Raw genomic sequence first — 56,562 nt, forward strand, 5'->3', positions numbered from 1 at the left:
ACCATCATGCCGTGTGGGATGTACATTGCGTTGAGGTCCATGCCCGCTAAAGGCTGCGCATAAGCGCGGATCAGCAGGCCGATGCCAAACATGCTCAAGGCCCAGATATTGCCGATGAACGCAGTACCAAAGGCGGCCATCGGGATCTTCAGCATCGCGCCGCCAAGGCCAACTATAACCCCAGCCACCAGCAGCCAGGCCTGACGCCCACCTTTGTCACCCGCCTTGATAGCTTCTGCGGCGGCGACGCCCGGCGGCCATGCGTTGCTGGCCGGAAACACCTTGGTGTCGAACAACCGGTAAAGCAGGTAGGCGTCCAGCAACATGGCTACGGACACCCCGATAAACATCGGTAAAATAAGCTGCGGCTGCCCCATAACGTAAGGGATAGCAATGGGCATCAGCAGGCTATTCGCCGCACCAAAGGTGGCGGAAGAGATCACCGTCTGCGCTAAGTTTTGGGTGTGAATAGAACGATAACGTTGAAAGGCCTGCATCGGAATGCGCGCCAACAACATGGCAAATAACGCGCCGATAATCGACGTGTTAGGCGTTACGCCCAATGTCGTTATCAACTGCACGCCGATGATGGCTCCCAATAAAGAGAGCAATACCATCACAATTAATGTGCCAACATCCCTGAGTGGATTCTGCTTATTATTTTGAAGCTCATGTTGTGCCATAACTGCCCCTGAGATTGGTGCAAATAAACGCGTTATTTTCGCCATTAAGATCCACAGTTCTTAAATGACAAAAGTCGCGGTGAGGTATCAGTCTATTGCCAATACTCATCACCCAATTTTTCAGCTAATTGCTGAGTGACGGCCAGCAGCCCCTCTTTGATCCCGGCGGGAATATCCTGACCTTCTTGTGGCGAAGGAAACGATAAACACAGTCCCACCATCTCATTGCGGTGCTTATTGCTAATACTGGTGGCTAATGTACTGATGCCTTGCAGAGTTTCGTTGCAGGCATGAGACACGCCGTTTTCCCGTATCTCCGCAAGGCGAGCTAATAATGCCTCTAAAGTTTGCGGAGAATTGATCGAATTAACACGATAATCCGTGCCAAATCGTTGAATGACATCATCAATACTGTGGCGCGCCAAAATTGCGCGCCCAATGGCAGTTTCATGAGCTGGCAGTAAACTCCCCGCCGGTGTCACCACTTGTAAATAGGTTCTGCCGGGGAACATGCGCATGACCATAATGTCGCGCCCCGACAGCATCGAAATATAGCCCGTACACTGCGTCAACTGGCCAAGCTGCGCCATATAAGGCGAAGCGGCATCGACCAAAGGCGCCGATAAATAGTGGCTGGCCACCGACAGCAGTAAGTTGCCAATGCGATATAAACGGCTATCTGGATCGCGTTCTAACAATCCCTGCCCTTCCATCGTCATTAATAAGCGCGATGCCGTGCTTTTTGGCAATTTCAGGTGCTCGACCACATCACTGAACGACAGGCCGGGATGGCCCTGTCGGCTTCCTTGTTGGGAGAATAATTTTAATACCGCAGAAGCGTTTTCTAATGTGGTCATGCTTATAGTTCCGATATGTGGAACCTAGTTCCTATAAGATTGAGTAAAAATTAAATCCGATAAGGAACAGGGTCAAGATGTTTCTTTTTTGTAAGTTAAATAAGGATGATTAAATATGCTTCACAGGGGGGAGGGAGAAGCCTTTTCAGACGATTCAACGCGGCTTTCCAGAATAATAAGCCGCATTGAATTTCATTGTCAGAATATTGCATCAATTATGACCAGGGCGGTTTTAACTGATGTCTTCATCTTCATAGCGACGTTTGGAGTCCAAAGCTTCGCTTTCGGTTTCATGTTCACTGATCAAGGTATTGGGTTTCGGATGGTCGGCGCGCAGTTCATACCATGTTTCGGTTTTGCCCGATTCGCCTTTTTCAACCGGCACAATATAAGCTTTACGTGGATAGGGAGGCTGACTCGGCATAAAAACTCCTTGGACTTGAGTGAATGCATTAACGTGCAGTCTGTTAAGTATAGACACTCAACTGCGCGAGCTACGAAAGCCGGAGTCAGAAGCCTCTGAAAAGCAAAACGGGCCAGCAGGCCCGTTAACTATTAATGACTGAAAAAGCCAGAGACTAGCGCGCCACCGGCGCGGCCAGCGCATCCAAAATAGCGTCGACAATGCTGGCAGGATCTCGAGTGCCATCAATCACAATATGCGCGGCTTCCTGATACAGATTTTCGCGCTCATTCAACACTTCTAGCATCTCTTCGGTGATAGGTTTGCCGGTCAGCGTAGGGCGCTGGTCTTCCAGAGGTGACTCTTCAAGACGCTGCGCCAACGTCGCTGCCGGAGAGCGCAGATAAATAACGGTGCCGGTACGGCGCATAAAGGCGCGGTTTTCCGCCGCCAACACAATCCCACCGCCCGTCGCGACCACGGTCTGGGGGGCGCTGGTGCTTTCAAGCGCCTGAGTTTCGCGACGGCGAAAACCCTCCCAGCCTTCGCGCTCGACAATCTCAGCCACGCTGAGTTTTGAGGTTTGCAGCAGATAGCTATCGGTATCGACGAATTTAAAGCCCAACGCCTGCGCCAGCGCGCTGCCTACCGTGGTTTTACCTGCGCCGCGTGCGCCTATCATGAAAATGGGTTGAGTCATTACTGCTGTCCTTTAAGCCCCGGAGCTTCTTTCATCCAAAAGATGAATATTCTGATGAGTGTCGAAACCGTCAAATTGTACTCGCGAGATAGTACAACAAAAAAGCCTCATCAACAGGTTTTTATCACCCGTTAGTGAAGCTTCTAAGATGTGCGGTCTGTTGAATAGCCCGACTGCTGGCGTTCATCGCCTGTGCAGTGGGCATGATACTCATAAATACTGATGGCGCAATATTTGCGAAGAGCAACCCTATTGCCTAGGGCTGATCCCCCCGTTTTATCGTGGCTTACACACGTAAACCAGCGCGGGCGGGAAATTTTTCACTACGCGGATCTTCTGCCAGGTGAAGTAGCGAGAGAGCATTTTTTCGGATAAATGACTGTATTGAAACTGCACCATCACACCGTCATTGGCTTTCAGACGCTGCTGGGCCTGCTGCAAAATCTTCATGCTGATGCGCGTGGGCATTGATAAGAGCGGAAGGCAGGAGAAGATGGCGTCGAAATCCCCCTCCAGAAACTCCGCCGAATGCGCCATCACCTGCAAGCGCGGATCGTCAATCAGGTTAAGCTTATGCACAAAGCTTGGTTGGATCTCAAATGCCTGCAGATGGGCATCAGCCCGCATGTTGCTCAGAATACGCTTGGTCAACACGCCGTCCGCCGAGCCAAGCTCAGCAATCTTAAGGGACTTGGCCCAGTCAATTTGGCTGAGCATTGAGCGACACAACCACGGTGACGACGGCATGAGTGTCCCCATCGTTCGTGGCGAAGAGATAAAATTCTGTAGATAGAAAAATTGATTCTGCAGCGATACCCGGGTGTTTCTGATCGTCAGTTTTGTCGCATTTAGCATGTTTTATAACCCCTGGGAAAGTAGACCGCTATCAGATAGAAAAATTCTTAAGAATTAATTAATTCCTGCATTTATTTTTCAAATTTGACGGGGTTTATAAAGCGGAATAAGAATATTCTCTTTTAAGCCGAGCTTTGGCTTATTCCTTTTTATTACTTTGTAAGAAAGATTAATAAAACAAACAGAAGGACATATAAAATAAAAAAGCCGACTACTTACACAGTCGGCTTTTTGAAGCTGTTTATCGGTTTGATATCACCAGATGGTCTGGCACTTTCTTCTTGCTAAAGCTTAGCGATAAAGCTCTACGCTTGCGCGTTCAAGGCTGGAGTCGCCTGGGGTGCTGACCCCGATAACGCGGTAGTGGCTCGCGCCTTTGTCGGCAGCTTCGGCTTTCAATTGATCTTTAATACTGCCAGGTGCCCCGCTCATTTGGCTAACAGAAACTACGCCTAATGATTGGTAATTACCGCTATCAGCCTGCGCTGAAGTTATTTGCGTCGCTGCCAGAGCAGAGAAAGAAGCGGTAGTGATAATGGCTGCTGCAATAATAGGTAAGATTTTCATGATGCACACCTTTGCTGTTTGCTGTTCTAAATTCGGTTAATTAATTTTTGCGGATGTTTTCCGTTGAATTAATTATCCGCCAGCCAATGCAAGATGACGTAATGCGCCGTAAAGATGCTTAATCTTTGTGACGAAAATGAGGAGAGAATGAAAGTGAAAATTTCAGTGTCAGGATGCTGCAGGCAATTAAGGATTTTTGATGGAGTTTGATGACGGATATTTACAGCTTGAGAAGCAGATTCGCACAAATCGACGCCCGATGGCAATCGCTGTTATGATTCTTTTTACTTATTTGAGAAGGGAGTTCGTATATGGCTGGAACCAGCCTTCTGGCATTAATCGATGACATTGCTTCAATCCTCGACGACGTTGCCGCAATGAGCAAAGTGGCCGCCAAGAAAACCGCCAGCGTGCTGGGCGATGACTTGGCGCTAAATGCTCAGCAAGTTAGCGGCGTTAAAGCTGACAGAGAGTTACCTATTGTCTGGTCAGTGGCAAAAGGTTCATTGATTAATAAGGCAATCTTGGTGCCGCTGGCACTATTAATCAGCGCGTTTGCCTCTTGGGCAATCACGCCATTGTTGATGATTGGTGGTGCATACCTTTGTTATGAAGGTTTCGAAAAGGTGGCGCACAAGCTATTGCACGGCAAAAAAGATAAGCAGCAAAAAGCGGACGCCTCGCGCGAGGTTAAATCCGACGCTGATATTGCCAAGGTAGAAAAAGAGAAGATCAAAGGCGCCGTGCGCACCGACTTTATTCTCTCGGCGGAAATCATTGTGATTTCTCTGGGAACCGTCGCCGCCGCGCCGTTTATGAGCCAAGTGACCGTGATGGTGTTGATTGCCATCGCCATGACGCTGGGCGTGTATGGTTTGGTCGGGCTGATTGTGAAAATCGATGACGCGGGTTTGTATCTGAGCAAGCTGCGGGGTGAAAGCAGCCTAATGAACGGCGTACGCGCGTTTGGCGGCATGGTGGTTAACGCCGCGCCGTTGCTGATGAAAACCCTCTCCGTGGTCGGTACCATCGCCATGTTCCTGGTGGGTGGTAGCATCATCAGCCACGGTTTGCCCTTCATGCACAGTCTGGTTGAAGTGCTTAATCACGGGCATCAGGGCTTTGTCAGCACGCTTATCACTGGTGCAACCGATCTGGCTGTCGGCCTGATTGTCGGTGCCGCCGTGCTGGGCGTCGTGATGCTTGGCCAGAAAATCTTTAAGAAAGGCTAATTTAAAAACGCCAATAAAAAGGGCTGCGGTTTATCTCGCAGCCCTTCTTCTTTTATAAAGACAGTTTTATAGAAACAGTCCTACCGGCTAACTTTTCTTGGCAATGATAAAGGCCAAATCCACGGTAAAAGTACCGTCCTCTTGGATCTCAAAGTGCTGAATCACTTCGTCTGACATCGCTTTTTGCAACTCACGGATCGCCACCACAAAGTGCTCTGGAGTGCGCATTCTCTCAACCCAGCTTTTAAACTCTAACTGCGTGCGCCCGGAGGTTAACTCTTGGACTAACAACCCAGCTTCGCTAAACAGCGTCAGCCACTCGCCCGGCGCATAGTTGTGGACGTGCGAGGTATCGCGCAGTTTTTCGATGGTCTGCAAAAAGATGTCTTTCACTGGCTGGCCGGTAGAAGCCAGATCCATCATGATCATAATGCCGCCGGGCTTCAGCACGCGGCGCACCTCGCGCAGCGCCTGACCGACGTCGTGCCAGTGGTGTGCAGAGTAACGGCTAATAATGATGTCGGCACTGCTGTCGGCGAAAGGCAGTGACTCCGCCACGCCCTGCTCGACGCTGATATTGGCTAAGCCTTTGTCCTTCGCCGCCTGACTGACCACTTCCAGCATTTGCGCTGACAAATCATAGGCCACCACCTCTTTTACCGCCTTCGCCGCGACGAAGCTGGCGTGCCCAGCTCCACAGCCTAAGTCGATAACTCGGGCGTCCGGGTGTGACTGCAACATTGTGGCTAATCTTTGTAAATCAGGCCCTTGTGAGTGAACCGCGCTGGTTAAGTAATCCTGCGCCTGTGCACCGAACTGTTTATCGACCGTCTGGCTGTGACTGTTTTTGCTTTCCATTGAGTGCTCCCGTCTGTTTGTTATTGTTGTTTTGCCGATGTTGTTGCCTTAGCCAAAATGGCCGTAGGAACACTATAGGTACTGTTTTATACGGGTACAATATGAGCATTTATACTAGTATTAATAACACCCTGTCTGAGTCTTTAATATGAGTAGCGACGGCGATGAATAACAACGATCCTCTGAATGGCCCGAAGGCATTAGGCGCATTTTTGCGCGCACAGCGCGAGCGTACTTCGCCGCAAGATGTCGGGTTGCCAAGCTCCACGCGCCGCCGGACCAGCGGGCTGCGCCGCGAGGAGTTGGCGCAAATCAGCGGCATCAGCACCACTTGGTATACCTGGATCGAGCAAGGGCGAGACGTGTCGATTTCCGCCGCGACGCTTGATCGATTGGCGCAGGCGCTAAGGTTGGAGAGTGCCGCGCGCGAATACCTCTTTAGCCTTGCTGAGATCAAAGATCCGCAGGCTAAAATTGCCGATAACGCGCCGGACGCGCACATTCGTGAATCTGTGCATCAGCTCAACTGTCCGGGGTATTTGCTGGACAGCGCCTGGAACGTGCTGAGCTGGAACCCGCAGGCCGAGCAGCTTTTCGCGGGCTGGCTGGGGGTGGATTCCCAACCGAACCTGCTGCGCTTTATGTTTCTTAATCCGCTGGCTCGCACGCTGGTAGTCAACTGGTCGCAGCGCGCCAAGCGCGTGGTAGCTGAGTTTCGTGCCGAAAGTGCCCATTACGCCCATTCAGATGAGATTCGCCAAAGCGTGATGGCGCTGCGCGAAGAGAGTGAAGTGTTCGACCAGTGGTGGACGCAGCAGGACGTGCTGGGCCGCGAAGGGGGAGAACGCCGCTTCCAGCATCCGATTCAGGGCGAAGTGGTGTATCGCCAGCAGACCTTCTTCCCGGCGGGCCATGCAGAATTCAAACTGGTGATGCTTATCGAACAGCACTAAGCCCAATTGACGGTTTATCAGAGATATGTGAGGCTGAATTAGCCTATTTCCACATACCTATTAAAGCCCTGACAGGAGTCATTCATGCAAATTCGCCAGATCTATCAGGATGACAATATTGAGATCCGTGTCGCCACGGAACTGGAAGCTCAGCTTCATTTCGATGCGATCAGTGACTCTGTAAAAGAAATCGGCGCGTGGGAAGGTTGGTGCACTGAGCATTACGCACTGAAAGATAGCCGCAAATATTTGCTGGAATGCGCAGAAAAGCAGCTTCGCGGCGTGGAATATAACTTCTGCATTTTTGATCGCCACAGCGGGCAAATAGTGGGCGCGGTGAGCGTGAACCGTATCAATACTGATTACAAATTTGGCAATGTTGGCTACTGGATCCGCAGCGGCTTTACGGGTAAATCATTGGCCACTATCGCGGCGAAAGCGGCGGCCTATTTTGCATTTAATAAGCTGGGCCTCACCCGCGTGGAAATCGTCGCCATGGAGGAAAATCTGCGTAGCCGCCGCGTTGCCGAAAAGCTTGGCGCCGTCTCTGAAGGCCTGCACCGCAATCGTCTCTACTATCACGGCCAGCCGCGGAACGCCTGGATGTATTCATTAATACCCAGTGACTTAACCGACTGAATAAATTAAAAATTACCCCCTGCGAATAACTAGGATAAGGCATCAAAATGAGCTCTTCTGCACATACTGTTTCAACCGAATGGCTGGCAAAAAACCTCAATGCGCCGGACGTGGTGATCATCGACTGTAGCAAATCCAAACCGGGTATCACGCCGCCGATTGATTTCCACGGTAGGTATCTTGAATCACATATTCCGGGCGCAATTTATGTCGAAGTCGACAGCATTTCTGACTGCACCACCGGCCTGCCGCATATGATGCCAACCGCCGAGGAATTTGCCGCGTCGATGAGCCGTTTAGGCATCGCTGACACCCAAACCATCATCCTTTATGACGAAGGCGATCTGTTCTCCGCACCCCGCGTTTGGTGGATGTTGACCAGCTTCGGCGCGAAAACCGTGCGCGTGCTGGATGGCGGATTTAATGCCTGGAAAGCCGAGGGCCGCCCAACCCAGAGTGGTGAAATTGTTCGCGTCCCGAGCACCTTTAACGCCAAGCTGATTCGCCCGGTGGTGGTTAACTCCCAGCAAGTTATGGACTCATTGGGCAAGGTGCAAATCATCGACGCGCGCTCGCTAGGCCGTTTCAAAGCAGAGCAGCCGGAGCCTCGTCCGGGCCTGCACGGCGGCCATATCCCCGGCAGCCTGAGCGTGCCTTTTACGGAGCTGACGCAAAATGGCCATTTGAAGTCGCCACAGGAGCTGAAAGCCACCTTTGAGCGTCTGGGCGTTGACCTGAATAAACCGGTTATCACCAGCTGCGGCTCCGGCGTGACTGCCGCCGCACTGGCGTTTGGGCTGGATTCGCTCGGCGTGAAGGATGTCATGCTGTATGACGGCTCATGGGCCGAATGGGGCAGCATCGACGAAGACTACCCTATCGAAACCCACTAAAACGTGGCTGTTCGTGACAATAAAAAAACCGGACTCTGAGGTCCGGTTTTTTATTGCATGAAGAGATTTAGAGCTGGCTCACGCCAAGCTGCAAGGCGGCATCTCGCATCTGGTGAATCACCTGATACTCCTCGCGCGGCAGTACCGTAAAACCTTTGATAAGCAGCTTTTCGCACAGCACCTGATTCTCAGGAGCGGCGATAGTTTGAGTCACGGCGTGCCGCAAAATGCTGAGCATCTCCGGCGAAGTTGACGCCGAAGTGATCAGCGGCAAACCCGGCGCCGCGGCCGTCTGGCCGATAATGCTCAACCCCTCGACTTCCTGTGGAACATAGCGGCGCAGCAGTTCCAGTGTCACGCAATCTATGGCAGCAATATCGGCACGCCCCTGCTGAACGGCAGCCAGTGAGTGGCGGTGGCCGCCGGTTTCCAGCCTGTCGCCAAAGAACTTTCCATTCTCAGCCAGTGGCGCAATCAAAGCTCGCAGGCTGTTAAAACCTGACTGCGAGTCAGTGCTGTTGAACGCCACGGTCCGGCCGCGAAAATCGGCCAGAGTAGCTTGGCTATCTTCAGCGCGAGCCAGAAGAAAACTGCGATAATAAGGCCCATTACAGCCCGGCGCGCTGTAATTGAAGGTCCCAATCAGTTGGACCTGAGGCAAAAACTCGACCAGCGGAAAACCACAGGTCTGGCTAAGCAGCAAATCCTTCTCCTGCCAGTGCCCGAGAAGGCGATCGGGCCACTCAAGTTTAGCGGGAAGAAAGTCCAAACCGGAGGCCACTAACTTGTCGCGAAGCGCCTGCCAAAATTGTTCGACGTCATTGAGCTCTACGCCATACATCGGCAATGAAACCAGCATGCGATACTCCTAAATTCAATATTCCTGACGGACCTGTTGCTGATAATCATAGCCGCTGAACACCTCAGGCGCATCCGGCTGCCCGGGTGCCAGAGGGTGGATTTCAACATGAATCGGTTTCAGCGCGTGCTCATTTAGCCACTGAGAATAGCCTTCCACCAAAAAGCCTTCGCTGCGCTGAATGTAGGCTTCTCTTTCAGCCAGATACACCTTACGCAAGGCATACCATGGCAGACCGGGTAAGTCATGATGCACCAGATGGTAATTGAGATTGAGGAACAGCAAACGCCAGCCGAAACCCGCCTCATTCAGCGTGGAGCGAGCCTCCGGCGCTTCGTGAGCGCGGTGTTCGAAGAAAGAGCGCAGCTTGGTTAAACTCAGCGCAGGGTAACTAACCGCAATGACGAAATAAACTGGCGACAAGCCGCGAAGGCTCATCCAGTACAGCAGCGCTGCAAGCATCGCGATATGAATCACCCACATCGCGATGGTTTTTATCTCGCCTTTAAACAGAGCCATCAACGCGCCGGAAAGCGTGGCGTAGATATCCAGCAGCGGGCCGACAATCATCCGCCCCGGCAGAGTATTGCGCAGCTTAATCACGGCAACAAACCACGCGGGGAATCGCTCCCAGCGCGCGCGGGTAAAGTAGTAACCTTCAGGATCGTCTTCCGGCAAAGTGAGGTGGTCATTGCGATGATGATGCAAATGCGAGTCACGGTATAAACCGTACGGATACCAAACCGCCAAGGGCAAGGTGCCAAACAGCTGGTTCAGCCAGGCTTTGCGGGTCGGATGGCCGTGGATCAACTCATGCTGTAACGACATATACCAAGTAGTAAACAGCACCAATAGAGGTGTCGCCACCCACGCGCCCAGCGTTTGCCAGAAATAAACCACGGCGAACCAACCGCTGTAAACTGTCACCATCAATATCCATGTCGGCATTTCCAGCCGCCACCACCACGCCTGCGAAAGCTGGTGAATATCGGCTCGTTGTCGAGCATGAAGATAATGAGAAGTCGAAGACATAACGGCGCGCCAGAAGAAAAGATGCGGCAATTATCAGGTAGCGGAAAAGGTTAGTTAAGCGACTAATAACGCTTTGATTAGCAATTAAATTGCTAAAGCTGGAGAGTAAATAAACAGTTGTGGGATAGGTTGAGATTGATACACTTCACGCGGGTGCTCAGGATCTTTCTGTTCTGAGCAGCAGTCAAATTGATGTTGTAAGGCGCAGAAAGAGAAAAGCCCCGAATTGAGTAAATCAACCCGAGGCCACTCTTATGCCACACAACATAAAGGTAGCCTCTTACCCGCCGAAAGGCAAGGCAGCGGAGGCCGAGATGCCGCAAAAACTGGTGTTAATCAGTCTGATTGTTATCTGCATAACGCTTATTGCGTTTACGTGGATAACGCGTAGTTCGCTGTGCGAATTACGAGTCAAACAAGGAGACACGGAGGTTGCGGCCATCCTGGCTTACGAAGCCAAAAGGTAAGGCAACCCAAGGGCGGGGCGCGATGCCCCGCCTCTTGGTTGTTGTTGTGCATCGATCTCTGAGCACCCTTCTACAATCTGCCGGTTAATAGGCTGGCAGACCTTCGAATTAGCTTTGAAGATCTTTCTATGCCGCCTCAATAATGCAGCTCAGCAGGCTTGAGTCCATTAACGAAAAAGCTTACCCGATCAGATAATAACCTTTTGATTATAAAATAAATTATCAAAGCAGAACAGCGAATAACACTTGTAGGATAGCTTGAGATTGATACACTTCGCGCGGGTGCTCAGGATCTTTCTGTTCTGAGCAGCAGTCAAATTGATGTTGTAAGGCGCGGAAAGAGAAAAGCCCCGAATTGAGTAAATCAACCCGAGGCCACTCTTATGTCCCAACAACATAAAGGTAGCCTCTTACCCGCCGAAAGGCAAGGCAGCGGAGGCCAAGATGCCACAAAAACTGGTGTTAATCAGTCTGATTGTTATCTGCATAACGCTTATCGCGTTTACGTGGATAACGCGTAGTTCGCTGTGCGAATTACGAGTCAAACAAGGAGACACGGAGGTTGCGGCCATCCTGGCTTACGAAGCCAAAAGGTAAGGCAACCCAAGGGCGGGGCGCGATGCCCCGCCTCTTGGTGGTTGTTGTGCATCGATCTCTGAGCACCCTTCTACAATCTGCCGGTTAATAGGCTGGCAGACCTTCGAATTAGCCTTGAAGATCTTTCTGTAGCACCTGAGTAAAGGTATCCATCGGGCAGAAACCTTGCTTGTCAGTTTCACATCCTTCAATTTGCAAAGTGACACGCTGCGGAGGGTTTTTCAGGCTCAATGACGTATTGTTGCGGATCTGCTTGGCCGTTGGATAAACGTACTCAATCTTCATCAGATCTTTGTCGGTTTTCTTGTCATGCCAGCGCTGGAACACAACGGCTCCGCTGATCGGCGTGCGTTCATATTGGCCCGGCAAGCTGTAGTCTTTGGTTTTCAGCGCCGCCAGCAATGAAGCGATATTGGAATCATGCCCAACCAGCAGTGCCAACTTGGCTTTTTGCGCCGACTGCTGATCTTCTGACTTCGCATCGTCCTTGTTTAAAGCCCCGGCGATGAAAGTGAGCAGCGGTTTTGCGGCATTGGCAGCAATCGCCGGTGAGCCGAAAAGCGTTTCATGATACATGTTTTTGATGGTTTCCAACTGCGTCCACTGCTCGGAGGTTTTAATTTTCCCCCACGCCACGTCCTTCATTGGGAAACCTTCGTAATACTGCAGCATAAAGGCATCGGCCGCGCCGGTTCCCATACGCAGTGGCCCGGTGATCCCCGGCTCCTTGCCCTGAGTCAGCACAACAGTTGAGGGCTGAGAAGCCAAGTCACACTGTTTATCCTGCTTACACACTTTGGAGTTCTGGTAATCCATGATGTTTTGCAGCAATTGGTAATTCGGCTTGAGGCGCTGATTCAGGCCATCAATCCCGCCTTCACCGGCGTGCTGATTAATCGAATTCAACGCGTCGGTTTTAAATTTGTCATTCACCTCGGCGGTGATAATCGGGTTGAATACCGGATCCATTTTGCCGATTTCAACACGGTTGACCACGCTCAGATCGCAGCCTGGGAAAGCCCCGCTAATGAAGTGTTTAGCCGTATCAATAGTGCGCGGCAGGCTGTTGGCATAGGAGAATACTTGCCCCGCCGTTGGGCATTGCGCTGCCGGGACCAGCTGAGTTTTGGCCAGCCACGCGCGGAAATAATGCCCCATATGCTCTTCGACCTGCCCCCCTTTCGGCGTTAACAGGCCACCTTCAGTTTGCCATTTCGGCCAGGTGTGGGTAGTGGATTCGGCCAGCACATCACCGTAATTGACCAGAGGAGCGCGAATACCGTGACGGCTCATAATCAACACTTGCTGCAACTCCAGTGACGAATTGGCGGCAAAAGATGGGGCAGACATTTGAAGCAAGCAGGCTAATGCTGTCAGTGCTAATACGCGGCGAGATTTTTTCAATGGTTGATCCTCTGTGATTTCCTTGGCAATAGACATCCACCGTGGCCCAATCTATTGTTCAGATTAGTTCCAACGGTGAATTTGCAGCATAGGGGAATACATCACAGCAGAGAGGGATCAAGGTCACATCAATCAGTTAATGTGACACTTTTATTACAGCCTTGTTAGAACTGATAACGCAGCCACGCAAAAAAGACGTTGCCGTTGTTGTAGGTCCCCGGAATATAGGTCGCCTGGAAGGTTAACTTGTTATAACCCACCGAGGCTAAAGGCAACACAATAGGTATGGGAATATAAGAATAATCATCCCGCGCCGTCACCGCCGCCGTATAACCCAACCCCAAGCGGAAGTTTTTATCTTGCGCCGGTTGCCATATTTTCTCATATCCATAACCGCCTATTGGCTCCCATTTATTATGGGAATCTTTAAAGGCCATCAAATAGATACCGTGCCAGTCACCGTTTTCATCATAACGAGAAATACCATAACCACCGCCCCAAGGGCGCTCGTTATATTTATCCGTTTTCTCTTTGTCATACGTAAGACGGTTATGCCAGGTAATAATGGGTAGATAGAGATCTTTGTTTGGAGAATCGTTCCAGGTGGTTGAGACGTCCTGAGTCCATGAGTCCCACCAGCCCATAAAGCCTGGTCTTTCTGGTGATGTAGCCTGTGCAGCCGGCTCAGCGCCAGCAAAAACGGTCACAGGTAGAATGCAGGATAATATCACTATCCATGATGTAATTTTTTTTGAAATAACCATTTAACTTAATACTCCCTTTATCCAAAGAGCATATTAGCAACAGATGGTTAAATAAGGTTTAAACACTGAGTTGTCGTTTTGTAAGGAAATATTCCAGAATCTAACAATCCAAAAACAGTGAGATAATATTGAGATAAATCCTAGGCTTTAATAACTAAAAAAGCAGAGACACCTTATAGAAAACGATAAAAATTAACTTATCCATTAAAGAAAAGATGCTGAATAAACAATAAGTAATAACTTAGGATTAATACTATATCTGGATTCTTATCTGCTAGTGCTGTGTTTTTAAGCAAATACTTTTATCGAGCACAAAAAACCGGAGGCAGAAGCACTCCGGTTTTCATTTTAACTAACCATTAGCCCAGCTGTTTGCGGGCATTACGGAACATGCGCATCCATGGGCTGTCCTCGCCCCACTCTTCCGGGTGCCACGAGTTGCTCACAGTGCGGAATACGCGTTCAGGGTGCGGCATCATGACGGTAACGCGGCCCGACAGGTTAGTCACGGCGGTGATACCGTTTGGTGAACCGTTCGGGTTAGCCGGATAGTTTTCCGTCACTTGACCGTTATTATCCACAAAACGCAGCGCCACCAGGTTGGCATGTTCGAGCTGGGACAGATGCACAGCGTCACGCACTTCCACATGGCCTTCACCGTGGGAAACGGCAATTGGCATACGTGAACCTGCCATGCCCTGCATGAACATGGATGGGCTAGCAGTGACTTCTACCAGACTGAAACGAGCCTCGAAGCGATCGGACAGGTTACGCACGAAGCGCGGCCAGTGTTCAGCCCCCGGGATCAGCTCTTTCAGGTTGGACATCATCTGGCAACCGTTACACACGCCGAGCGCCAAAGTCTGTGGACGATGGAAGAAGTCTTCGAACTCTTCACGAACGCGGTCATTGAACAGCACCGATTTCGCCCAGCCTTCGCCAGCGCCCAGCACGTCCCCGTAGGAGAAGCCGCCGCAGGCCACCAGCGCGTGAAAATCTTGCAGGTCACGGCGTCCGCTAAGCAGATCACTCATATGGACGTCGATGGAATCAAAACCAGCACGGTGGAACGCCGCCGCCATTTCAACCTGTGAGTTGACACCCTGCTCGCGCAGCACCGCCACTTTCGGGCGCGCGCCTTTAGCAATATAAGGCGCAGCCACGTCTTCATCTGGTGCGAAGCTCAGCTTCACGTTCAGGCCCGGATCGCGATCATGCGTTTTGGCTTCATGCTCTTGGTCGGCGCACTCAGGGTTATCGCGCAGACGCTGCATCTGCCAGGTGGTTTCCGCCCACCAGGTACGCAGCGTGGTGCGGCTTTCGCTGTAGACCGGCTTGTCGCCCTGAGTGATAACAAAACGATCGCCCTGCTCGACGCTGCCCAGATAGTGAGAACAGTCGCCAAGGCCGAATTTCGCCAGCGTTTCCTCGACTGCGGCACGGTCCTCAGCACGAACCTGAATCACAGCGCCCAGCTCTTCGTTGAACAGCGCCGCCAGCGCATCTGTACCCAAGGCGGCAATGTCCACATTCAGGCCGCAGTGGCCCGCGAAGGCCATCTCTGCCAGCGTCACCAGCAGGCCGCCGTCAGAACGGTCGTGGTAGGCCAGAAGCTTGCGATCGGCCACCAGCGCCTGCATGGCGTTGAAGAAGCCAGCCAGTTGTTCTGCACTGCGAACATCGGCAGGCGTGTCGCCCAGTTGGCGATAAACCTGAGCCAGCGCGGTAGCGCCCAGCGCGTTATGCCCAAGACCAAGGTCCACCAGCAGCAGGGCGGTGTCGCCTTTATCAGTGCGCAATTGTGGAGTTACCGTACTGCGCACGTCCTCGACGCGAGCAAACGCGGTGATAACCAGAGAGAGCGGAGAAGTCATTTCGCGCTGCTCGTTGCCTTCCTGCCAGCGGGTTTTCATCGACATAGAGTCTTTGCCGACCGGGATAGTGATCCCCAGCGCCGGACACAGCTCTTCGCCGACGGCTTTCACCGCCGCGTACAGGCCAGCGTCTTCGCCCGGATGGCCAGCAGCGGACATCCAGTTAGCAGAGAGCTTCACGCGTTTCAGGTTGCCAATTTCCACTGCGGCAAGGTTAGTCAGCGCTTCGCCGACGGCCATGCGGCCAGAAGCCGCGAAGTCCAGCAGTGCAATTGGAGCACGCTCGCCCAGCGACATGGCTTCGCCGTGGTAGCTGTCGAGGCTGGCGGTAGTGACAGCGCAGTCAGCAACCGGGATCTGCCACGGGCCAACCATCTGGTCACGAGCCACCATGCCGGTCACCGTACGGTCGCCGATGGTGATGAGGAAGGTTTTTTCCGCCACGGCTGGTAAATGCATTACGCGCTTTACGGCTTCCGTCAGCTGAATGTTTGCCGCATTTAGGCTGTCGCCCTTGGCTTTCAAGGTGGTGACGTCGCGGGTCATTTTCGGCGTTTTGCCTAACAGCACGTCAAGCGGCATGTCGATTGGCTGATTGTTGAAATGGCTGTCTTCCAGAGACAGGTGCATCTCTTCAGTGGCTTCCCCAATCACGGCATAAGGCGCGCGCTCGCGCTTACAGATAGCGTCGAACTGCTCAAGCTGGGCCGGAGAGACTGCCAGCACGTAGCGCTCTTGGGATTCGTTACACCAGACTTCCAGCGGGCTCATGCCCGGTTCGTCATTGAGAATATCGCGCAGTTGGAAGCGACCGCCGCGATTGCCGTCGCTCACCAGCTCAGGCATGGCGTTGGATAAACCGCCCGCGCCGACGTCGTGGATGAACAAAATTGGGTTAGCTTCGCCCAGCTGCCAGCAGCGGTCGATCACTTCCTGACAGCGGCGTTCCATCTCTGGGTTATCACGCTGTACGGAAGCAAAATCCAGATCCGCATCAGACTGGCCAGAAGCCATAGAGGACGCAGCGCCGCCGCCCAGACCGATATTCATCGCCGGGCCGCCCAGCACAATCAGCTTAGCGCCGACGGTGATTTCGCCTTTTTGCACGTGGTCAGCGCGGATGTTGCCGATCCCGCCCGCCAGCATGATGGGCTTGTGGTAGCCGCGCAGCTCAGGGCCGTTGTGGCTGTTGACGTTTTCTTCATAAGTACGGAAGTAGCCGACCAGCGCCGGACGACCAAATTCATTGTTGAAGGCCGCGCCGCCCAGTGGGCCGTCGGTCATGATATCCAGCGCGGTAACGATGCGATCTGGCTTGCCGAAGTTCTCTTCCCACGGCTGTTCAAAGCCCGGAATGCGCAGGTTGGAAACCGAAAAGCCCACCAGACCGGCTTTCGGCTTAGCGCCGCGACCAGTGGCGCCCTCATCGCGGATTTCGCCGCCGGAGCCAGTCGCCGCGCCCGGCCAAGGAGAGATGGCCGTTGGGTGGTTGTGGGTTTCCACTTTCATCAGGATATGAGCCTGTTCCTGATGGAAATCGTACAGGCCGTCTTTAGCGTTAGCGTAGAAGCGCCCTACCTGCGAACCTTCCATCACGGCGGCGTTATCTTTATAAGCCGAAAGCACGTGATCTGGCGTGTGTTCGAAGGTGTTTTTAATCATTTTGAACAGTGACTTAGGCTGTTCCTGACCGTCGATAATCCAGTCGGCGTTGAAGATCTTGTGGCGGCAGTGCTCGGAGTTAGCCTGCGCAAACATGTACAGCTCAACATCAGTCGGGTTGCGCCCCAACGACGTGAAAGCGCTCATCAGATAGTCGATTTCGTCCTGTGCCAGCGCCAAACCCAGCTTGGTATTGGCGGCTTCTAAGGCAGAACGGCCTTCGCCGAGAATATCCACGGACTGCACCGGTGCAGGCTGGTGCTGAGCGAACAGCGCTTCGGCATCTTCAAAACGGTCAAAAAGGGTTTCCATCATACGGTCATGCAGCAGGGCACCCAGTTGACGCCACTGCTCGTCGGTCAGGCTTGGTGCCTGCACGTAGAACGCCAGACCGCGCTCAAGGCGCAATACCTGAGACAAACCGCAGTTGTGCGCAATGTCGGTGGCTTTGGAAGACCAGGGAGAGATAGTGCCCGGGCGCGGCGTGACCAGCAGCAGGCGGCCAGCAGGAGCATGTTCAGCGAGAGAAGGACCGTACTTGAGGAGGCGTTGTAACTTGGTTTGTTCGTCCGAATTCAGCGGCGCGCTGACGTCAGCAAAGTGTACATATTCGGCATAGATATCACTGACGGGGAGATGAGCATCCTGACAGCGGGACAATAACTTATTAATACGAAAAGCCGACAAAGCGGGCGAACCACGCAGTATTTCCATAATCACAGATCTCTCGTCTTCGAAGCAACTGACCGTAGTGCTTCATTGGGCGCAACAGGGGGAAAACGCGGGCTATTATAAAGAAAGCCGGAGCCTGACGAAACCGTTTGCGTAGTGAATATTGATATATTCACTAACACCTACCTTATCCATGGATATTATGAATAAAGTTGCAGGCTGTCGTTTTGTTGAGCAAAATGCGTCGGCACTGGGAATATAACCATAGTAAGTAGAGAGCATAAGCTCAAAAAAATAATAGCGCCGCAGAGAGATAACTATTTGACGCGCATAAAATTAAATTACTTTCTAGTGGGTCTCGCAGCGTTGCTGATGGCGTTGGCTTTATGGCCGACCGTGCCGTGGCATCGTGGCGAAGGTGACCAACTAGAACAGATAAAGTCTCGCGGAGAGCTGCGCGTAACGACGCTAAATTCTCCGCTGACTTTTTTCAACAGCCCAGACGGAAACCTCGGATTCGACTACGAACTGGCGAAACGCTTTGCCGACTATCTTGGTGTGACGCTTGTCATGTCACCTCATAATAATGTCAACGCGATGTTCAATGATCTGGACAGCAATCGGGCCGACCTGATTGCCTCCGGTCTGATTTACAATGTCGAGCGTCTGAATGCGTATCGCACCGGGCCTGAATACTATTCGGTATCACAACAATTGTTGTATCGCCAGGGTTCCGCACGTCCGAAAACTTTCGACGATGTGAAAGGGTCCCTGACCGTCTCCGCCGGCACCGCCCATGTCGCCACCTTGCAAACCGCGCAAAAAAAGTTCCCGGACCTGACCTGGACCGAAACCGATAAGCTGTCACCTCGCGATCTGCTACAACAGGTGGCCGACGGTAAACTCGCCTATACCATGGGCGACTCCGTGACCGTGGCGCTGATGCAGCGCGTCTACCCGCGTCTGGCCGTGGCTTTTAACGTCACCGCCGACGAACCGGTCACCTGGTATTTCAGCAAGAAAACCGACGACGACAGCCTGTACGCCGCCATGCTGGACTTCTTCAGCCAAATTTCTGAAGACGGCACGCTGGAGAAGCTAGAGGAGAAGTATCTCGGCCACGTTGGCGAGTTTGACTATGTGGATACCCGCACCTTCCTCAAAGCCATAGACACCACCCTGCCCGCGCTGCAGCCGCTGTTTGAGAAATACGCCGGAGACATTGACTGGCGCCTGCTGGCGGCCATCTCTTATCAGGAGTCGCATTGGGATCCGCAGGCCAAATCGCCGACCGGGGTGCGCGGCATGATGATGCTGACCCGCGCCACAGCATCGGGGCTGGACGTCGATGACCGAACCGACGCCGAACAAAGCATTCAGGGCGGCGCGCTCTATCTCTCACGCCTGATGGACAAGATGCCCACCAGCATTCCGCAGGATGAGCGCATTTGGTTCGCTCTGGCGGCTTACAATATGGGGTATGGGCACATGCTCGATGCCCGTAAGCTGACGGCGGATCAGAAAGGTAATCCGGATAGCTGGCTGGACGTCAAACAGCGCCTGCCGATGCTCAATCAGAAGCGCTACTTCTCCCGCACCACCTATGGGTATGCCAGGGGCACGCAAGCTTATAATTATGTTGAGAATATCCGTCGCTATCAGATCAGTCTGGTGGGGTATTTGATGGAGAAAGAGAAGAAACAAGCGCAGCAGGCGGCGTTGCAGGCTCAACTGGGTGCTGGTTATCCCGCCGTTGAAGCTACACAGGTGCTCGCCGCTGCGCCGTGATTTAGCTTAAATCGGTAGCGTCACTCTGGGCGGCGCGCTGCGCCTGCTTCAACGCCTTTTTCTGGCTGCGCCGCCAACGGAAGAACGCGCTGAGCATGGCCGAACATTCGTCCGCCAACACGCCCGCCTCAATTTGCACCTGATGATTCATACCCGGATGGCCCAGCACGTCTAACAGTGAGCCCGCCGCGCCGGTTTTAAGATCAGTCGCGCCATACACCACGCGGCGAATGCGGCTGTGGATCATCGCCCCGGCGCACATCACGCAGGGTTCAAGCGTCACATACAGCGTGGCGTCCAACAGGCGATAGTTTTGCACCTTCTGCCCACCCTCTCTCAGCGCCATGATCTCGGCGTGAGCCGTAGGATCGTGATGGCCAATCGATCGGTTCCAGCCTTCGCCAATGACCTGATTGTCCAGCACCAGCACGGCGCCCACCGGCACTTCCCCCTCGTCCTGCGCCTTAAGGGCCAGATTCAACGCGTAGCGCATCCAATCTTCATCGCTGAATTGCTCAGTCACTCTTACCTCTATTACTTTTATCCGGCCGCCATTATAGCGTTCTCACTAACTCTACCCAACCATTGCGGGCACTGCGCGGGAATTGATATTTAAGAAGGGAAATTCAGAGAGGGAAAAGCATCGGGCCGGTTTATCCGGCCCGACATGTAACACCGCTATTCGAGCTGCTGAAGCTCGCCCTGTTTGCTGACTCTGAAGCGATGCTCGCAGAAGAACAGCAGCGGGTTGTCCTGCTTGCTGTCACTGTAACCACTGTAGAGTTTCAGCGGAGAGCCGATGCGTTGCTCGAGCTGCACCACCTTCTCTTCCCCCAAACAGCGCAGCGGCAGTAACCAACCGCCTTTGCCGCGCGCCATGCGGCTGCCGACTAAACGGATACGCGGCAAGAAAGGAGAAGCGTTATACACCTGTTGCACCAGATTTTCCGGTGAACCGGTGATTAACCACACTTCGGCGTCGTGCTTTTCAATGTACTCACGCAGTCGTCGCTGCACCACCGGGAACGCTACCACCTTCTGGCGGAACCAGTTCACAAAGCGCAGTTCGAGGTCTTTCAGGTGCGCCTCGCTGTGCCCGAAGGTGATTGACCACAGCAACAGACTCATCGGCCAGCGCGCGGCGCGACCGTGAATCAACATGCCTAAACCGACCACAGGTAACAGCGGCGCCACTAACAACAGGTTTTGCGGCATCCGCCACAGCAGGAAGCGCATAAATGAGCCAAACATGTCCTGCTGGTGCAGCGTGCCATCCAAATCAAAAAATACTACTCGCCGATCCGCCTTCGCGCCCAATGCGTTACTCCTCGGGATCGTTGAACCCCATCATCCAGGTGAAAATAAATCCGGCTAATACGGTAATCAATATCCCAGCGAGGTACAACACCACTTTTCCCGACACAATGGTCAGCGCCAGTGGCAAACCTGAGATACCGAAAGTGATCACCGTCGCCACTTTCCAATAACAGATTAGCGCACCGCCGACCGCTCCGCCCAAACATGCGCCGATAAAAGGTCGGCCCAGAGGCAGAGTCACGCCGAAAATCAGCGGCTCGCCGATGCCCAAAATACCGACAGGCAGAGCACCTTTAATCACTTTTTTCAGCCGTGCGTTGCGCGTTTTCATATAAACGGCGATGGCCGCGCCCACCTGCCCGACGCCCGCCATGGCTAAAATCGGCAGCAGCGGGTTGGAGCCGTGGGCCTGAATCAGCTCCACGTGGATCGGCACCAGACCCTGATGCAGCCCAGAAAGCACCAGTGGCAGGAAGGTTCCGGCGAGAATTGCGCCAACCACCAGGCCGCCCTTATCGATCGCCATATTCACGCCGTGCGCGATGGCGTCGGAGATAACCCCGCCCAGCGGCTGGAGGATCACAATCGCCAGCGTGGCAGTGACCAAGGTGGTGATCAGCGGATTGAGGATCAGCTCGACCGACTCCGGCAGCCATTGGCGCAGCCGCTTTTCCAGCCAGCACATCAGCGCGACCACGAAGAGTACCGCGATCACCCCGCCGCGCCCCGGCTGGAGCGCTTCGCCAAACAGGGTAATTTGCGCCAACGCCGGGCTGGAAAGAATTCCCGCCATCACGCCGCCCATGGCCTGTGAGCCACCAAACACTCGCGCCGCGTTAACCCCCACCAGAATGTTCATGATGGCGAAAATCGCCCCGCCGAAGATCCCCAGCAGCCCCAGAATATTGGGATAATCCAGCGCCAGAGAGCCAGCAATGTCCGGCCGCTTGAGCAAGTTGATAATGCCCATGATCAGGCCGGAAGCTATAAACGCCGGGATAAGAGGAATGAAAACGTTGGCGAGTTGGCGCAAAGCGCCGCTCATCGGCGCCGAGTATTTCGACTTGGCATTGGCTTTGTTTCGCGCAATCAGGTCCTGCGCGGCGGCCGGGGCTGGCGCGCCTGAGAGCAGCTCACGCATGGCATCCACCACCTTCGCGGCCGCGCCGGGGCCGACCACGAACTGATGCTGTTCGCCCTGCTTAATGTAGCCCTTCACGCCTTCGAGGGTCTGAATGCCTTTTAAATCAAGTAGCTGCTCGTCGTGAACTTCAACCCGGACTCGCGTCATGCAGTTTTCGAGTTTACTGATATTGCTCTCGCCACCTACGTGCTGCAGGATTTGCGTTGCCAGCAGCTGCGTTTTGTCCATTGCCGTCGCCATACCCTTCCCCCAATCCGCCTTAAAGCCTTAGCCCGCGAGCGCCGCGCGCAGGAATCCGTGGTGCGCCGTCAGCCGCTGAATGGCTTCTTGGGCACTGATATTTGCCAAAATCATCAGAATCGCCGGTTTCACTTCAAACTCAGTTTGCGTGAGTGCCGCCTCGGCATCGGCCCGCGCGGCGCCCGTGGCTTCCACCACGATGCGGCAGGCTCTGTCCACCAGCTTGACGTTGGTGGCCTTCACGTCGACCATCAGGTTTTGATAAACCTTGCCGTTTTTCACCATAGCGCCGGTGGAAATCATATTCAGCACCAGCTTCTGCGCGGTGCCGGACTTCAAACGCGTCGAGCCAGTTAGCGCCTCAGGGCCAACCACGGGAGAAATCGCTACCTGCGCCTCGTGGGCTATTGGCGAGTCCGGGTTGCAGGAGATAGCCACCGTGGCGCAGCCCAGCTCCCTTGCATAGCGCAGCGCGCCGATGACATAAGGCGTGCGCCCGGAAGCCGCCAGCCCCACCACGGTGTCCGCCGGGGTAATTTGCAGGTTTTTCAGGTCGGTGACGCCCAGCTCTTCGCTATCCTCCGCCCCTTCGACGGCTTTGAGTAACGCCCCCGGCCCGCCGGCAATCAGCCCGACGACTAAGCCATGAGGCACGCCAAAGGTCGGTGGACACTCGGAGGCGTCGAGCACGCCGAGACGCCCGCTGGTGCCCGCGCCGAGATAAATCAGACGACCTCCGGCTTTAAAGGAGGCGGCGGCCATATCCACGGCCTGCGCGACCTCTGGCAGCACGGCGCGAATGGCTTCCGGCACTTTGCTGTCTTCGTGATTGAAGCTGGCGACCATCTCCAGCGTGGTCATTTCATCAAGGTTCATGGTGGCCGGATTGCGGCTTTCTGAGACGAGTGATCCTAGGTTCATTGATTGACTCCTGAATTTTTAATTCAAAATATTAATTCATATTTGAATATTTTATTCTTAAAGGCGAGGGAATTTTGCTACCTTAGATAAGATAATGTTCAATTCGTGATGTGCGTAGGTGCTAAGGGAAGGTCCGACAATGAGCAGTATGATCCGAATTCGTCAGCTCTACCCCACGCTGGCGCAGAATGACCGCAAGCTGGCCGACTTCCTGCTGCAACAGCCGGAGAAGGCGCGGCACCTTAGCTCGCAGAAGCTGGCAGAGATGGCCGGTGTCAGCCAGTCCGGGGTGGTGAAATTCGCCCAGAAGCTAGGCTACAAGGGCTTTCCCGCTTTAAAGCTGGCGCTCAGTGAAGCCCTCTCTTCGCCGCAGAATGAAGTGGCGGTCACCGTGCATAATCAGATTGTCAGCACAGACCGTCTCCAGACCGTCGGCGAAAAGCTGCTAGCTGAAAAGTACGCCGCGCTGCGCGCTACGCTGGATATCAACAATGAACAGCGTCTCCAGCAGGCGTTATCGATGCTGACCCATGCACGCAAAATCGTGCTCACCGGCATTGGCGCGTCGGGGCTGGTAGCCAAAGATCTGGCCTATAAGCTATTGAAAATTGGACTGACGGCGATTGCCGAGTCTGACACCCACGTGCTGCTGGCGACGGTTCAGGCGCTGTCGAAAGACGATTTGTTGCTGGCTATCTCCTTCAGCGGCGAGCGCCGGGAAATCAATCTGGCGGCAGATGTCGCCCGCAAAAGTGGCGCGCAGGTGCTGGCCCTCACCGGCTTTTCTCCCAATACGCTACAGCAGCAGGCTTCCCACTGCCTGTACACCGTGGCGGAGCTTCCGGCCACTCGCGGTGCAGCCATCTCCTCGACCACCGCGCAGTATTCCCTGACGGATATTCTGTTTATGGCCTTGATTCAGCAAGATAGCGAACGAGCGCCGGAGCGGATTAAGCACAGCGAGGAGCTGGTGAAGAAGCTGGTTTGATCGGGATCATTCCACAGCGCGATTGTCATTTCGGCAGGCTCTCGGACAGGTCAAATCTGCTATACTGCGCGACTTCATCATTACTGACGCGAGAGAGATCATGGCCCTGCTTATCACACACAAATGCATTAACTGCGACATGTGCGAGCCGGAATGCCCGAATCAAGCGATCTCGATGGGTGAGGAAATTTACCAAATTGACAGCGATCGCTGCACGGAGTGTGTCGGTCATTATGATAAACCCACCTGTCAAAGCGTGTGCCCTATCGATAACACCATCATTGTGGATGCGCTGCATACTGAAACCAACGAGCAGCTGTGGGACAAGTTTGTTCTGCTGCATCACGCCGCGCAGCTGTAAGGCTGGCGGCGCGAAGCGCACTGTTTTCAGCTTTCGATAATCACCGTGGCACAGGCATAGCGACGCTCATCGGCCAGCGTCACGTGCACGGATTTAACCCCCAGCTCTAACGCCATTTCCGCCGCGCGCTCGTGGAACACCAGCCCCGGCTTGCCCAATGGGTCATTAACCACCTCGAACTGCTCAAACGCCAGCCCATTGCGGATGCCGGTGCCCAGCGCTTTGGCAGCGGCTTCTTTCACCGCAAAGCGTTTGGCGAGAAAGCGCACCGGCTGTTGGTGATTCTGATACAGTGCCCACTCATTGGCGCACAGTATCCGTTTCGCAAGCCGATCTCCGCTTCTCTCCACCACGGCTTCAATACGGGTGATTTCGACAATGTCGGTGCCCAGTCCAAGAATAGCCATTAACGGCGTGCTTCCCGCATCAGGATTTTCATCTCGCGCACCGCGCTCGCTAAACCGTCAATCACTGCCTGCCCGATGATTGCATGGCCGATGTTCAGCTCGTGCATCTCAGGCAGCGCGGCGATAGGCAGCACGTTGTGGTAGGTCAAGCCATGGCCGGCATTCACTTTCAGCCCTTTGCTGGCGGCATAGGTGGCGCCTTTCTTGATGCGCTCAAGCTCGGCAAGGCGCTCGATATCAGTTTTGGCATCAGCATAAGCGCCGGTGTGGATTTCGATATAAGGCGCGCCAACGGCAACCGCGGCGTCGATTTGGCGGAAGTCAGCATCAATAAACAGAGACACCAAAATACCGGCTTCAGACAGGCGGGAGACGGCGACGGTCATTTTGTCGATTTGCCCCGCAACGTCCAGACCGCCCTCGGTGGTGACTTCTTCGCGCTTTTCCGGCACCAGGCAGCAGAAGTGCGGCTGAGTTTCGCAGGCGATGCCGATCATTTCGTCGGTCACCGCCATCTCGAGATTCATGCGAGTCTGGATGGTCTGGCGCAGCAAACGCACATCGCGGTCGGTAATGTGGCGACGGTCTTCACGCAGATGCACAGTAATACCGTCAGCGCCCGCCTGCTCGGCAATAAACGCGGCCTGAACCGGATCAGGATAGGCCGTGCCACGCGCGTTACGCAGCGTGGCGATGTGATCGATATTAATGCCTAACAGCAGTTCAGCCATGACAACTCCAGTAAATAGGTTAAAGAGTTCGCAAAAGGATCGGATTGATACTGACGGTTTTCCCGCTAATTGGCGCAGTTTACACCCGTATAAGGCGTGACGGGTACCCCAGCGGGCAATTTATTCGGCGGGTGATTCAGGAGTGGCAGTGGGCTTTTTAACTAAAAACTGGCGGAATAGCTCGCGGCTTTTCAACGGCTTACCGCCAAGATAGGGTTTCAGCGCCATGCGCGTAAAACGTTTGGCGGCGCGCAGTGTGGCGACGTCCGGGAATTCACGATTCGCCAAGGCTTTGAGGTCGCGGCCGGTGAAGCTCAGGTTGTCGACCACCAGACTGGCGATAAAGCCTTTTTCTTCACGATAGCGATAGGTCATGGTGTCACTCACTTCCTCGCCGCTACCGGCGCAGTGAAGAAAATCAACGCCATAGCCGAGGTTGTGCAGCAAAGCTAGCTCGAACTGGCGCAGCGACTGTTCCGGAGAGCCGGTGGCTCCCGCCAGATTTTGCAGGCAGTTGAGATAGTCGAAAAATAGCGAGGAGTAGTTAGTTTCTTGCTCGAGAACGCGTGCCACCAGTTCATTGACGTACAGGCCGCTATACAGCATCAAACCAGAGAGAGGGAGTGCGAGGGAAACTGGCTCAGCGTTGCGCAGTGTTTTGACTTCTCCCCGGCCGCTCCAGCGAACCAATAAAGGTGTAAAAGGCTGCAAGCAGCCTTTTAAGTTTGAGCGACGTCCGCGCGCACCCTTTGCCAGAATGCGCACGCGCCCCTGTCCTTCAGTGAAGAGATCCAGCATCAGGCTGGTTTCACTGTAAGGTCGCCCATGTAAAACAAATGCGCGTTGCCAGCCTTCCATAGGCGGGGACCTTATAAGTCGTCTACATAACCCAAGCTGCGCAGCGCACGTTCGTCATCTGCCCAACCGGATTTAACCTTGACCCACAGCTCAAGGTGAACTTTCGCTTCGAACATGTTTTCCATGTCCTGACGCGCTTCAATACCAATGGTTTTGATTTTTGAGCCTTTGTTGCCGATGACCATTTTCTTCTGGCCTTCGCGCTCAACTAAAATCAAGCCATTGATGTCATAACCGCCGCGCTCGTTAGTGACAAAGCGTTCAATTTCAACGGTTACCGAGTAAGGAAGCTCTTCACCCAAGAAACGCATCAGCTTTTCACGGATGATTTCTGACGCCATAAAGCGCTGCGAACGGTCAGTAATGTAATCTTCAGGGAAGTGATGAATCGCTTCCGGCAGACGCTTACGCACGATGCTGGCGATAGTATCAACGTTGATACCTTTCTCGGCAGACATTGGCACGATGTCGATGAAGTTCATCTGCTCGCTGAGGAACTGCAAGTGTGGCAGCAGCTTGGACTTGTCGGTCACGTTGTCGATTTTATTGATAGCCAGCAAGACAGGTGACTTCAGATCACGCAGCTTGTTCACCACCATTTCGTCGTCCGGCGTCCAGTGGGTGCCTTCAACCACGAAAATAACCAATTCAACATCACCGATTGAGCTGCTCGCAGCACGGTTCATCAGGCGGTTAATGGCCCGTTTTTCTTCAATATGTAACCCAGGGGTGTCAACGTAGATAGCCTGATAAGGCCCTTCAGTATGGATGCCCATAATACGATGACGGGTAGTTTGTGGTTTGCGTGAAGTAATGGAGATCTTCTGCCCCAATAATTCATTCAACAAAGTAGATTTGCCAACGTTAGGTCGGCCTACGATGGCGACAAAGCCACAGTAATTTTTTTCTTCGCTCATTCAAGCTCCAGCTGTATCAGCGCTTGTTCCGCTGCCGCCTGCTCGGCTTTTCTGCGACTTGAACCGGTTCCTACAACCGGCTGGCTCAAGCCACTGACCTGGCAGTGGATGGTAAACTCCTGATCGTGTGCTTCACCGCGAACCTGCACAACCAGATAAGAAGGCAATGGCAGATGGCGACCTTGTAAAAACTCCTGCAAACGGGTTTTTGGGTCTTTCTGCTTATCACCGGGACTGATTTCGTCAAGACGACTACGGTACCAGTCAAGAATCAATCTTTCGACATTCTGGATATCACTGTCCAAGAACACGCCGCCGATGAGTGCCTCCACCGTATCCGCGAGAATAGACTCGCGGCGGAAACCACCACTTTTCAATTCTCCCGGCCCTAAACGCAAGCACTCGCCGAGATCAAATTCACGCGCCATTTCTGCCAATGTATTTCCGCGAACCAAAGTGGCACGCATGCGACTCATATCGCCTTCATCAACGCGAGGAAAACGATGATAAAGAGCGTTGGCGATAACAAAACTAAGGATTGAGTCACCCAGGAATTCTAAACGCTCGTTATGTTTGCTGCTGGCGCTGCGGTGAGTCAGTGCCTGCAATAAGAGCTCCTGCTGTTGAAAAGTGTAGCCCAGCTTTCGCTGTAGCCTGTTTATTACGATGGGATTCATGAGTTACCAATAGATCAAGAATGCGTCAAAAACTTCAGCATACGGAACAGGCCTGCTTCGCCTTAAGCCAATCCAAAGCTGTTTCGTTTGCAGTGGCTCCCTCTATTCTTTTTAAATCTCGTCATTTAATGACCCGTTTAAAAATCGGGGAGCCAACTTTTATCGCTCGAAAGTGTATTCTACAACGTGTGGAAATATATTGCTGCGGAAATAGACCGCAACGAATTAATGAATTCCACCGATGCGGCTCAGGCGAACACCTGTTGGCCACTCACCTTCCTGCTTTTTAAAACTCATCCAGATACCCGAGGCACGGCCCACCAGATTTTTCTCTGGTACAAAGCCCCAATAACGGCTGTCTGCGCTATTGTCGCGGTTATCACCCATCATGAAATAATGACCGGCAGGAACCACCCAAGTCCCCATAGGCTGGCCCGGTTGCTGATAATAAGCACCCAGTTGGTCACGCGCGCCAGGCACGGTCAGAATATTATGGGTCACATTGCCCAAGGTTTCCTGACGTGCTAACAGGCGAATACCGTCTTGAGGCACATTCTCAGTCGGAGGAATTTCAAAGAAGCCGCTGGTGGCTTCACTGCCGCTAGCCTGACCGAAAGTCTGAACGAAGCTGCTCGCTTTACCTTCATCATAAGTCACAGCCAGCGCGGTGCTGCAATTCTGTCCACTATTACAAGCAGGCTGAACAGTAACCTGTTTGCTGAATGGATCATAAGTCACGCGATCGCCCGGCAGGCCTACTAAACGTTTGATGTAATCCACACTTGGATTTAATGGGTATTTGAATACCACGACATCACCGCGTTTTGGCTCGCCGGTTGGGATCAGTTTGGTCTGAGTAATAGGATCTTTCAGGCCATAAGCGTATTTTTCAACCACGATGAAATCGCCGATTAACAGCGTTGGCATCATTGAGCCTGACGGAATTTGGAAAGGTTCATAAATGAATGAACGCACCACAAATACCACCAGAAGTACAGGGAAAACAGAGGCGCAGGTTTCCACCCAGCCCGGCTGTTTTGCTGCTTTGCTCAGCGTCTTCTCATCGATGGCGCCAGCAGTTTCTACCTTGAGAGCGGCAATCTTTGCCCGGCGAGCCGGGGCAAGTTTGAAACGATCAAGACACCAGATAATCCCCGATACCAGCGTTGCAATCGCCAGAATCAAGGCAAACATGTTAGCCATGCATACTCCTACCGCTCATTGGGGGCTTATTTGCCGTCTTTACCAACATGGAGAATCGCCAGGAATGCTTCCTGAGGTAACTCAACGTTACCTACTTGTTTCATGCGCTTCTTACCATCTTTCTGTTTCTGTAGCAGTTTCTTCTTACGGCTAACGTCACCGCCATAGCACTTAGCCAAGACGTTTTTACGCAGCTGTTTTACGGTTGAACGCGCAATGATGTGGGCACCAATCGCGGCCTGAATCGCAATGTCGAACTGCTGACGCGGGATAAGCTCTTGCATCTTTTCAACCAGCTGACGACCACGGAACTGTGAGTTACCACGGTGAGTGATCAGCGCCAGCGCATCCACGCGATCGCCGTTGATTAACACATCAACGCGCACCATGTCAGACGCCTGGAAACGTTTAAAGTTGTAGTCCAGTGAAGCATAGCCGCGAGAGGTTGATTTCAGACGGTCGAAGAAGTCGAGAACCACTTCCGCCATCGGAATTTCATAGGTCAGTGCAACCTGATTGCCGTGATAAACCATGTTGGTCTGCACGCCACGCTTTTCAATACACAGGGTGATCACGCTGCCCAGATACTCTTGCGGCATCAGCATGTGACACTCAGCAATCGGCTCACGCAGTTCTTGAATGTTGTTCAGCGCCGGCAGTTTTGACGGGCTATCGACATAAATCACTTCGCCGCCGGTGGTTTCTACTTCGTAGACCACCGTTGGTGCCGTGGTGATCAGGTCCAGATCGTATTCACGCTCCAGACGCTCTTGAATGATCTCCATGTGCAGCAAACCAAGGAAGCCACAGCGGAAGCCGAAGCCCAGCGCGGTAGAGCTTTCTGGCTCATAGAACAGTGAGGCGTCATTCAGGCTAAGTTTGCCCAAAGCGTCGCGGAAGTTTTCATAGTCGTCGGAACTAACCGGGAACAGACCCGCGTAAACCTGTGGTTTAACCTTCTTAAAGCCTGGAAGCGCTTTATCAGCAGGATTACGTGACAGCGTCAGGGTATCGCCAACCGGCGCGCCGAGGATGTCTTTGATGGCGCAAACCAACCAGCCAACTTCCCCGCAACCCAGTGAGTCACGGTCAACGCGTTTTGGTGTAAAAATACCCAGACGGTCGGCGTTATACACCTGTCCGGTACTCATCACTTTAATTTTGTCACCCTTTCTCAGGGTACCGTTTTTGATTCGAATCAGGGACACAACGCCCAGATAGTTATCGAACCATGAGTCGATGATCAGCGCCTGCAGAGGAGCGTCTGGATCACCTTCCGGCGGCGGAATATCACGCACTAAGCGCTCCAGCACTTCTGGAACACCCAAGCCGGTTTTTGCCGAGCAGCGCACAGCATCTGTGGCATCAATGCCCACGATATCTTCGATCTCTTGAGCAGCACGCTCAGGATCCGCAGCTGGCAGGTCGATTTTGTTCAGAACCGGAACCACTTCCAGATCCATTTCCATCGCCGTGTAGCAGTTCGCCAGCGTCTGGGCTTCTACGCCCTGCCCGGCATCAACCACCAGCAATGCGCCTTCACAGGCAGCAAGGGAGCGGGATACTTCGTAGGAGAAGTCAACGTGCCCTGGGGTATCGATGAAGTTCAGGTGGTAGGTTTCGCCATCCTGAGCTTTGTAATCGAGGGTGACGCTTTGCGCTTTGATGGTGATCCCGCGCTCGCGTTCCAGGTCCATTGAGTCAAGAACTTGCGCTTCCATTTCACGATCTGACAGGCCACCGCAGATTTGAATAATACGATCGGACAGCGTCGACTTACCGTGGTCAATATGAGCGATGATGGAAAAGTTTCTTATGTTCTTCATTATAAAGAGTTTCTACCTTGGTATTTCTGAATCATTCGCCATAAAAACACAGCGACGGTTTGTAAGTTGGCTGTCTTTCGCCTGAGTCGCAGCATTCTACATGTCAGGGGCCTGAAAACCTAGTCTCACCGCCACGGAACTCTGGATTATGCACTGATTCCTGTCAGCAAATCCCCCCGTAAATGCAATAAGTTGTAAGCAGTTAGCGAACTGACTCAAATAACCATTTTTCATAGCCACTGGGAGGGTGGGACTTTAGGAAAATGCTCATATACTCACCAGCGTAAAAGCCTTTAAATAACTGTTATAAAAGAATTTATTAGCATTTTATTTTTCACTTTTTTAACTTTTTTGCTTTATTTTTCAATCCGGTTACTAAGGTTAGCATCATGATCAATGAAGGGCGTTTGCTAAGTCAGCATGGCTTTGCCAGAGTCAATTCCTGGATCACCATGGTTCTCGCCACATTATTAATCGTTGGCGGCGCAGTCCAGGTGGTATTTTTGCTTGCTCTGGGAAAGTCAAGCGACGGCGGATTGTATGTCATCACCCTCACGGCGATTTTCAGTATCGCCTTGGGCATCGCTATATTTATTTTCCGGCATATTCTTAAGCCGAAACAAACCTATCAACTGCATGAAAATGGAATTCTGGCGATTAATGAACGGGAGCACAAAAACCGTTTTATTCCCTTCGAAAGAATCACTGAGATATATAGATTCCGAACCGGCAAGTACTCCAGAAAAATACTTAATACTATGGCTTTCCGCGAAGGCAATAGTACTCATTGGCATAAAATAACGCCCAATATTGCTCATGCCGAAAGACTGGTTGAAGTGATCAAAAATGAGCAATTGATGACTAAAGGCCCGCAGGCTCTGAATATTCTGGCCAATGACGGCAGCGTGGTTTTCACTTATCACGCAGCGGCCAGATGCGGCATTCGTCACTTATTTGCTAATAATCTCATGGGGTTAAATGAGAAGAAATTGCGGCTAAGTGCGCGTTTCCTCACTTCTGACGATGGAATTTGTATCCCGGTTGAAGAGATTCAATATATCAGCGGCGGCTCGAACAGCCAGATGATCCACCTGATGGACGGTAACCGCCGCATTCTTTTCTCAGTGTTATATACATCGCTGTTTAACGCCGACCTGTTCATCGCGCTAATTGAACATATGATCCAGAATCGAATTCCGATCCGCAATTAGCATTAACAGGCTGAAGCCTGACAGAAGAGTTAGAAACAAAAATCGCCGCCCTTGGGCAGCGATTTTTTTTATTCTTTAGCTTCGAATCAAGCCGAGATTATGGCGCGATATGCGCGTTGTCGGTCTGGAAGCGGAATGCATCTGGCGGTAAGCCAATCTGCAAAATAACCGGCTGATACCCAGCCTGCTTCTCAAGGCTGGTCGCTAACGCGCGGGCCAGCAGAAAACCAGCAACGCCGCCAGTCACCGCGCCTACTACCGAGTAAAGATCACTTTGTGTAAGCCACTGCAACAACCCGCCACCGAGAATAACGCCCAGTAAAGGCGTCATATAGACCAGAAGCGCGGAGCGAATCAAGTTACCTTCGGTAATACCCAGCTCGACTTTCTGCCCCGGCTGGAGCTGTTCGGCAATATGTACTTGTAGATTATGTTCTGTTTGCGGGCCTAGCTCATTGAGCACGCGCGCACCGCAACCAGAGCGTGAATGGCAGCTGCTACAACCTGCCTGCGTTTCACAACGCAGCTTAGCGATACCGTCCTGCCACGAAACTACTGTGGCCCATTCTTTCAACATATCAAGTACCTAACCTTTTAGGGTGTCGCGAACACGATGCTATCGGCAATGCGTTTCGCTGTTGCAGGTGGTAATTCACCTACGACCGTAATTTCATTAGCGTTACGGACTTCTGTCTGCACCGTGCGACGCCCCTGTCGGACAAGCTGCTCTGAAGGGCCGCTGGTGGTGGCATTAACGTTAACTGAGAAACTGAAAAGCCCGTCGGAATATAAGCGTGATTCTACCGCGACAGGGACATTTGGCAAGTTTCTGCGGCTACGGGCGACTTCTTTCACACCGTCAGGTAACCATTTTGGCTGCCAGGTAAAAGTAGCTTTTTCGCCCTCCGGCACGGAGAGAACCGGCGGCAAGGTCGCTTTTTCCAGCCCGGTGAGTGCCCCTTTGACTTCATCATCATCCACAAAGGAGATCACGCGGAACTGCTCTAAGGTTTCACCATCCCGATCCAGAAGATCGACGCGCAGCGGCAGCTTAGTCTCTTCATCAACCCAGATAACATAGCTAAAGCGCGTGCCATCACGGGACACCACGCGAACCACCTGACTTAAGCGATCGACAGCGCGACCACGGCCAACGGGGATAAAATCGTAGTATTTCGCCAGGCGAGAAAAATCACTGAACACCACGGTCGGCAGTGAATCAACGATATGGTCACCGTCGAGGGTAAAAGGCTGAAGCCCGGTCTCGAAGTAACTGATCTCTTTGCCACGTTGAACGATTTCGCGCCGAGGACCGTCCATCAGGACGAGCTGTGCGAGAGGGATATGATCGGAGATAGCATGACGATAGCGATAGGAATCAATTCCCTGCTTCGTGATGCTAATGAAGGCGATTTCATAATTTAGTGACTGGCTCGCCTTGCTCATCTCTTGCAATAACGCCTCGGAAGTAGGTTCTGCCGAGGCGATTGCAGGAGTTAACAGGCTACCGGTCAGTAAACAAACGGCAAACCAAATTTGCTTCATTACTGCGTTTGCATTCCTAAAGACTGAGTTCCGGGTACTTGAACCGCTGCCTGTTGAGGCGTGGCAGTTTCCAACTGAAGTTGATCAGAATGCAATCTACGTTGCAGCTCATAATCCTGCAAAAGAGCATTAATGCGTTTGCGCTGCTCCTGCACGTTTTGCTTGCCATCAAACGAAGTACTTTCACTCGTTGGCACGCCAAAACTCACTGGAGAAGCTTTGCCAATAATAGGCACAGTGTTGAACGCAGGCGTTTCTGGCGAAGCACCAGAAGCGTCAGGCTGGTTGTAATATTGAACACCAGCGATGACCGCCAAAGAAACGCATGCCGCCACGCCAACTTGCGTCAGTTGGCTCGCCCATGGACGAACTTTATGCCAGAAAGGCATTTTCTCCCATGAATGAGGTTGCGGTTGCGACTCAGGAACAGCACCAGGAACTAGCTTAGCTGGCTCATTCGCCAACGCAGCAGCAACGCGGTCTGCAATATCAAGATGCACGACATTTCCCATATCACCGCGCATGGTGTCGCGGATCAAGTGATAACTCTGCCAGCTTTGTTGAAGCGTTTTATCATCCGACAGCGAATTCAGCAGTTCGGAATCTAATGCTTCACCATCCATTAGAGCGGAAAGCTTTTCTTTCTGCATGCCTAGTACCCTTCCAGTGTCCGCCATCGTTAACGCTGAATCAGCGGTTGAACTTTATTATCAATAGCTTCCCGGGCACGGAAAATACGGGATCTCACCGTACCCACGGGGCAGTCCATGATGGCGGCTATTTCTTCGTAGCTCAATCCATCTAACTCCCTTAAGGTGATCGCCATGCGAAGATCCTCAGGAAGTGCTTCAATAGTACGGAAAACTATCTGCCGTAACTCTTCTGACAACATCAAATTCTCAGGGTTCGAAATTTCTTTTAATGCACCGCCACTTTCGAAGTTTTCAGCATCATTTGCATCAACATCGCTAGAAGGCGGTCGGCGGCCCTGCGCCACCAGATAATTCTTCGCCGTGTTGACCGCGATACGGTACAACCACGTATAAAAAGCACTGTCGCCACGGAATGACTCCAACGCGCGATAGGCTTTAATGAATGACTCTTGAACCACATCAGGCACATCGCCTTGTGGTACGTAGCGGGAAACAAGGCTCGCTACTTTATGCTGGTAACGGACTACCAGTAAATTGAACGATTTTTGATCACCCTTCTGGACCCGCTCGACCAGAACCTGATCTGCTAACTGCTCGCTCATCCGAGGTAAAGTCTCCCCAAAACCATCTCCGCGCATAAAGTCGTACTGCCAGCTATCATCATTATATTCCTGAGCAAGTACTGCTTGGAGTTCACATGGAACATTAAGTTCCACATCGCTGTTGTTTTTCTATTAAAGTCTCAAGTCCGTGGCTTTTGCCAGGATGTTTAGGCTAACATGAATTTCACTCTTCTTCTGCAAACATCATACGCTATGCAACCTTCATCTGAATTTGTCAGCGATGTCTTGATCATCGGAAGTGGTGCTGCCGGTCTATCACTCGCCTTACGGCTGGCTGACCATTGTAGCGTCACCGTTCTCAGCAAGGGACCTTTAAACGAAGGTTCAACCTTTTATGCCCAAGGTGGCATCGCGGCAGTATTCGATGAAACTGACAGCATTAGCTCGCACGTAGATGACACGCTGATTGCCGGTGCCGGTTTATGTGACAAAGAAGCCGTGGAGTTTATCGCCGGAAATGCGCGCCATTGCGTGCAGTGGCTGATAGACCAGGGCGTGCTGTTTGACACCGAAACCAATGCCAGCTCCGAAGAGCGTTATCACCTCACTCGCGAAGGCGGCCATAGCCATCGCCGAATTCTGCATAGTGCTGATGCTACTGGTAAAGAAGTAGAGACTACGCTGGTAGGTAAAGCAAGAAATCACCCGAATATTTGCGTGAAAGAGCGCTATAACGCGGTCGACCTTATCACCTCCAGCAAGATTGGTTTACCGGGCACTCAGCGTGTGGTCGGGGCCTATGTGTGGAATCGCCAGAGAGAGCAGGTCGAAACCTTCCGTGCGAAAGCCGTGATTCTGGCCACCGGCGGCGCAGCCAAAGTCTATCAATACACCACCAACCCCGATATTTCCTCCGGGGATGGCATTGCGATGGCGTGGCGTGCGGGCTGCCGGGTCGCCAACCTTGAATTCAACCAGTTCCACCCGACCTGCTTATACCATCCGCAGGCGAGAAACTTTCTGCTAACTGAAGCCCTGCGCGGCGAGGGGGCTTATCTCAAGCGCCCGGACGGCAGCCGCTTTATGCCAGATTTCGACCCGCGTGGCGAACTCGCGCCGCGCGACGTGGTGGCTCGCGCCATTGACCACGAGATGAAACGCCTCGGCGCGGACTGCATGTATCTCGACATCAGCCATCGCCCGCCGGAATTCATCATGCAGCACTTCCCAATGATTTACGAAAAGCTGCTGTCGCTGGGTATTGATCTGACCAAAGAAGCCATCCCGATTGTTCCCGCCGCCCACTACACTTGCGGCGGCGTGATGGTCGACCAACACGGGCGCACCGACCTTGATGGCCTGTATGCCATCGGCGAAGTGAGCTATACCGGCCTGCACGGCGCCAATCGCCTGGCGTCAAACTCCCTGCTGGAGTGCGTGGTTTACGGCTGGTCGGCGGCAGAAGACATTATCAAGCGCCTGCCTCACGCCAAGCTGGCCAAACAGCTGCCGCCTTGGGATGAGAGCCGGGTTGATAACTCGGATGAGCAAGTAGTGATTCAACATAACTGGCACGAATTGCGCCTGTTTATGTGGGACTACGTGGGCATCGTGCGTACCACCAAACGCCTTGAGCGCGCGCTGCGCCGCATCATGACCCTCCAGCAAGAGATTGATGAGTATTACGCCAACTTTAGAATTTCCAACAACTTGCTGGAACTTCGTAACTTGGTTCAGGTAGCAGAACTGATCGTTCGCAGCGCCATGGAGCGAAAAGAGAGTCGCGGGTTGCACTTCACTCTCGACTACCCTGACCTGCTCGACGATCCGCAGCCAACCATTCTTCAGCCTTAAACTTGCTATTAGCTATTAACAGTGCGACGGATCGCACTGTTAAAACGCACGTTGCCTAATAATTCAGATAGAAATCAGTGATTAAACCGCGAAACTCCGGGCTATAAACCCCTTCGCGTTCGCGTAAATCCATTTCTTGCAGATCGGCCTCGGTTAGTTGCTTACTAAGCACTAACAGCAGGCGATTCAGCGGCTTGCCCGGGCGATCGCGCACGGCGAGGCGACGGAAAGTAAACCATCCTTCTTGATGCGCTTTGGCTTCAAGCTGCAACCCAAGATCATAAGGCAGCACCACGCAGAACTTGCCACTAGGCTGCAAAAGCTTATTGGCACAGTCGAGCAAGGCGGCGTGAGTCAGAGTCTCAGTATAACGGGCGGTATTGCGCGCCTTATCGCGACAGGCCACGGCGGCCTCGAAATAAGGCGGATTGCTGACAATCAGGTCATAATGAGCCGGATGGGATTGGGCGACGAGATTGATATCTTGCGCGAAAACCTGAAGTCTTACGGCCCAAGGCGAAGCCTGAAAATTTTCCGCGGCCTGCTCGGCGGCGGGAATATCCAGCTCGACGGCATCAATCAGGACCGACTCGTCAGTTCTTTGCGCCAGCATCAGGGCGATAAGGCCGCTGCCTGAGCCGATATCCAGCACCCGAGTGGCTTGCTCAACCGGCGCCCAGGCCCCGAGCAGCACGCCGTCGGTACCGACTTTCATTGCACAGCGATCGTGTGCCACAAAAAACTGTTTAAATGTAAATCCATTACGCCGCATTGGCTGGCTGACCTTGACTTCGTTCACCACATTTTTCACCGTTAAACCATCAGCAAGACGGCCTGATATCCAGAACTGACGTAGCATAGGGGAAACATTCAGCAAGGAAAAGCCACGCTAGCCGCTTAAATAGGTGAAGATCGCGCCTAACACGTCTATAATCGGCGCCCCAAGTAGAGGTAGACCATGACTGTAACGAATTTTTCCGAACTCGAACTCGATGAACGCCTAATAGACGCCCTGAGCGAAAAAGGCTATAGCCGCCCGACTGTCATTCAGGCAGAGGCCATTCCGCCAGCGATGGACGGACGCGATGTGTTGGGTTCGGCTCCTACCGGCACCGGCAAAACAGCAGCGTTCTTGCTGCCTGCATTGCAGCATTTGCTGGATTTCCCGCGTAAGAAATCTGGTCCGCCACGTATTCTTATTCTGACGCCAACCCGCGAACTTGCGATGCAGGTAGCTGAACAGGCGCGCGAACTCGCCAAGCACACTGATTTAGATATCGCTACCATCACTGGCGGCGTGGCGTACATGAACCACGCCGAAGTCTTTAGCGAAAATCAGGACATCGTGGTCGCCACCACGGGCCGCTTGCTGCAATACATCAAAGAAGAAAACTTTGACTGCCGCGCCATTGAAACGCTGATCCTTGATGAAGCCGACCGCATGCTGGACATGGGCTTCGCGCAAGATATCGAAACCATTTCCGCCGAAGCGCGCTGGCGCAAACAGACGTTGTTGTTCTCTGCAACGCTGGAAGGCGAAGCCATTCGCGAGTTTGCCGAACGCATTCTGACCGAGCCGGTTGAGATCGAAGCCGATCCTTCTCGCCGCGAGCGCAAAAAGATTTTGCAGTGGTACTACCGTGCCGATGACGTCGCGCACAAGACCCAGATGCTGATCCACCTTCTGAATCAAGAAGATGTCACCAAGTCGGTGATCTTCGTGCGTAAACGCGAGCGCGTGCACGAGCTGGTTGCCTGGCTGCGTGAAGCAGGGATCAACTCCTGCTATCTTGAAGGGGAAATGGTTCAGGTTAAACGTACTGAAGCTGTAAAACGCATGGTTGAAGACCGCGTTAATGTGCTGGTTGCCACCGATATCGCCGCGCGCGGTCTGGATATCAACGACATCAGCCATGTGTTCAACTTCGACCTGCCGCTGACCGCAGACACCTACCTGCACCGTATCGGCCGTACTGGCCGTATGGGCCGCAAAGGGACTGCGATCTCCTTCGTCGAGGCGCATGACCATCTGCTGCTGGGCAAAATTGGCCGTTACCTGAATGAGCCACTGAAGCCGCGCGTGATTGATGAGCTGCGTCCGAAGACCAAAGCGCCAAGCGAGAAAACCACCGGCAAGCCGTCGAAGAAGGTGCTGGCGAAGCGTAAAGAGAAGCAAAAAGAAGCGCAGGTGAAATCAAAAGTTAAAGTGAAAGTGCGCCACCGCGACAGCAAAAACGTCGGTAAACGCCGCGTGAAAGCTGAAGTAGCCAGCAAAGGCAGCGCGAAATAAGCCCCCCGAGCTTTCTCTTAAGCATAAAAAAACCGCCAATTAAGGCGGTTTTTTATTATCTCAGCTTTTCACTGCTCAATAGGTCTATTGAGCGAAAGCTTACAGACTTTCAGTGAAAGTACGGGTGATCACGTCGCGCTGCTGTTCTGGCGTCAGTGAATTGAAACGTACCGCGTAGCCTGAAACACGAATAGTCAGCTGTGGGTACTTTTCAGGATGCTTCACAGCATCTTCCAAGGTTTCACGGCGCATCACGTTGACATTAAGATGCTGGCCGCCCTCAACGCGAACCGTTGGCTGGAACTCCATCGGCACTTCGCGATACTCGATTTGGCCCAGTTCGCTGACTGCGACAATCTGATCTTCTTCATAGCCCGCTTTTGCACATACGCAGCGCGCTTCTGCTTTCTCGTCGTCCAGCAGCCAGAAAGAGTTTTTCAATGCTTCATTATTGGCTTTAGTAATTTGAATACCGGTGATCATGTGTTGCCTCCATTAATGGCTACGATACTGTAAACAAGCTGCCGCCAAGGAATGACAGCAATACCTTGCTCCTGATGACCTGTATAACAGTTGGGCACCCCGCGTTCCTTGATAAATATCAACTTTAGCCTTGGGGTGTTAGGCGCCCTGCGGCAAATTTATGTTTTATATCAATTTTTTCCAGCCCTCCCTTCAATTAATATTGTTAAATATCAATTAAATTTGATCGGGCCTGATACACCCTGCTGTTTGCATTTTGATAACAGGGTAAGGTTTCACTCAAATCCGCTTGCAGGTAAGCTAACGCGATTGAAATTACAAACAAAAGGAGCGCGTTAATGTCCACGACCCTGACATGGCATGACGTCATTGGTGCCGAAAAAGAACAACCCTACTTCATTGATACCCTGAAGTATGTCGCCAGCGAACGCGCGGCGGGAAAAACGATCTATCCTCCGCAGGCTGACGTGTTCAACGCCTTCCGCTCCACCGAACTGTGCGATGTTAAAGTAGTGATCCTGGGCCAAGACCCTTACCACGGGCCGAATCAGGCACACGGCCTCTCCTTCTCCGTTCGCCCGGGAATTCCTGCTCCGCCCTCTTTAGTTAACATGTACAAAGAGCTGGCGACTGACATTCCGGGCTTCGAGCGCCCCTCACACGGCTACCTGCAAAGCTGGGCTGACCAAGGCGTGCTGCTGCTCAACACCGTGCTGACCGTCGAAGGCGGCCAGGCTCACTCCCACGCTAAATTGGGCTGGGAAACCTTCACTGATAAAGTGATAGCCGCGCTGAATGAACATCGCCAGGGCGTGGTGTTCCTGCTGTGGGGCTCACACGCGCAGAAGAAAGGCAGCTTTATTGATACTCAGCGCCACCACGTGCTGAAAGCGCCGCACCCTTCGCCGCTGTCGGCCCATCGCGGTTTTCTCGGCTGCAAACACTTCTCCGCTACCAATGAACTGCTGAAAAAACAGGGGCTGGAGCCGATAAACTGGATGCCAGAACTTCCCGCTTAACTGTTGATTATGAAAACAAAAAAGGCATCCCGAAGGATGCCTTTCTAACAAAAGCGACAGGCTTATGCCTTGGCTTTTGACACCGCAACCATCGCAGGGCGAAGCAGGCGACCGTTCAGCGTGTAACCTTTCTGCATAACCATCATGACGTGGTTAGGCGCCAAGTCTTCTGACTCCATCAGCGTCATTGCCTGGTGCAATTCAGGATTGAAAGGCACGTGAATGTCGGCAACCACTTCCAGACCAAACTTGCGGACGGCATCGAGCAGTGATTTCAGCGTTAATTCAACACCTTCGACCAGAGCAGTCAGTTCGGCGTTAGATTTATCCGCCATGTCGAGCGCACGTTCCAGGTTATCAATAACCGGCAACAGCTCACCGGAGAATTTCTCCAGTGCGAATTTATGGGCTTTCTCAATATCCAGCTCGGTGCGGCGGCGGATATTTTCCACTTCCGCTTTAGCACGCAGCAAGCTATCACGCTCGCGCTGCTGAGCTTCTTTCAATTGATTTTCCAGTTCTGCAATACGCTCGTCGCGCGGATCAACGACGTCTGCCGCCTCAGTTTCCGCTTCCGTATGCAGCGCTTGCTCCTGATTTAACTCATCAGAGACTTGCTCGTTAGGCGTCTTATGTTCTTTACTACTCATGAATATCTCCGCGTTTTAGCATTAATCTTGCTACTGGGCTTATTATGGGGATCAAAACCGTTGTTTCAAGGTTTGCTTTTAAAGGTTCAGACATAATGCAGGCGTGACAAAAGCCTATTGAGGATAACCACCGCAATGAATAAAAAATTTGAGTGCATAGGCATCGTTGGCCACCCCCGCCATCCATCAGCACTCGCCACCCATGAAATGCTTTATCACTGGCTGGTTTCCAAGGGCTATGAAGTGATGGTGGAACGCACGGTGGCTCAAGATCTTAAGCTGGAAGGCGCACAAACGGGCAGCCTTGCAGATATCGGTAAAAAGGCCGATTTAGCCGTTGTCGTTGGGGGTGACGGGAATATGCTGGGCGCAGCGCGGGTGCTGGCGCGCTATGACATCAAAGTCATCGGCGTCAACCGCGGTAACCTCGGTTTTCTTACCGATCTTGACCCCGATAACGCCTTGCAGCAGCTTGACGACGTGTTAAAAGGGGAATACCTCAGCGAGCAGCGTTTCCTGTTGGAAGCCCTTGTGCGCTGCGAAGACCGCCAATGCCGCGTCAGCACGGCGATCAATGAAGTGGTGCTTCACCCCGGCAAAGTTGCACATATGATTGAATTTGAAGTCTATATTGATGACAAATTCGCCTTCTCACAGCGCTCCGATGGCCTGATTATCTCGACGCCGACCGGCTCTACTGCCTACTCGCTTTCCGGCGGCGGCCCGATTTTAACCCCCACGCTGGATGCCATCGCGCTGGTGCCGATGTTCCCTCACACCCTGTCGGCCAGACCCTTGGTGATTAACAGTAGCAGCACCATCTGCCTGAAATTCTCTAATATCAGCAGTGACTTAGAGATAAGTTGCGACAGTCAAATCGCCCTGCCGATTCAGCAAGGGGAAGAAGTGGTGATTCGCCGTAGTGACTACCACCTCAACTTGATCCACCCAAAAGACTATAGCTATTTCAATACGTTGAGCACCAAACTAGGCTGGTCGAAGAAATTGTTCTGATACCAAAGGCTGCCCCAGAAAAAATATTGCGCCAGGGACTTTACTGTATATAAAACCAGTTTATACTGTATGAAATTACAGGTCTGTTGTTTTGTACAGGAAGGTGATCATGCTGGCGCAATTAACTATCAGTAACTTTGCCATCGTTCGTGAGTTAGACATCGATTTTCACAGCGGTATGACGGCAATCACCGGCGAAACCGGCGCAGGTAAATCCATTGCTATCGACGCCTTAGGTTTGTGCCTCGGCAACCGGGCTGATGGCAGCACCGTGCGTCTGGGGGCTAATCGCGCCGATATCTGCGCGCGTTTCACTCTGGCTGACACCCCTTCTGCAAAACAATGGCTGGCCGAAAATCAGCTCGACGAAGGTAATGACTGCTTACTGCGCCGCACCATCAGCGCGGACGGTCGTTCTCGCAGCTTTATCAATGGCACCCCTGTCCCGCTTTCCCAAATGCGTGAAATTGGTCAGCATCTGATTCAGATCCACGGCCAGCATGCACACCAACTCCTGCTGAAACCTGAACATCAAAAACAGCTACTGGATGCCTATGCAGACCAGCCACTGCTGCTGGCGCAAATGCGTCAGGCTTACCAGAACTGGCACCAGAGCTGTCGCCAGCTGGCGCAGTATCAACAGCAAGTCACCGAGCGCGAGGCGCGTCGGCAGCTGTTGCAATACCAGTTGAAAGAGCTGAACGAGTTTGCCCCGCAGGCTGGTGAATATGAGCAGATCGACGAAGAGTACAAACTGCTGGCGAATAGCGGGCAGGTGATGTCACTGAGCCAGAACGCGCTCTATTTGCTGGCCGATGGCGACGATCAAAACGTGGTCAGCCTGCTGTATAGCGCTAAAAGCCAGCTAACCGAACTGGCCGAAATCGACAGCAAAATTAATGAGCTGATCGTGATGCTTGACGACGCCTCCATCCAAATCAGTGAAGCCAGCGATGAGTTGCGCCACTACAGCGAGCGGATGGAAATCGACCCGAATCGCATGTTTGAGCTAGAGCAGAGACTCTCTCGCCAACTGAGTTTAGCGAAAAAGCATCACGTTTCTGCCGAAGAGTTGCCAACCCTGCATCGCCAGCTGTTGGACGAGCAGCAGATGCTCGACGAGCACGAAACCAATCAGGCAGAACTTAGCGAAGCCGTTAACCTGCACTATCAGCAAGCACTGAGCATTGCCCAGCAGCTGCACGATAAGCGCAAGTTCTATGCGGATGAACTGACTCGCCTGATCACCGACAGCATGCAAAGCCTGTCGATGCCACACGGTAAATTTAAGATTCAAGTTCAGTTTGTTCCCGAGCACTTAAGTCAGGAAGGTGCCGATCGTCTGGAATTTCAGGTCACCACCAACCCAGGCCAGCCATTACAGGCTCTGGCGAAAGTGGCCTCCGGCGGTGAACTGTCCCGCATCGCACTGGCGATTCAGGTGATCACGGCGCAGAAAATGGAAACCCCGGCGCTGATTTTCGATGAAGTGGATGTCGGCATCAGCGGCCCGACCGCCGCTATCGTCGGCAGACTGCTGCGCCAGTTGGGTGAGTCTACGCAGGTGATGTGTGTGACCCACTTACCGCAGGTAGCGGGTTGTGGTCATCAACATTATTTTGTGAGCAAAGATACCGACGGGGAAGCCACTGAAACCCAAATGAATCGACTGGATAAAAAAGCCAGATTGCAGGAACTGGCGCGTCTGCTGGGCGGTAGCGAAGTCACCAGAAACACCCTTGCCAACGCCAAAGAACTGCTCGCAGCTTAAAAAGCTCAACTTTTTTACGATTCTGCGGTCATACAGGTGCCCTGCAAAGGTTTCAAACTGATGAAATGTCTATTATCATCGGCATCTTATGCCCTAAAGGAATGTAACGACTATGCGCTGTAAAACGCTAACTGCCGCCGCAGTAACTCTTGTAATGCTGACTGCGGGCTGTTCCACACTGGAAAAGGTGGTTTATCGGCCTGACATCAATCAGGGGAACTACTTGGCTCCTGCTGATGTTCAAAAGATTCATACCGGCATGACCAAGCAACAAGTGGCTTATGTCCTTGGTACCCCGATGCTGGACGACCCGTTTGGTAATGACACTTGGTACTACGTTTTCCGCCAGCAGCCTGGCCATGAAGGCGTGAAGCAACAAACCTTGACGCTGACCTTTAACCAAGCGGGAACGCTGACTAACGTTGATAACAAACCTGCGTTAAGCGACAAGAATTAATCTCCCTCCTGATGCTTGCTGGCAGCAGCCAGAATCCATCCTCGGGGTAAAAAAATAAGGCGCTCAAGGCGCCTTATTTTTTAGACTTTTCTGCTCGCAGACGCCTAAGCTCTTTTGGATCAGCAATCAGCGGCCGGTAAATTTCAATTCGGTCGCCGTCGGAGATAGTGTCCGTTAGCTTCACTGGGCGGCTGTACACGCCGACTTTATTGCTCTTGAGGTCGATGTCCTTCCTCAGCTCCAATAAACCCGAGGCAACGATCGCTTGTTCCACCGTGCTGCCTTCTTCCAGCTTCACCGTGCGCAGATACTGCCGTTCAGGTAACGCATAAACCACCTCAACGCGGATCTCAGACACTGTAGACCTCTTTCGCGCGCTGGGTGAAAGCCTGAACCATGCTGCCGGCTAGCTCTTTAAATATTTTACCAAACGCCAGTTCAATCAATTTGTTGGTGAACTCGAAATCAAGGTTGAGTTCGACCTTGCAGGCTTCAGGGCTCAGCGCGGTGAAATTCCATCCGCCCATCAGCTTGCGGAAAGGGCCATCAACCAATTGCATATCGATGCGCTTATTGCTGAACAGCGTATTGCGCGTCGTGAAGGTTTTACTGATCCCCGCCTTAGAAACATCAACCGCGGCGGTCATGGAATCTGGGCCTTGCTCAATAATTCGGCTCCCCGTACACCCCGGCAGAAATTGAGGATAGGCATCAACATCATTCACTAAGGTGTACATCTGTTCTACGCTGAACGGCACGAGCGCAGAACGACTTATCTGTGGCATATCATTTTCCAAGTATCATAAATCGTACAAATCATACCATTTATCGACCTCGAGACAAAAAACTACCTCGGAGCGAAAGCAACAAAGGCCAAAAAACGCAGCCTGTTACCCCGTGGGGATTTCATTCCCCAATGCTTACAGTATAATAAGTGACACTATGACAAAGAAAAAAGCACATAAACCCGGTTCCGCGACTATCGCGATGAACAAACGCGCTCGCCATGAATATTTCATCGAAGATGAAATCGAAGCGGGGCTTGCTTTGCAGGGATGGGAAGTCAAATCGATGCGTGCTGGTAAAGCAAACATCACTGACAGCTATGTCACATTCCGCGACGGTGAAGCCTTTTTGTTTGGCGCAACTATTCAACCTCTCAATGTGGCGTCGAGTCACATCGTTTGTGACCCTACGCGTACTCGTAAACTCCTGCTCAACAAGCGCGAGTTAGAAACGCTTTTCGGCAAGGTCAGTCGCGACGGTTACACCGTTGTTGCACTCTCCCTGTACTGGAAAAACGCCTGGTCGAAAGTCAAAATCGGCCTGGCAAAAGGTAAGAAAGAGCACGACAAGCGCGATGACATCAAAGATCGCGAATGGAAGTTAGACAAAGCACGTATCATGAAGCACGCAAATCGCTAAGCTACTGGCTTAGCATGCAGTTTTTCTGATATACTGCACGACAGTACTTGGGGCTGATTCTGGATTCGACGGGATTTGCGAAGCCCAAGGAGCATGCCGAGGGGCGGTTGGCCTCGTAAAAAGCCGCAAAAAAATAGTCGCAAACGACGAAAACTACGCACTAGCAGCTTAATACCCTGCTCAGAGCCCTCTCTCCCTAGCCTCCGCTCTTAGGACGGGGATCAAGAGAGGTCAAACCTAAAAGAGATCGCGTGGACACCTTGCCTGGGGTGAAAGCGTTAAACCCAATCAGGATAGTTTGTTAGTGGCGTGTCTGTCCGCAGCTAACCGGCGAATGTAAAGACTAGACTAAGCATGTAGTGCCGACGGTGTAGTAATTTCGGACGGGGGTTCAAATCCCCCCAGCTCCACCAAATAAGGTTTCGGTTATCACCAGATAAAGCCGTCACCGCAAAGAAAGCCGCAACCCGAAAGGGTTCGCGGCTTTTTTGTGCCTGTAGAAGTCCTAGAAGATCCGACTGAAACCGCCGTCTATTGGTATACCAATAAACGTATACCAATTAAGGGAAGATCCTTGCATGGCGCGGACTACACGCCCCCTCACCCACACCAAAGTACAAAAGCTAAAGCCCTCGACAAAGACCTAATTCTACACGACGGTGACGGACTCTTTCTCCTGATCAAAACCACCAGCAAGAAAATTTGGCGTTTCCGCTACCAGGTGCCTACCACTTCAAAACGCACCATGATTAGCCTCGGCGCTTACCCTGCCCATCCCTTGTTGATGCCGATGCCAAAGAAACTCGCGCGGAGAAGTTAGCAATGCTAGTCCGTGGGATAGATCAGCAGGTAAGGGCCGATGAAGAGACTGAGAAGCTCCAGATTGCTCAGGAAAGCATTTTCGTGAACGTAGCGCGTAAATGGTTCGAGCTGAACGAAAGCCACGTGAGCGCGGACCATGCGAAAGATATCTGGCGTTCTATCGAAAAAGGCATATTACCCAGCATCGAAAATGTTCCCGCACAGAAGTTGAAAGCACGAACTCTGATTCAAGTGTTAGTGCCAATTAAAGCACGTGGGGCATTAGAGATGGTCAGGCGGCTCGTGCAAAGCATAAACGAGATAATGATTTATGCGGTAAATGTTGGGCTCATTGAGGCAAACCCAGCTTCAGGTATTGGTAATGCTTTTGAGCGTCCGAAAAAGCAGCACATGCCAACGATACGGCCCGAAGAACTGCCAGAACTAATGCGCACCATTTCTATGAGCAATTTACCCGCTGCCTGCTTGAATGGCAGCTACTGACGCTTATACGCCCTGCCGAAGCATCAGCAACAGCATGGGCAGAGATCGATATAGAGAATAAGCAGTGGTGTATTCCGGCAGAACGGATGAAGGCAAAACGCGATCATATCGTTCCCTTTTCAGAACAAGCTTTATAGCTGCTAGAAATCATGCGGCCAATTAATGGCAATCGTCAGTACGTATTCCCTAGCCGGAATGACACAAGAAACCCGATGAACAGTCAAACGGTAAATGCTGCTTCGAAACGTATTGGCTATGGTGGGAAACTCGTTGCTCACAGCCTACGTTCTATCGCAAGTAAGGCCATGAATGAGGCTGGTTTTAATGCAGACGTGATTTAAGCGGCTTTGGCGCACAGTGATAAAAATGAAGTGAGGAAAGCTTATAACCGCTCAACATATCTTAAACAACGCCAGAAACTCATACAATGGTGGGGGAATGAGGTGTTCTCTATACGATAAGTTTTGGTAAAGAAAGTATTCTAATGATTAAATCAAATTATCAGTAACATAAAAAATGGTGGAGCAGCCTCATCCCTTAGTGTGTGCATTTCTGCTCTTGAAAAAGCCGCAAATCAACTGTTGAAAGTCTTAGATTGGCTAATAACTAGTATATCGTATACGTAGAGGGCATATTGGCTACTCCTTACTCAAGCTAACACTTTAGTATGTCTTTTTCAATTCCTTACGTTCTAGAGCATTTAGAAGGTCTACAGCTTGCCAATCTACAAACCAATGTTCTCTCGGCATACTAGCTAAAAAGTAATCAATGTCAGCTTTCAATGGCGCTTTTTTTTGAACAACCTTATAAAAATCTCGTATCCACTTATGTTTAAATTTATTAGAGATATATGGACAGCTAATAGAATCTAAGAATAAAGAGCATATCTCAGCATCAGTTTGTATCTCATTTAAATCGGACAGCCTTTCCGAAATCAAGCTGATAGTCTTAATTTTAAGATCATTGTACTTACTAAAATCCTTAACAATAAATAAACATGAAATTAAATTATAATAAGTATTATGGCCTGAAAAAACCCCTTCCAAAACATCGCTACTAAGTGAGTAATCCTCACCTAGCTCACCTATTGTTAAAGCCACATTTATGGCTTCCAAAAAAACAAAACCATCAATTTTTGATCTATTTTTTAAAAGCTCACCAGAAAATAAAGATATTGCTCTTTCATGTATCTTCTGTTTAATTGTAGTGCTGTAAATATTAAAGTTCAGCTCTGAAAACCTGTTGATGATAATTAGTGAGGAACATAGTTTATATGATGAAGTAACGGAAGGAGATACAGCGTAAAAGAAAAACATAACTTCAATGAAAACTAAAAAAGCATCCTTAATATTCTCTTCATTTTTAATCAGATATTCCTCATCATCATTAACCACAATTCTTTTTATTCTTTCAAACAATGAAGATATAATATAAGAAGAAACCTCATCATAGGTCACATGGTGATCAACACAAGCAGATTTAATAGAATCTATAAAATTGTTTATTAAATTAGACTTTCTAAATATCCGCTTAGGGATCATTTGAAGATTTTCTTCCTCTGATGGCCCTATAAATTTATCAATAAAATCATTGATTAAATAACCTACCCGCAATATCAACTTTGATTTCACAGAAAAAAATGGGCGTTGGTATTTTAGTGATTTAGACTTGTTAACATGTAGATTAAATGTACTTAAACAGTCTGAGTACATTTCATAAACTTGCTTGGCAACTGTTTCATTGACTCCAAAAATAAATACATCATCAACATACCTTTTTATCTTATAATCTCGACCATGAATTAAGGGTTTTTTGTCAGACAAAAGTTTTTCTTCTAATACCGAATCTATCTTTTGGAAGATGATCTCAGCAAAAACCCTACTTACTTCTGGACCAATAACTATACCATTGGTTTCATTATAATTGGAACGTTGCATTAATGAGTCAAATTCATACCCAAAATCCGCAATCGTCCCCATTCTTATTTTTACATGTTTTTTATCTTTAGTTGCCCAACTTATAGAATGGGTATAAATACTATCAAAGCATTTCGAAACATCGAGAGTCCAAAAAGAAGGGTAATCTCTCTCCAATCCCATAAACTCTACAGAGTTGTAGAATTTATAAATTCGATCATAACCTGAATACGAAAAATATGAGGTAGAATGTTTTAATAATAATTCGTTCTCGACATTACTTACGCTTCCTCTTTTGAATTTTTTGATATCTTCCCAGGAGTTTTTATAATAAAAGGTAGATGCTATCTTTTTCGGTGCTCTAATTGAGAAACTACTACGCGAGCAAAAATGGCAAATAAGCGTACTAAATTTTCTATAAAACTCTTTTATTTCCATTTGTGAAATAGGGTGTAGTACTGAGAGTTTTCTATAATCAATGTCATTCTTCCTGATTTTATACTGGTATGGTATTGTGTACATCTTCTTTTTACCATTTCCAAGAACGAGAAAATCAAAAAAATCATTAGAAATAGAGTGTTTCCCATGTCTATTGCAGTTCTTATACAATCCATCATTGGAGTATATTATTGGCGTCTCAAAGGGAATTGTTTCAGTGACAAGAACCCTGAAAAAATCCTTTTTATCAATTTTATTCTCTGCACTATTAGACATATTTCCAGCACTCCTGAATTTCTTTCAGTTTATCAGCTTTAAAATATACATAATGACATTTTTGAAAGCCACGCTTGAAACTAAATTTCAACAATCTATATTTTTGTTCCTGCGTCAATGATTGATATAAATCTGAAAAAACTTTGCCTGTGCTAGATAAGACAGCCTTCTTAATAAACAAATCTAATTCAACTAAAGACTTTGAGCGTTCAGCATGTGTCATATGATAGTTGTGAAATATTCCAGACAACCTCTTCCGCTCTCTTGCAGCATCTAACACGCTAAAATTTGAAGTAAGGAATCTCAATCTATTAACGAGCAGACTGAAATCCTTAGTATCATTAAAATCTTTAAATGCACAGATCATTCTAGTTTTTATTTTTTTAACCTTATCTCCAGATATATCTATTTGAACATCTCTAAAATAATTTTTTATTTTCTTGTCGAATTTAGGTTCATGCACAATAAATCTATACCCTAAAAATTCAACCTCATTTATATAATCCAAAGGTTCACTTTTACAAGGTGATACCTTATTTATGATTTTTTTTATACTTTTCTTTTTTTTACTTAACTGAAGTCCTTTAGGAAGATTGTCTTCAACCTCACTAATGAATTTATCATGATCATCTTCGCCATTAGTAACTATAAATATATCGTCGACAAATCGTGCATGATAAAAAACCCCTGGCTTTCTTTTAATGAATAGATCGAAACTCTTCATCATGTACTCTGAAATAATCGCACTTGTAGCCAACCCCCTTGGCAAACCAGAATAACCTGATGCTAAATGCTCAGTTAATATATTAGACAAAATTCTTTTCGTTTCATTTGATAAGTATAACTCTGAATTTATCTTATCTTGTACAGATTTAATATCGAATGATTCATAAAATGATTTTACATCTAGCCTATAAATTGTATAAGGATTACCTTCTGACAATATATTTTTAATATTATCTACAATATCACTTCTATTGGAATACTTTATTCTAAGACAGTACTCTAAGTTATTATCCAACTTCCTAAATACTAGTTCCTGGGGCAACCCATTAAGCTGAAAAACCGCTTTCCCTTTTAGCATATTGCTTCTTAGCTTATAAGCTAAAAGAGAAGTTTTAGCCAACTCGTCTGCTTCTCTTAACACATTTACCTTTATGTCCTCGTTACGAATCTCTTTATATTTAAAGAAATCACTTTTTTTTAGGTGATATGATAATGTTTTTATATTAAATGATTGATCGAACATAAATCCTCCCCACCAAAAATTAAGTATGCTAATAGCATATAAGTGTTATTTTATTTCGCAACTAAAAAAATAGAGTACTGCAAAATCCAGCAACACACTTCCCCCTACACTGCATCTTACAAACTGCCCTACACACTCATAACCCACTGTTTATATTTATATTTTCTTTAAATGACAATTTTCCTGAGCATTAGACTTATAAAAATCCAAGTGTAACTCCGTCCTCTAGGGCAACTCTACTCACCTCTTATCAATGCTTGCCTAATAAATCTAGAAGGTTATTGGATCAATTTCTATCTTCCCCCCGCATCTTCACAAACAAATCCCTCTAAAATCACCTCACCGATAAATACTTCTGGGTTACGGCACACAACTTGCTTTAAATTCAATCAGTGGGTTTTACTTTCTACTTGTTGTCTTATCCAGGGGAAATATCGTGAAAAAATACAGTGCAGTGGTGTTGGCGTTACTGGGTTCATTTAGTGCGATGAGCCACGCGGAAACCGTACTTAAGTTTGGGGTTGATCCTTCATTCCCGCCTTTTGAATCCAAAGCCGCTGACGGCACCTTGGTGGGTTTTGATATCGATTTAGGCAATGCCATTTGTAAGCAGGCCAACGTGAAGTGCGAATGGGTGGAAACGGCCTATGACAGCATCATTCCGGCGCTGAATGCCAAGAAGTTCGATGCCGTGCTTTCAGCTATGGCGATCACGCCAAAACGTAAGGCGCAGGTGAATTTCACCGACGTGCTCTACAACATTCCTAGCGTGTTAGTCGCCAAGAAAGGCAGCACGTTGGATGCCACCGCCGAAGCCTTAAAAGGCAAAGTTATCGGCGTCTCTCAGGGCACCACGCAGGAAACCTACGCCATGGCGGTATGGCAGTCGAAAGGCGTGCAGGTGGTCTCTTACCAGAATCAGGACGCGGTGAATTTGGATTTAGAATCCGGCCGCATTGACGCCACCTTCACCAACGCCGCGGCGGCGGAAACCGGCTTTTTGAAAACCAAGGCCGGAGCTGATTTTGCTTTTGTGGGTAAAACGGTATTAGACCCGCAGTACCTCGGCGAAGGGGCGGCCATTGCGCTGCGCAAAGACGATCAGGCGCATATGGATATCATCAACAAGGCGCTGGCCGGGATCCATGCCAACGGCGTTTATAAGCAGTTAGAGAAGAAATACTTCACCTTCGACGTGTTTAAAAACAACAAACCTTCTGCTTAACCCCTGCCCCCTAATCTCCCCCGCTGGCAGCGAAATTAAACGCGCTGTCAGCAGGTGGCAGATAAGTCAGTTATAACAGTTTTAACCGCGCCGGCGGCTTGAAGGAGAGCCATGCTTCTGCTGTTATAGGCGCAGGTTTTACTACTTACTGACGAAATGGAATGAGACATGACCCAGCTGAACCACTTTGGACAACCCGTCGGCGATGAACTGCCGGGCTGGCAGCCTCGCGAACTCCCGCAACGTATTCAACTGGATGGCCGTTTTTGCCATTTAGAGCCGCTGAGCGTGGAGCGCCACAGCAAAGAGCTATTTGAGGCCTGGCATGCCATCGACGATGGCCGCGACTGGACCTATCTCGCCGTTGAGCGCCCGGCGACGCAGGCCGAGTGCGACACTTTTATCGCCGCCAACGCCGCCAGCAAGGATCCGCTGTTTTACGCCGTGGTGGATAACGCCACGCAGCGCACCATTGGCAGCGTCGCGCTGATGCGCATCGACCCGGTCAACGGCGTGATTGAAATTGGCTGGGTGAACTGGTCGCCGCTGATGAAGCGCAGCAGCCACAGCACCGAAGCCATTTATCTGCTGCTGAAATACGTGTTTGACGGCCTGAATTATCGCCGCTGCGAGTGGAAATGCCATAGCCTGAACGCGCCGTCCAGCGCCGCCGCCAAGCGATTTGGTTTTGAATACGAAGGCACTTTCCGCCAGGCAGTCGTTACCAAGGGCCGCAACCGCGACACCCAGTGGTTCTCGATTTTGGACAGCGAATGGCCAGCGCGTAAGGCCGAATTAGAGCAGTGGCTGAGCGCCGACAACTACGATGCCGACGGCCAGCAGAAACAGCGTTTAGAAGCCTTCAGAAAATAGTCGGTTTAGCGTGAAGGCAGCAGCTGATTGATGTCTTGCCACGCATAAATCAGATTGTCGGAAAGCCACAGAGGGCCGGAATCGGTATAGCGTCCGGCCTCTTGGCCCCCGAGCGCCGTGTAGAAGTTAATGGCGGGTTGATTCCCCACCACCACGCCCAATCCGGCGGCGGTAAAGCCATGTTTTTTCAGGCGCTGGGCGATTTCAGTTAACAAACAGCGGCCAATCCCTTGCCGTGCATACTGGGTATCGACATACAGCAGCTTAATCTCGGCCATCTCGCCAAACTGCGGATTGCTCGACTCAGACGCCAGTGTGAACCCCACCAGTCGCCCGTCAATCTCAGCCAGCAAAGCAAACTGCCTTGGGGCCGGGTTGGCGAATTTGTCCTGCCAGAAAGCCAGACGGCGGGCTTCATCCAGTGCGTCAAACGCCTCGGCCGGTGCTAATTCACGATAAGTTTCGCGCCATACGGCCACGTGCAGGCGAGCCAGTGCGGCCGCGTCGGATGCTCGTGCATCCCTGATAGCCAGAGTCGTCACAGGAAGATATCCTTTAGTTATTATTGGGTTTGGCTTTCGTCATCGAAAAGTCATCGCGCCAGTATAGACTGAGTCCCTCACTCAAGGAGACAACAATGCTCACCGGTTTCAATCATTTGACCCTCTCTTGCCGCGATCTTCAGAGAAGCGTGCCCTTTTACCGCGATCTGCTGGGCTTTAAGCTGGACGCCATCTGGGACAACGGCGCGTATCTGTCGCTACCCGGCCTGTGGCTCTGCCTGAGCAAGGAGCAGGTCAAACCGCCGACGCCGCACGAGGAATACACTCACTACGCGTTCAGCATTAGCAGTGAGCATATGGCGGCGTTCAGGCAGAAGTTGCGGGAGGCTGGCGTGATTGAGTGGAAGCAGAACCGCAGTCAGGGCGACTCCTGCTATTTTCTTGACCCGGACGGCCATAAGCTGGAAGCCCACGACGGCAGCCTGCACCATCGGCTGGCCGCCTGTAGAAACCAGCCTTATGCCGGAATGACTATTTTCGACTAGCCGCGTGGCTTTTATGCTCTTGATCGAGCAAGGCTTTTTTGCGCTCAACGCCCCAGCGGTAACCTGAGAGCTGGCCGTCGTTTTTCACCACCCGGTGACAAGGGATAGCCACCGCCAGCCAGTTAGCGGCGCAGGCTCCCGCCACCGCGCGAACGGCCTTCGGCGCGCCAATCTTCTCGGCGATTTGCGAATAGCTCGCCGTGCTGCCGAGCGGAATGTCGCGCAGCGCCTGCCAGACGCGCTGCTGGAAAGCCGTCCCACGGATATCCAGCGGCAGGTTCAGCCCGGTTTCCGGCGCATCGACAAAGCCGACGATGGTCGCGATCCGCTGTTCAAACTCAGCATCTGCCCCCTGTAGCACGGCGTGCGGGAAACGCTGCTGAAGCGACTGCACCAGCGCGTCCGGGTCATCCCCCAGCAAAATAGCGCAGATCCCCCGCGCGCTTTCAGCCACCAGAATATGGCCCAGAGAGCACTGGCCGACGGCGAACCACACTTCGACATTTCGCCCGCCGTCTTTGAAGGCTTTTGGCGTCATGCCCAAGGTCGCCGTGGCATTCTCATAAAACCGGCCATCGGAAGCATAGCCAGACTGGTAAATCGCATCCGTTACCCGCCCCTCTTGCGACAGGTTCTGTTGCAGGCGTTTGCCCCGCAGGGCCTGCGCATACTCTTTGGGAGTCACGCCAGTATGGGCTTTAAACAGGCGATGGAAGTGGTAAGCGCTGATGCCGACGTCGCTCGCCAGCTGCTTCAACGGATAAGGCTCGCTGGCCTGCTCTATCAGGCGACAGGCTTGGGCAATACGCTCGGCGTGGAACTGCGCCAGCGAGATCATACCCTGGCGGCAGCGTTTGCAAGGGCGATACCCGGCCTGCTCGGCGCTGGCGGCGTCGCCAAAGAATTGCACATTTTCAGGGTTTGGCTGGCGTGAGGCGCAAGACGGCGCGCAGTAGATGCCGGTGGTTTTCACCGCATAGACAAATTGGCCGTCGGCGGCAGCATCGCAGTTCACCACCGCCTGCCAGCGCGGATCGTTTTGCACATCATGTTTCGGATTGGCTGACATAACAGACCTCTCTTGTTAGGCGGAGTGAAGCGCATTCAGTAAGGCCAGTCTAGCGCCACGCGCTTTCTCCTCCCCTCCGACTCTTGCTTTTTCATTCTGCACGGGTCGAGGCTGCTCGTCATTATGTCTGTCATCCAACAGCCCTGATATCAGGGCTGTTGGGGTGAAGCTTACTGGCCTGCCGGGCGTTTTACCGCCATTTCTAAATTGCCAAAGTAGTGAGTTTTGATTTTCTCCCACGTGCCGTCGGCGATGATTTTCGTCAGCCCTTGGTTGAGCAAGGCTTTTACCTTGTCATCGCCTTTGCGCAGGCCGTAGGCGGAGCCGATGCTGAACAGCTTGTCGTCACGCACTTCCGGGCCGGTCAGGGCGAAGTCTTTGCCTTCCGGCTTGTTGAGGAAGCCAAAGGTCACCGCCACGCCGGGGCTGAGTGAGGCATCAAGACGGCCAGCAATCAGGTCCTGATAGATGGTGTCCTGATCGGCGTAAGCCACCACGTCCACCCCTTTCGGCAGCCAGAAAGTATTGGCGTACATCTCCTGAATCGACCCTTGCTGCACCGCCACGCGCTTGCCTTTGAGAGACTCCGGCGTTGGCAGCAGCGGGCTGCCTTTCGGCGCCACCAGTTTGGTCGGGATGTGGAACACGAAGTCGCTGAAATCAATCACTTTACGGCGCTTTTCCGTCGCGCCCTGTGGCGAAATGAAATCGACCTTTTTCGCCATCAGCGAGGGGATCTCGGCATCGAAGCTGCTCACCACGTATTCGCATTTGACGTTAACCGCCTTGCAAATGGCGTTGGTGACGTCAATTTCAAAGCCGCTCGGGTTGCCGCTGGCATCACGGAACTGAAAAGGCGGGAAAGCCAGATCCGCGCCG

General features: G+C 51.5%; 57 protein-coding genes, 1 other RNA gene and 1 pseudogene (2 of these 59 cut by a window edge). 22 read left to right on the forward strand and 37 right to left on the reverse strand.

Annotated features, from left to right (window positions below; genetic code table 11):
• The 6 genes from SBO83_RS08310 to SBO83_RS08335 form a co-directional block, all read right to left on the reverse strand.
• Window positions 1-617, reverse strand: the 5' end (the start) of a protein-coding gene (locus SBO83_RS08310) for an OPT/YSL family transporter (RefSeq protein ID WP_396131231.1). 898 nt of this gene lie to the left of the window's left edge; only the first 617 of its 1,515 coding nucleotides appear in the window; it begins with the start codon at window positions 615-617; its stop codon lies beyond the left edge, outside the window.
• Between the two features lie 158 nt (window positions 618-775).
• Window positions 776-1,540: an IclR family transcriptional regulator domain-containing protein gene (locus SBO83_RS08315; protein ID WP_396131150.1), complete on the reverse strand. Its 765-nt coding sequence runs from the start codon at window positions 1,538-1,540 to the stop codon at window positions 776-778.
• A gap of 232 nt (window positions 1,541-1,772) precedes the next feature.
• Window positions 1,773-1,964 (reverse strand): YaiA family protein, encoded by a 192-nt coding sequence (locus tag SBO83_RS08320; protein WP_353503150.1) that lies wholly within the window; start codon window positions 1,962-1,964, stop codon window positions 1,773-1,775.
• Between the two features lie 154 nt (window positions 1,965-2,118).
• Window positions 2,119-2,643 (reverse strand): shikimate kinase AroL, encoded by a 525-nt coding sequence (gene aroL, locus SBO83_RS08325; protein WP_396131152.1) that lies wholly within the window; start codon window positions 2,641-2,643, stop codon window positions 2,119-2,121.
• 276 nt (window positions 2,644-2,919) lie between these two features.
• Window positions 2,920-3,498 carry a class I SAM-dependent methyltransferase gene (locus SBO83_RS08330; RefSeq protein ID WP_353503152.1) on the reverse strand — a complete coding sequence of 193 codons (579 nt, stop codon included), beginning with the start codon at window positions 3,496-3,498 and terminating at the stop codon, window positions 2,920-2,922.
• 291 nt (window positions 3,499-3,789) lie between these two features.
• Window positions 3,790-4,065: a YdgH/BhsA/McbA family protein gene (locus tag SBO83_RS08335; protein ID WP_353503153.1), complete on the reverse strand. Its 276-nt coding sequence runs from the start codon at window positions 4,063-4,065 to the stop codon at window positions 3,790-3,792.
• Between the two features lie 311 nt (window positions 4,066-4,376).
• On the opposite strand from SBO83_RS08335, the gene SBO83_RS08340 reads away from it, so the two are divergent.
• Complete coding sequence (locus SBO83_RS08340) at window positions 4,377-5,297, forward strand: DUF808 domain-containing protein (protein ID WP_396131154.1); 921 nt, start codon at window positions 4,377-4,379, stop codon at window positions 5,295-5,297.
• Between the two features lie 87 nt (window positions 5,298-5,384).
• On the opposite strand, the gene SBO83_RS08345 is transcribed toward SBO83_RS08340, so the two are convergent.
• A complete protein-coding gene (locus tag SBO83_RS08345) occupies window positions 5,385-6,155 on the reverse strand; it encodes a methyltransferase domain-containing protein (protein WP_396131155.1) in 771 nt (256 codons plus the stop codon).
• A gap of 164 nt (window positions 6,156-6,319) precedes the next feature.
• Between SBO83_RS08345 and SBO83_RS08350 the strand changes: the two genes are divergently transcribed.
• The 3 genes from SBO83_RS08350 (at window position 6,320) to sseA (ending at window position 8,640) form a co-directional block, all read left to right on the forward strand.
• Window positions 6,320-7,108, forward strand: a complete 789-nt coding sequence (locus SBO83_RS08350; protein WP_396131156.1) for an MmyB family transcriptional regulator — start codon at window positions 6,320-6,322, stop codon at window positions 7,106-7,108.
• A gap of 84 nt (window positions 7,109-7,192) precedes the next feature.
• Window positions 7,193-7,747 carry a GNAT family N-acetyltransferase gene (locus SBO83_RS08355; protein WP_396131157.1) on the forward strand — a complete coding sequence of 185 codons (555 nt, stop codon included), beginning with the start codon at window positions 7,193-7,195 and terminating at the stop codon, window positions 7,745-7,747.
• A gap of 47 nt (window positions 7,748-7,794) precedes the next feature.
• Entirely contained in the window at window positions 7,795-8,640 is an 846-nt protein-coding gene (sseA, locus tag SBO83_RS08360) for a 3-mercaptopyruvate sulfurtransferase (RefSeq protein WP_396131159.1), read from the forward strand.
• A 67-nt stretch (window positions 8,641-8,707) separates the two neighbouring features.
• Here the strand turns inward: sseA and SBO83_RS08365 are convergent, their stop codons facing one another.
• Both SBO83_RS08365 and SBO83_RS08370 read right to left on the reverse strand, forming a co-directional pair.
• Entirely contained in the window at window positions 8,708-9,499 is a 792-nt protein-coding gene (locus SBO83_RS08365; RefSeq protein ID WP_396131161.1) for a PhnD/SsuA/transferrin family substrate-binding protein, read from the reverse strand.
• Window positions 9,500-9,514: 15 nt separating this feature from the next.
• Complete coding sequence (locus SBO83_RS08370; protein WP_396131162.1) at window positions 9,515-10,531, reverse strand: fatty acid desaturase; 1,017 nt, start codon at window positions 10,529-10,531, stop codon at window positions 9,515-9,517.
• A 314-nt stretch (window positions 10,532-10,845) separates the two neighbouring features.
• Here SBO83_RS08370 and SBO83_RS08375 point away from each other — a divergent pair, with 314 nt between their 5' ends.
• Both SBO83_RS08375 and SBO83_RS08380 read left to right on the forward strand, forming a co-directional pair.
• Entirely contained in the window at window positions 10,846-10,998 is a 153-nt protein-coding gene (locus SBO83_RS08375) for a Hok/Gef family protein (protein ID WP_353503161.1), read from the forward strand.
• A gap of 444 nt (window positions 10,999-11,442) precedes the next feature.
• Window positions 11,443-11,595, forward strand: coding sequence for a Hok/Gef family protein (locus SBO83_RS08380; RefSeq protein WP_353503161.1), 153 nt, complete (start codon window positions 11,443-11,445; stop codon window positions 11,593-11,595).
• A 108-nt stretch (window positions 11,596-11,703) separates the two neighbouring features.
• On the opposite strand, the gene agp is transcribed toward SBO83_RS08380, so the two are convergent.
• From agp to purL, 3 genes are all read right to left on the reverse strand, one after another.
• Window positions 11,704-12,999: a bifunctional glucose-1-phosphatase/inositol phosphatase gene (gene agp, locus SBO83_RS08385; protein WP_396131164.1), complete on the reverse strand. Its 1,296-nt coding sequence runs from the start codon at window positions 12,997-12,999 to the stop codon at window positions 11,704-11,706.
• Window positions 13,000-13,163: 164 nt separating this feature from the next.
• On the reverse strand, window positions 13,164-13,763 hold the full coding sequence (pagP, locus tag SBO83_RS08390) for a lipid IV(A) palmitoyltransferase PagP (protein WP_396131165.1): 600 nt from the start codon (window positions 13,761-13,763) through the stop codon (window positions 13,164-13,166).
• Window positions 13,764-14,122: 359 nt separating this feature from the next.
• Entirely contained in the window at window positions 14,123-18,016 is a 3,894-nt protein-coding gene (gene purL / locus SBO83_RS08395; RefSeq protein WP_396131232.1) for a phosphoribosylformylglycinamidine synthase, read from the reverse strand.
• A 276-nt stretch (window positions 18,017-18,292) separates the two neighbouring features.
• On the opposite strand from purL, the gene mltF reads away from it, so the two are divergent.
• Complete coding sequence (mltF, locus tag SBO83_RS08400) at window positions 18,293-19,759, forward strand: membrane-bound lytic murein transglycosylase MltF (RefSeq protein ID WP_353503164.1); 1,467 nt, start codon at window positions 18,293-18,295, stop codon at window positions 19,757-19,759.
• Window position 19,760: 1 nt separating this feature from the next.
• Here the strand turns inward: mltF and tadA are convergent, their stop codons facing one another.
• The 4 genes from tadA to murQ all read right to left on the reverse strand — a co-directional run bounded on the left by tadA (window position 19,761) and on the right by murQ (window position 23,381).
• Entirely contained in the window at window positions 19,761-20,282 is a 522-nt protein-coding gene (gene tadA, locus SBO83_RS08405; protein ID WP_396131167.1) for a tRNA adenosine(34) deaminase TadA, read from the reverse strand.
• Between the two features lie 155 nt (window positions 20,283-20,437).
• Window positions 20,438-21,076 carry a phosphatidylglycerophosphatase C gene (yfhb, locus tag SBO83_RS08410; RefSeq protein WP_396131169.1) on the reverse strand — a complete coding sequence of 213 codons (639 nt, stop codon included), beginning with the start codon at window positions 21,074-21,076 and terminating at the stop codon, window positions 20,438-20,440.
• A 4-nt stretch (window positions 21,077-21,080) separates the two neighbouring features.
• Window positions 21,081-22,448, reverse strand: a complete 1,368-nt coding sequence (locus tag SBO83_RS08415) for a PTS transporter subunit EIIC (protein ID WP_396131170.1) — start codon at window positions 22,446-22,448, stop codon at window positions 21,081-21,083.
• A 39-nt stretch (window positions 22,449-22,487) separates the two neighbouring features.
• Window positions 22,488-23,381 (reverse strand): N-acetylmuramic acid 6-phosphate etherase, encoded by an 894-nt coding sequence (gene murQ / locus SBO83_RS08420; protein ID WP_396131171.1) that lies wholly within the window; start codon window positions 23,379-23,381, stop codon window positions 22,488-22,490.
• A 139-nt stretch (window positions 23,382-23,520) separates the two neighbouring features.
• Here murQ and SBO83_RS08425 point away from each other — a divergent pair, with 139 nt between their 5' ends.
• Window positions 23,521-24,369, forward strand: a complete 849-nt coding sequence (locus SBO83_RS08425) for a MurR/RpiR family transcriptional regulator (protein WP_396131173.1) — start codon at window positions 23,521-23,523, stop codon at window positions 24,367-24,369.
• A 100-nt stretch (window positions 24,370-24,469) separates the two neighbouring features.
• On the forward strand, window positions 24,470-24,730 hold the full coding sequence (locus SBO83_RS08430) for a YfhL family 4Fe-4S dicluster ferredoxin (protein WP_154147826.1): 261 nt from the start codon (window positions 24,470-24,472) through the stop codon (window positions 24,728-24,730).
• Between the two features lie 26 nt (window positions 24,731-24,756).
• On the opposite strand, the gene acpS is transcribed toward SBO83_RS08430, so the two are convergent.
• The 7 genes from acpS to lepA form a co-directional block, all read right to left on the reverse strand.
• Window positions 24,757-25,137, reverse strand: a complete 381-nt coding sequence (gene acpS, locus SBO83_RS08435) for a holo-ACP synthase (RefSeq protein ID WP_034792539.1) — start codon at window positions 25,135-25,137, stop codon at window positions 24,757-24,759.
• The gene (pdxJ, locus tag SBO83_RS08440; RefSeq protein WP_396131174.1) at window positions 25,137-25,868 is read right to left on the reverse strand and encodes a pyridoxine 5'-phosphate synthase; all 732 of its coding nucleotides are present in this window, start codon (window positions 25,866-25,868) and stop codon (window positions 25,137-25,139) included. Before pdxJ ends, acpS begins: the two co-directional genes overlap by 1 nt.
• A gap of 120 nt (window positions 25,869-25,988) precedes the next feature.
• Entirely contained in the window at window positions 25,989-26,726 is a 738-nt protein-coding gene (recO, locus tag SBO83_RS08445) for a DNA repair protein RecO (RefSeq protein ID WP_353503171.1), read from the reverse strand.
• An 11-nt stretch (window positions 26,727-26,737) separates the two neighbouring features.
• Entirely contained in the window at window positions 26,738-27,643 is a 906-nt protein-coding gene (gene era / locus SBO83_RS08450) for a GTPase Era (RefSeq protein ID WP_353503172.1), read from the reverse strand.
• A complete protein-coding gene (gene rnc, locus SBO83_RS08455; protein ID WP_034792549.1) occupies window positions 27,640-28,320 on the reverse strand; it encodes a ribonuclease III in 681 nt (226 codons plus the stop codon). Before rnc ends, era begins: the two co-directional genes overlap by 4 nt.
• Before the next feature lie 225 nt (window positions 28,321-28,545).
• On the reverse strand, window positions 28,546-29,523 hold the full coding sequence (lepB, locus tag SBO83_RS08460; RefSeq protein WP_396131176.1) for a signal peptidase I: 978 nt from the start codon (window positions 29,521-29,523) through the stop codon (window positions 28,546-28,548).
• A gap of 26 nt (window positions 29,524-29,549) precedes the next feature.
• Window positions 29,550-31,349, reverse strand: a complete 1,800-nt coding sequence (lepA, locus tag SBO83_RS08465; protein ID WP_396131178.1) for a translation elongation factor 4 — start codon at window positions 31,347-31,349, stop codon at window positions 29,550-29,552.
• 389 nt (window positions 31,350-31,738) lie between these two features.
• Here lepA and SBO83_RS08470 point away from each other — a divergent pair, with 389 nt between their 5' ends.
• Window positions 31,739-32,560, forward strand: a complete 822-nt coding sequence (locus SBO83_RS08470; protein ID WP_396131180.1) for a DUF308 domain-containing protein — start codon at window positions 31,739-31,741, stop codon at window positions 32,558-32,560.
• A 97-nt stretch (window positions 32,561-32,657) separates the two neighbouring features.
• Here SBO83_RS08470 and rseC read toward each other — a convergent pair whose 3' ends face one another.
• Genes rseC through rpoE form a run of 4 tightly spaced genes read right to left on the reverse strand, consistent with a single transcriptional unit; the run spans window position 32,658 to window position 35,360 of the window.
• The gene (gene rseC / locus SBO83_RS08475) at window positions 32,658-33,137 is read right to left on the reverse strand and encodes a SoxR-reducing system protein RseC (RefSeq protein WP_353503176.1); all 480 of its coding nucleotides are present in this window, start codon (window positions 33,135-33,137) and stop codon (window positions 32,658-32,660) included.
• A gap of 17 nt (window positions 33,138-33,154) precedes the next feature.
• Window positions 33,155-34,105: a sigma-E factor regulatory protein RseB gene (rseB, locus tag SBO83_RS08480; protein WP_353503177.1), complete on the reverse strand. Its 951-nt coding sequence runs from the start codon at window positions 34,103-34,105 to the stop codon at window positions 33,155-33,157.
• Entirely contained in the window at window positions 34,105-34,755 is a 651-nt protein-coding gene (rseA, locus tag SBO83_RS08485; protein WP_353503178.1) for an anti-sigma-E factor RseA, read from the reverse strand. Before rseA ends, rseB begins: the two co-directional genes overlap by 1 nt.
• Window positions 34,756-34,784: 29 nt before the next feature.
• Window positions 34,785-35,360, reverse strand: a complete 576-nt coding sequence (rpoE, locus tag SBO83_RS08490) for an RNA polymerase sigma factor RpoE (RefSeq protein WP_034792729.1) — start codon at window positions 35,358-35,360, stop codon at window positions 34,785-34,787.
• 213 nt (window positions 35,361-35,573) lie between these two features.
• Between rpoE and nadB the strand changes: the two genes are divergently transcribed.
• Window positions 35,574-37,175, forward strand: a complete 1,602-nt coding sequence (gene nadB, locus SBO83_RS08495) for an L-aspartate oxidase (protein ID WP_353503179.1) — start codon at window positions 35,574-35,576, stop codon at window positions 37,173-37,175.
• A 55-nt stretch (window positions 37,176-37,230) separates the two neighbouring features.
• Here the strand turns inward: nadB and trmN are convergent, their stop codons facing one another.
• Window positions 37,231-38,034: a tRNA(1)(Val) (adenine(37)-N(6))-methyltransferase TrmN gene (gene trmN / locus SBO83_RS08500; RefSeq protein ID WP_396131182.1), complete on the reverse strand. Its 804-nt coding sequence runs from the start codon at window positions 38,032-38,034 to the stop codon at window positions 37,231-37,233.
• A gap of 99 nt (window positions 38,035-38,133) precedes the next feature.
• Here trmN and srmB point away from each other — a divergent pair, with 99 nt between their 5' ends.
• Window positions 38,134-39,465 (forward strand): ATP-dependent RNA helicase SrmB, encoded by a 1,332-nt coding sequence (gene srmB / locus SBO83_RS08505; protein WP_396131183.1) that lies wholly within the window; start codon window positions 38,134-38,136, stop codon window positions 39,463-39,465.
• 99 nt (window positions 39,466-39,564) lie between these two features.
• Here srmB and grcA read toward each other — a convergent pair whose 3' ends face one another.
• Window positions 39,565-39,948 carry an autonomous glycyl radical cofactor GrcA gene (grcA, locus tag SBO83_RS08510; RefSeq protein ID WP_353503181.1) on the reverse strand — a complete coding sequence of 128 codons (384 nt, stop codon included), beginning with the start codon at window positions 39,946-39,948 and terminating at the stop codon, window positions 39,565-39,567.
• Between the two features lie 338 nt (window positions 39,949-40,286).
• On the opposite strand from grcA, the gene ung reads away from it, so the two are divergent.
• Complete coding sequence (gene ung, locus SBO83_RS08515; RefSeq protein WP_353503182.1) at window positions 40,287-40,967, forward strand: uracil-DNA glycosylase; 681 nt, start codon at window positions 40,287-40,289, stop codon at window positions 40,965-40,967.
• A gap of 62 nt (window positions 40,968-41,029) precedes the next feature.
• Here the strand turns inward: ung and grpE are convergent, their stop codons facing one another.
• On the reverse strand, window positions 41,030-41,617 hold the full coding sequence (gene grpE, locus SBO83_RS08520) for a nucleotide exchange factor GrpE (protein ID WP_353503183.1): 588 nt from the start codon (window positions 41,615-41,617) through the stop codon (window positions 41,030-41,032).
• A 135-nt stretch (window positions 41,618-41,752) separates the two neighbouring features.
• Here grpE and nadK point away from each other — a divergent pair, with 135 nt between their 5' ends.
• The 3 genes from nadK (at window position 41,753) to bamE (ending at window position 44,859) form a co-directional block, all read left to right on the forward strand.
• Window positions 41,753-42,631, forward strand: coding sequence for an NAD(+) kinase (nadK, locus tag SBO83_RS08525; RefSeq protein ID WP_353503184.1), 879 nt, complete (start codon window positions 41,753-41,755; stop codon window positions 42,629-42,631).
• A gap of 109 nt (window positions 42,632-42,740) precedes the next feature.
• Window positions 42,741-44,402 (forward strand): DNA repair protein RecN, encoded by a 1,662-nt coding sequence (recN, locus tag SBO83_RS08530; RefSeq protein WP_396131184.1) that lies wholly within the window; start codon window positions 42,741-42,743, stop codon window positions 44,400-44,402.
• A 112-nt stretch (window positions 44,403-44,514) separates the two neighbouring features.
• Complete coding sequence (bamE, locus tag SBO83_RS08535; protein ID WP_353503186.1) at window positions 44,515-44,859, forward strand: outer membrane protein assembly factor BamE; 345 nt, start codon at window positions 44,515-44,517, stop codon at window positions 44,857-44,859.
• Window positions 44,860-44,932: 73 nt separating this feature from the next.
• Here the strand turns inward: bamE and SBO83_RS08540 are convergent, their stop codons facing one another.
• Window positions 44,933-45,217 (reverse strand): RnfH family protein, encoded by a 285-nt coding sequence (locus tag SBO83_RS08540; protein ID WP_396131185.1) that lies wholly within the window; start codon window positions 45,215-45,217, stop codon window positions 44,933-44,935.
• On the reverse strand, window positions 45,210-45,644 hold the full coding sequence (locus SBO83_RS08545) for a type II toxin-antitoxin system RatA family toxin (protein ID WP_034792585.1): 435 nt from the start codon (window positions 45,642-45,644) through the stop codon (window positions 45,210-45,212). The genes SBO83_RS08540 and SBO83_RS08545 overlap by 8 nt, the downstream gene beginning before the upstream one ends.
• Window positions 45,645-45,801: 157 nt before the next feature.
• Between SBO83_RS08545 and smpB the strand changes: the two genes are divergently transcribed.
• The 3 genes and pseudogenes from smpB to SBO83_RS08560 all read left to right on the forward strand — a co-directional run bounded on the left by smpB (window position 45,802) and on the right by SBO83_RS08560 (window position 48,050).
• Window positions 45,802-46,284, forward strand: coding sequence for an SsrA-binding protein SmpB (smpB, locus tag SBO83_RS08550; RefSeq protein ID WP_185689359.1), 483 nt, complete (start codon window positions 45,802-45,804; stop codon window positions 46,282-46,284).
• Between the two features lie 49 nt (window positions 46,285-46,333).
• Window positions 46,334-46,697: a transfer-messenger RNA gene (ssrA, locus tag SBO83_RS08555) on the forward strand.
• A 165-nt stretch (window positions 46,698-46,862) separates the two neighbouring features.
• A pseudogene (locus SBO83_RS08560) lies at window positions 46,863-48,050 on the forward strand (integrase domain-containing protein).
• Between the two features lie 201 nt (window positions 48,051-48,251).
• Here the strand turns inward: SBO83_RS08560 and drt3b are convergent.
• Both drt3b and drt3a read right to left on the reverse strand, forming a co-directional pair.
• Window positions 48,252-50,219: an antiviral reverse transcriptase Drt3b gene (gene drt3b, locus SBO83_RS08565; protein ID WP_396131186.1), complete on the reverse strand. Its 1,968-nt coding sequence runs from the start codon at window positions 50,217-50,219 to the stop codon at window positions 48,252-48,254.
• Window positions 50,212-51,468 (reverse strand): antiviral reverse transcriptase Drt3a, encoded by a 1,257-nt coding sequence (gene drt3a / locus SBO83_RS08570; protein WP_396131188.1) that lies wholly within the window; start codon window positions 51,466-51,468, stop codon window positions 50,212-50,214. The genes drt3b and drt3a overlap by 8 nt, the downstream gene beginning before the upstream one ends.
• A gap of 433 nt (window positions 51,469-51,901) precedes the next feature.
• Between drt3a and SBO83_RS08575 the strand changes: the two genes are divergently transcribed.
• Together SBO83_RS08575 and SBO83_RS08580 are read left to right on the forward strand one after the other, a co-directional pair.
• Window positions 51,902-52,693, forward strand: coding sequence for an ABC transporter substrate-binding protein (locus SBO83_RS08575; protein WP_100937533.1), 792 nt, complete (start codon window positions 51,902-51,904; stop codon window positions 52,691-52,693).
• Window positions 52,694-52,861: 168 nt separating this feature from the next.
• Window positions 52,862-53,566, forward strand: a complete 705-nt coding sequence (locus SBO83_RS08580; protein ID WP_353503193.1) for a GNAT family N-acetyltransferase — start codon at window positions 52,862-52,864, stop codon at window positions 53,564-53,566.
• A 5-nt stretch (window positions 53,567-53,571) separates the two neighbouring features.
• Here SBO83_RS08580 and SBO83_RS08585 read toward each other — a convergent pair whose 3' ends face one another.
• Entirely contained in the window at window positions 53,572-54,108 is a 537-nt protein-coding gene (locus tag SBO83_RS08585) for a GNAT family N-acetyltransferase (protein ID WP_396131189.1), read from the reverse strand.
• Window positions 54,109-54,203: 95 nt separating this feature from the next.
• On the opposite strand from SBO83_RS08585, the gene fos reads away from it, so the two are divergent.
• A complete protein-coding gene (gene fos / locus SBO83_RS08590; protein ID WP_396131190.1) occupies window positions 54,204-54,614 on the forward strand; it encodes a fosfomycin resistance glutathione transferase in 411 nt (136 codons plus the stop codon).
• Here fos and ada read toward each other — a convergent pair.
• Both ada and SBO83_RS08600 read right to left on the reverse strand, forming a co-directional pair.
• Complete coding sequence (gene ada / locus SBO83_RS08595; RefSeq protein ID WP_396131191.1) at window positions 54,601-55,683, reverse strand: bifunctional DNA-binding transcriptional regulator/O6-methylguanine-DNA methyltransferase Ada; 1,083 nt, start codon at window positions 55,681-55,683, stop codon at window positions 54,601-54,603. The genes fos and ada overlap by 14 nt on opposite strands.
• Window positions 55,684-55,853: 170 nt before the next feature.
• Window positions 55,854-56,562 carry the 3' portion of a transporter substrate-binding domain-containing protein gene (locus SBO83_RS08600; protein ID WP_396131192.1) on the reverse strand. 83 nt of this gene lie beyond the right edge of the window, so only the last 709 of its 792 coding nucleotides appear in the window; its start codon lies off the right edge, out of view; its stop codon occupies window positions 55,854-55,856.

It is taken from the genome of Ewingella allii (assembly GCF_044430645.1).
In the GTDB taxonomy this organism is placed as follows: Bacteria; Pseudomonadota; Gammaproteobacteria; order Enterobacterales; family Enterobacteriaceae; genus Ewingella; species Ewingella allii.

What these genes read in the sequence shown, in the direction of transcription:
- SBO83_RS08315 (WP_396131150.1), bottom strand. Translation starts at nt 1,540, where the DNA reads ATGACCACATTAGAAAACGCTTCTGCGGTATTAAAATTATTCTCCCAA.
- SBO83_RS08320 (WP_353503150.1), bottom strand. Translation starts at nt 1,964, where the DNA reads ATGCCGAGTCAGCCTCCCTATCCACGTAAAGCTTATATTGTGCCGGTT.
- aroL (WP_396131152.1), bottom strand. Translation starts at nt 2,643, where the DNA reads ATGACTCAACCCATTTTCATGATAGGCGCACGCGGCGCAGGTAAAACC.
- SBO83_RS08330 (WP_353503152.1), bottom strand. Translation starts at nt 3,498, where the DNA reads ATGCTAAATGCGACAAAACTGACGATCAGAAACACCCGGGTATCGCTG.
- SBO83_RS08335 (WP_353503153.1), bottom strand. Translation starts at nt 4,065, where the DNA reads ATGAAAATCTTACCTATTATTGCAGCAGCCATTATCACTACCGCTTCT.
- SBO83_RS08340 (WP_396131154.1), top strand. Translation starts at nt 4,377, where the DNA reads ATGGCTGGAACCAGCCTTCTGGCATTAATCGATGACATTGCTTCAATC.
- SBO83_RS08345 (WP_396131155.1), bottom strand. Translation starts at nt 6,155, where the DNA reads ATGGAAAGCAAAAACAGTCACAGCCAGACGGTCGATAAACAGTTCGGT.
- SBO83_RS08350 (WP_396131156.1), top strand. Translation starts at nt 6,320, where the DNA reads ATGAATAACAACGATCCTCTGAATGGCCCGAAGGCATTAGGCGCATTT.
- SBO83_RS08355 (WP_396131157.1), top strand. Translation starts at nt 7,193, where the DNA reads ATGCAAATTCGCCAGATCTATCAGGATGACAATATTGAGATCCGTGTC.
- sseA (WP_396131159.1), top strand. Translation starts at nt 7,795, where the DNA reads ATGAGCTCTTCTGCACATACTGTTTCAACCGAATGGCTGGCAAAAAAC.
- SBO83_RS08365 (WP_396131161.1), bottom strand. Translation starts at nt 9,499, where the DNA reads ATGCTGGTTTCATTGCCGATGTATGGCGTAGAGCTCAATGACGTCGAA.
- SBO83_RS08370 (WP_396131162.1), bottom strand. Translation starts at nt 10,531, where the DNA reads ATGTCTTCGACTTCTCATTATCTTCATGCTCGACAACGAGCCGATATT.
- SBO83_RS08375 (WP_353503161.1), top strand. Translation starts at nt 10,846, where the DNA reads ATGCCGCAAAAACTGGTGTTAATCAGTCTGATTGTTATCTGCATAACG.
- SBO83_RS08380 (WP_353503161.1), top strand. Translation starts at nt 11,443, where the DNA reads ATGCCACAAAAACTGGTGTTAATCAGTCTGATTGTTATCTGCATAACG.
- pagP (WP_396131165.1), bottom strand. Translation starts at nt 13,763, where the DNA reads ATGGTTATTTCAAAAAAAATTACATCATGGATAGTGATATTATCCTGC.
- SBO83_RS08415 (WP_396131170.1), bottom strand. Translation starts at nt 22,448, where the DNA reads ATGGACAAAACGCAGCTGCTGGCAACGCAAATCCTGCAGCACGTAGGT.
- murQ (WP_396131171.1), bottom strand. Translation starts at nt 23,381, where the DNA reads ATGAACCTAGGATCACTCGTCTCAGAAAGCCGCAATCCGGCCACCATG.
- SBO83_RS08425 (WP_396131173.1), top strand. Translation starts at nt 23,521, where the DNA reads ATGAGCAGTATGATCCGAATTCGTCAGCTCTACCCCACGCTGGCGCAG.
- SBO83_RS08430 (WP_154147826.1), top strand. Translation starts at nt 24,470, where the DNA reads ATGGCCCTGCTTATCACACACAAATGCATTAACTGCGACATGTGCGAG.
- acpS (WP_034792539.1), bottom strand. Translation starts at nt 25,137, where the DNA reads ATGGCTATTCTTGGACTGGGCACCGACATTGTCGAAATCACCCGTATT.
- pdxJ (WP_396131174.1), bottom strand. Translation starts at nt 25,868, where the DNA reads ATGGCTGAACTGCTGTTAGGCATTAATATCGATCACATCGCCACGCTG.
- recO (WP_353503171.1), bottom strand. Translation starts at nt 26,726, where the DNA reads ATGGAAGGCTGGCAACGCGCATTTGTTTTACATGGGCGACCTTACAGT.
- era (WP_353503172.1), bottom strand. Translation starts at nt 27,643, where the DNA reads ATGAGCGAAGAAAAAAATTACTGTGGCTTTGTCGCCATCGTAGGCCGA.
- rnc (WP_034792549.1), bottom strand. Translation starts at nt 28,320, where the DNA reads ATGAATCCCATCGTAATAAACAGGCTACAGCGAAAGCTGGGCTACACT.
- lepB (WP_396131176.1), bottom strand. Translation starts at nt 29,523, where the DNA reads ATGGCTAACATGTTTGCCTTGATTCTGGCGATTGCAACGCTGGTATCG.
- lepA (WP_396131178.1), bottom strand. Translation starts at nt 31,349, where the DNA reads ATGAAGAACATAAGAAACTTTTCCATCATCGCTCATATTGACCACGGT.
- SBO83_RS08470 (WP_396131180.1), top strand. Translation starts at nt 31,739, where the DNA reads ATGATCAATGAAGGGCGTTTGCTAAGTCAGCATGGCTTTGCCAGAGTC.
- rseC (WP_353503176.1), bottom strand. Translation starts at nt 33,137, where the DNA reads ATGTTGAAAGAATGGGCCACAGTAGTTTCGTGGCAGGACGGTATCGCT.
- rseB (WP_353503177.1), bottom strand. Translation starts at nt 34,105, where the DNA reads ATGAAGCAAATTTGGTTTGCCGTTTGTTTACTGACCGGTAGCCTGTTA.
- rseA (WP_353503178.1), bottom strand. Translation starts at nt 34,755, where the DNA reads ATGCAGAAAGAAAAGCTTTCCGCTCTAATGGATGGTGAAGCATTAGAT.
- rpoE (WP_034792729.1), bottom strand. Translation starts at nt 35,360, where the DNA reads ATGAGCGAGCAGTTAGCAGATCAGGTTCTGGTCGAGCGGGTCCAGAAG.
- nadB (WP_353503179.1), top strand. Translation starts at nt 35,574, where the DNA reads ATGCAACCTTCATCTGAATTTGTCAGCGATGTCTTGATCATCGGAAGT.
- trmN (WP_396131182.1), bottom strand. Translation starts at nt 38,034, where the DNA reads ATGCTACGTCAGTTCTGGATATCAGGCCGTCTTGCTGATGGTTTAACG.
- srmB (WP_396131183.1), top strand. Translation starts at nt 38,134, where the DNA reads ATGACTGTAACGAATTTTTCCGAACTCGAACTCGATGAACGCCTAATA.
- grcA (WP_353503181.1), bottom strand. Translation starts at nt 39,948, where the DNA reads ATGATCACCGGTATTCAAATTACTAAAGCCAATAATGAAGCATTGAAA.
- ung (WP_353503182.1), top strand. Translation starts at nt 40,287, where the DNA reads ATGTCCACGACCCTGACATGGCATGACGTCATTGGTGCCGAAAAAGAA.
- grpE (WP_353503183.1), bottom strand. Translation starts at nt 41,617, where the DNA reads ATGAGTAGTAAAGAACATAAGACGCCTAACGAGCAAGTCTCTGATGAG.
- nadK (WP_353503184.1), top strand. Translation starts at nt 41,753, where the DNA reads ATGAATAAAAAATTTGAGTGCATAGGCATCGTTGGCCACCCCCGCCAT.
- recN (WP_396131184.1), top strand. Translation starts at nt 42,741, where the DNA reads ATGCTGGCGCAATTAACTATCAGTAACTTTGCCATCGTTCGTGAGTTA.
- bamE (WP_353503186.1), top strand. Translation starts at nt 44,515, where the DNA reads ATGCGCTGTAAAACGCTAACTGCCGCCGCAGTAACTCTTGTAATGCTG.
- SBO83_RS08545 (WP_034792585.1), bottom strand. Translation starts at nt 45,644, where the DNA reads ATGCCACAGATAAGTCGTTCTGCGCTCGTGCCGTTCAGCGTAGAACAG.
- smpB (WP_185689359.1), top strand. Translation starts at nt 45,802, where the DNA reads ATGACAAAGAAAAAAGCACATAAACCCGGTTCCGCGACTATCGCGATG.
- drt3b (WP_396131186.1), bottom strand. Translation starts at nt 50,219, where the DNA reads ATGTCTAATAGTGCAGAGAATAAAATTGATAAAAAGGATTTTTTCAGG.
- drt3a (WP_396131188.1), bottom strand. Translation starts at nt 51,468, where the DNA reads ATGTTCGATCAATCATTTAATATAAAAACATTATCATATCACCTAAAA.
- SBO83_RS08580 (WP_353503193.1), top strand. Translation starts at nt 52,862, where the DNA reads ATGACCCAGCTGAACCACTTTGGACAACCCGTCGGCGATGAACTGCCG.
- fos (WP_396131190.1), top strand. Translation starts at nt 54,204, where the DNA reads ATGCTCACCGGTTTCAATCATTTGACCCTCTCTTGCCGCGATCTTCAG.
- ada (WP_396131191.1), bottom strand. Translation starts at nt 55,683, where the DNA reads ATGTCAGCCAATCCGAAACATGATGTGCAAAACGATCCGCGCTGGCAG.